Here is a 56,326-nt window from a genome sequence, read left to right on the forward strand (position 1 = left end):
TGCAGGTGCGGCACCCAGCGGGCCAGGTGCTCGACGGTCGCGCCGAAGGCGATGGCGAGCAGCCAGATCGCGGTCAGCCGGGCGGCGTCGATCCGGCCGCTGGCCAGCGCCCACGCGCCGCCGAGCACCACGGCGGCGATCCCGGCCCGGATGCCGCCGGCGGCGACGGCGGTGACCTGGGCGGACATCCGGAAAACCCGACCACCCCGGGCGATCACCTCGGCGGCCCGCCGGGCGTAGAGGCGCAGCACGTACGGCCGGGCCAGGCTGGTGCGGACGTCGTCCTGGCCGTGCACCGCCTCCTCCATGACCGCGGCGAGGTCGGACCAGGCCTCCTCCTCGGCCATCCGGGCGGGCGCGATCCGCGTGGTGGGACGGCGCAGGACCACGGCGAGCAGCCCGGTCAGCACGATCATCCCGATGCCGGCCGGCCACCACACCACCAGCGCGCTCGCCGTGGCGAGCACGCACACGGCCAGCCCCTGGACGAGCCGGACGCCGGTGTTCCGCAGCTCGGCGGCGACCTGGTAGACGTCGTTGTCGATCCGGTCGAGCAGCTCGCCGACCGGGGTGGTCTCCAGGGTGGGCAGGTCCTGCCCGAGCGCGACCCGGCACAGCCGGCGACGCACGTCGGCGGACCAGTCGGCGGTCAGGCCGGCCATCAGCAATCCGATGGCGAGGTCGGCGAGCACCGCGGCGACCAGCGCCACCGCCAGCACGGTGAACCAGCCCATCGACCGGTGCACCAGCACCGGCCCGGCCAGCGCGGACGCGGCCGCCTGGCCGGCGGCGCCGAGCACGACGAGCAGCAGGACGACCGCCATCCGGCGTGGTGCGGTGGCCCAGAGGTCGCGGAGCAGGCGCATGGAAAGTCCTCCGGACTCGGGTCGGCTGGGGGCGGTGCCTCCAGCCTGGTCGTTCGGCCGGCGCCGCTCAACGCATTTACCAGCCAGCGGGCCCCTCGAAGCCCGCATCGGCCAGCCCGGAACACGTTCGAATCACCCGCCGGAGGATGCCGAGCGGCGCCTCTGCGCGTCCCCGATCGGCCAGCCCGCTGGACGGGAACCGTCAGAAGAGCACGGTGGCGAGGGTGCCGACCGGGCGGAACCCGCAGCGCTCGTAGACCCGGCGTGCGGGCTGGTTGAAATCGTTGACGTAGAGGCTGACCGACGGCGCGACCCGGAGCAGCGCGTCGCGCACCACCGCCGCCATCGCCGCCGTGGCGATCCCCCGGCCCCGCCAGTCCGGGGCCACCCAGACCCCCTGAACCTGGGCCGTCCGCCGGGTCACCACCGCGAGCTCGGCCTTGAAGACGACCCGGCCGTCGACGAACCGGGCGTACGCCCGACCGGCCCGGACCAGCTCGCTCACCCGCCGCCGGTAGCTGCGCCCGCCATCCTCGGCCAGCGGCGAGACCCCGACCTCCTCGGTGTACATCGCCACCGCGGCCGGGAAGAGCCGGTCGATCTCGCCGGGGCGTACCCGCCGCACCTCCGGGTCGGCGGTGACCGCGGGCAGCGCCTCGGTGGCCAGCAGCGGCTGGTTCGGGCGTACGTCCCGGGCCGGTCCCCAGACGTCGGAGAGCTGGTCCCAGAGCCCGAGCACGGCGTCGGCCCGGCCGACGATCGAGGAGCAGAGCCGCTCCTCGCCGGCGAGCAGGTCGGCGAAGGCGGCGACGGCCGGCTCGGTGGCCAGGACCGGGGTCAGGTTGCCGCCGAGCCAGCAGATCGACTCGAGGTTGCGCCGTGCGCCGTAGCCGAGGATCCGTCCCTCGGCCCGCCACCAGGAGAGCCCGCGCGCGGCGACCCGCTCGGCGACCTGCGCGCCCGCGAACGGGTCGAGGTCGAGCAGCCGCTCGACCGCGCGGCGCTCCGATTCCCCGAGTTGCCGTACCGGCACCGTCAGCACGCTTACCAGCCTGCCAGATCGGGCCCCCGCCTCGCCGGGGGAGTGCCGAGCCCAGCCGTCACACCGGCACCGCCCGCTCCTGGCGCTCCTGCCGCTGGGCGAGGCGACTGCGGGCGGCCCACCGCACCACCGGGGGCATCAGTGCGCCGAGCAGCAGGAAGAGCCCGCCGAGGAGCAACCAGCCCGGTACGCCCCAGCCGATCGCCAGGCTGGTCACCACCACCGGTGCGAGCATCTTGCCCAGTTCGTACCCCATGCTGTACGCCCCCTGGTACTGCCCCTGGGCCTCCTCGGGGGCCAGCCCGAAGGAGATCCCCCAGCCGGCGGCGGAGTGCCACAGCTCGCCGATCACGTGCACCAGCGCCCCGCAGCCGAGCAGGCCGACGGCGGCGACGGTGGGCAGCCCGCCGCTGACCGCGAAGAGCACGCAGGCCGCCGCGATGGCGACCCCGGCGCGGCGGGACGCGCGGGCCGCCCCGGTCACGTTCTCCGTGCCCCGCGCGGCGCGGACCTGGAAGAGGACCACCATCACGGTGTTCACCAGCATCACCCCGGAGATGGCCCAGGCCGGTGCGCGGGTGTGCCCGGCGATCCACAGCGGCAGGGCGATGTTGAGCAGGCCGAAGTGCATCGACATCAGGCCGTCGAGCACGGTGAAGGCCAGGAACGGGCGATCCCGCAGGGCGACGAGCCGGGGGCCGTGCGCCGGCGCGGCGACGGGCGGGACGACCGGCAGTCGGGTGAGCACGGCCGCCGCGGCCAGGGACGCCGTCGCGGCGGTCAGCACCAGCGCGACGTACGCGGCGCGGGTGTCGGCGGCGATGGCGAACCCGGCGAGCACGGCGCCGACCGAGATCCCGACGTTCGTGGTGGCGCGCAGGTAGGCCCGGGTGCGTACGCGCTGGTCGGCGGGGATTGCGCCCGCGATCAGCGCGCCCCGGGCGCCCCGGTCGGCGGCGTCGGCGAGCGCGGTCGCCGCGCCGACCAGCAGGAACGCCGGAAACGACCGGACGGCGACCAGACCGGCGGTCAGCATGCCCGCGGCGACCAGCGCGCCGATCTGGGTGCCCCGCGGGCCGACCCGGTCGGCGAGGTAGCCGGTGGGGGCGCTGGCCAGCACGCCGACCAACGCCGAGACGGTCAGTCCGGCACCGACCTCGGCGGCGGAGAGCCCGACCGACCGGGTGAGGAAGAGCGCGCTGGCGACGAGCCAGAGGCCCCGGCCGACGGTCTTGACCAGGGTGCCGAGGGTGAGGATCCGGGCCGGGCCCGGCGCGGGGAGCAGGCGCACGACCGACAGCCTAGCAAGACGTACGTACGGTTTGTAAACCACTCTCTTCCGAAGACTTGTCGCCGACACGTTGCCGATATATCGTTGATGCATCAGTGATACGACGGAAGGAGACGGGACCATGCGGTTCCATCGACAGCACCACGCGATGCACGAGGCCCGGATGCACGGCGGATTCGGTTTCGGCTTCCCGCCCGGCCCGTACGGGCACGGTGGCGGCGGCCGGGGTCGCGGACGCGGCCGGGGTCGCCGACCCAACGTCCGGGGCGCCGTGCTGGCGCTGCTCATCGAGCGGCCGATGCACGGCTACGAGATGATCCAGGAGATCGACTCGCGTACCGGCGGAGCCTGGCGGCCCAGCCCCGGTTCGATCTACCCGACCCTGCAGCTGCTCGAGGACGAGGGCGTCATCGCCCCGGCCGAGGAGTCCGGAGGCGGACGCAAGCGGTTCACCGTGACCGACGCCGGTCGCGACGAGGCGACCGAGGCGGCGCAGACCCCGCCGTGGGCGGAGTTCGCCCAGGACACGGTGAACAGCTGGCACGACATCCGCGACGCCGGGATGCAGGCGATGCAGGCGCTGCGGCAGGTGATGATGACCGGCACCGACGACCAGCGGGAGCGGGCCGCCCAGGTGCTCGACGAGACCCGGCGCAAGCTCTACGCGATCCTCGCCGAATCCGAGTGAACCGGGTACGGAAAGGGTGGTCATTCCCGCGGGAATGACCACCCTTTCGCACGCCCAGGGGGCGGATGGCTCAGTGCACGGTGACGGTGGGCCCGGTGATCATGCCGCGCAGCTCCTCGGGGAGCTCGGCGCCCATCTCGTCGGCGATCCGCAGCGCCTCCTCGATCAGCGTCTCCACGATCTGCGCCTCCGGGACGGTCTTAACGACCTGCCCCTTGACGAAGATCTGGCCCTTGCCGTTGCCGGAGGCGACACCGAGGTCGGCCTCCCGGGCCTCGCCCGGGCCGTTGACGACACAGCCCATGACCGCGACCCGCAACGGCACCGGCAGGCCCTCCAGGCCGGCGGTGACCTCCTCGGCGAGCTTGTAGACGTCCACCTGGGCCCGCCCGCAGGACGGGCAGGAGACGATCTCCAGACCCCGCTCGCGCAGGCCGAGGGACTCCAGGATCTGGTTGCCGACCTTGATCTCCTCCACCGGCGGGGCGGAGAGCGAGACCCGGATGGTGTCGCCGATCCCCTCGGCCAGCAGGGCGCCGAACGCGACCGCCGACTTGATGGTGCCCTGGAAGGCGGGGCCGGCCTCGGTGACGCCCAGGTGCAGCGGGTAGTCGCACTGCTCGGCGAGCTGCCGGTAGGCGCGGATCATCACCACCGGGTCGTTGTGCTTCACCGAGATCTTGATGTCCCGGAAGCCGTGCTCCTCGAAGAGCGAGCACTCCCAGAGCGCCGACTCGACCAGCGCCTCGGCGGTGGCCTTGCCGTACTTGCTGAGCAGCCGCTTGTCGAGGGAGCCGGCGTTGACGCCGATCCGGATCGGGACCCCGGCGTCGCCGGCGGCCTTGGCGATCTCCTTGACCTTGTCGTCGAACTGCCGGATGTTGCCGGGGTTCACCCGCACGGCGGCGCAGCCGGCGTCGATCGCGGCGAAGACGTACTTCGGCTGGAAGTGGATGTCGGCGATCACCGGGAGCTGCGACTTCTTTGCGATCGCGGGCAGCGCCTCGACGTCGTCCTGGGACGGCACCGCGACCCGGACGATCTGGCAGCCGCTGGCGGTCAGCTCGGCGATCTGCTGCAACGTGGCGTTGACGTCGGAGGTGAGGGTGGTGGTCATCGACTGCACCGACACCGGCGCGCCGCCACCGACCGGGACCGAGCCGACCATGATCTGACGGCTGGCCCGCCGGGGAGCGAGCGGCGGCGGCGGGACGGCAGGGATACCGAGACTGACAGCGGTCACTTCAACACTCACCTTGAGAAGAGCGTGATCGGATTGACGACGTCCGCGGCGATGGTCAGCAGCGTGAACGCGCCACCGATCAGGATCACCACGTACGTGAACGGCATGAGCTTGAGGTAGTCGACGCGGCCCGGGTCGCGGCGACCGACCCGGGCGTAGACCCAGGAGCGGGCCCGTTCGAACCAGGCGATGGCGATGTGCCCACCGTCGACCGGCAGCAGCGGCAGCAGGTTGAACACGCCGATGAAGAAGTTCAGCGAGACGAAGAGCATGAAGAAGACCAGCCAGGCGTTGTTCTCGACCGCCTCGCCGCCGAGCCGGCTGGCGCCGACCACGCTGATCGGGGTGTCGACGTCCCGCTCGCCGCCGGTGAGGGCGGTCCAGAGCGCCGGCACCTTCGACGGGATCCGCAGCAGCGCGTGGTAGGTGCCCACCGCCATCTCACCGGTGAAGTCGGCGGTCGCGCCGAACGCCCCGACCGGCCCGTACGTAATCCGGGTGGGGGTGCTGGGAATGAGCCCGACGCCGAGCGCGGCGACCGGGGTCAGGGCGCCCTTCGGGTCGTTCAGGGGCGGGCGCTGGGTCTGGGCGAGCGTGGTGCGGGTCTCGCCCGGCTGACCGTCGCGGACGTAGCCGATGGTCGCGCTGGTGCCCGGCTGGAGCCCGCGCAGCGCGGTGAGCAGCTCGCCGTAGTTGTTGATCGGGGTGCCGTTGAGCGAGGTGACCCGGTCGCCGTCGCGCAGCTGCCCCTGGGCGGCCGGGCTGGCCGGGTCGCCCGGCGCGCAGGCGCGGGCGGTGTTCTCCGGGACCACGCAGTCGCTGAGCATGATGACCGCGGGCTCCTGGCGGACCTCCGCCTCGGTGGTCGGGAACTTCGGGTTGGGCAGACCGGCAGAGACGGCCAGGATCCAGAGCGTCACCAGCGCCAGCGCGAAGTGGGTGATCGAGCCCGCGGACATCACGATCGTCCGCTTCCACACCGGGTAGCGCCACATGGCCCGCGGCTCGTCCGCCGGGTCCACGTCGTCGTCCTGCGGGGTCATTCCGACGATCTTGCAGAAGCCGCCGAGCGGGATGCCCTTGACGCCGTACTCGGTCTCACCCCGGCGGAAGGACCAGAGGGTGGGTCCGAAACCGACGAAGTACTTCGTGACCTTCATCCCGAACGCCTTGGCGGTGAGCAGGTGCCCCGCCTCGTGCAGGCTCACCGAGATGAGGATCGCGAGGGCGAAGAGCACCACCCCGAGCAGGTATGACATCAAGCTCCTTCCGCCGACCCGGCGATGATCTCCTGCGCGTGCGCGCGCGCCCACGACTCGGCCGCGAGCACGTCCCCGACGGTACCTGGTTCGTCGAAGTCCGGAGCGTCCTCCAGCACCCTCGCCAAGGTGTCCACGATGCCGAGGAAGGGCAGCCGGCCGGCCACGAACGCGGCCACGCACTCCTCGTTGGCGGCGTTGTAGATGGCCGGGCGGCAGCGTCCCGCCTGGCCGGCGGCCTTGGCCAGCGCCACCGCCGGAAACGCCTCGTCGTCGAGCGGGGCGAACTCCCAGGTGTGCGCGGCCGTCCAGTCGACCGCCGCGGCGGCGTCGGGCACCCGGTCCGGCCAGCCGATGCCGAGCGCGATCGGCAGCCGCATGTCCGGCGGGCTGGCCTGGGCGAGGGTGGAGCCGTCGGCGAACTCGACCATCGAGTGGATCACCGACTGGGGGTGCACCATCACGGTGATGTCGGCATACGCCACGTCGAACAGCTCGTGTGCCTCGATCACCTCGAGCGCCTTGTTGACCATGGTGGCTGAGTTGATCGTGACGACCGGCCCCATGTTCCAGGTCGGGTGTGCGAGCGCCTGCTCGGGCGTGACCTGCGTCAACTCGTCGCGCCGCTTGCCCCGGAACGGGCCGCCGCTGGCGGTGACGATCAACCGGCGCACCTCGCCGCGCGTCCCGCCGCGCAGGCACTGGGCCAGCGCCGAGTGCTCGGAGTCCACCGGCACGATCTGCCCCGCCCGGGTCATCGCGGCCCTGACCAGCGAGCCGCCGGCCACCAGCGACTCCTTGTTGGCCAGCGCGAGGGTACGCCCGGCGCGCAGCGCGGCCAGGGTCGGCGCCAGCCCGAGCGAGCCGACCACCCCGTTGAGCACGACGTCGCACGGCCACTGGGCCAGCTCAATCATCGCGTCCGGCCCGGCGATGATCTTCGGAAGCTTGAAGTCCCCGGTGGCCCAGCCACGCCGGCTCGCCTCGGTGTAGAACGCCAGCTGGAGATCCTGGGCGGCGGACGCCTTCGCGACCCCGACCGCCTCCACCCCCAGCTCGAGCGCCTGGGCGGCGAGCAGCTCGACGTTGCCGCCGCCGGCACCGAGCGCCACCACCCGGAACCGCTCCCGGTTGCGCCGGACGATGTCGATGGCCTGGGTGCCGACCGACCCGGTGGAACCGAGCAGGACGAGATCTCGCGCGGAAGTCACCCGGCCATTCTTCCCCAGCGCCGCTGTGCGTCCGCTGGGAGCCTCAATTCTCGCCGTCGACCTGCGCCGGAGCTTCGTCCCGCTCGGCGGCTTCCTCGTGGAGCAGGTCGGCCGGGTCGATGGCGAACGTGAAGGGCTGCCGCATCTCGAAGGTGCCGCCGGCCGCGACGGGCGGCCACCGGCCGGTACACGGTGCGGCCGTCGCCCGATCCACCCCCGGGGACCTGGTGGCGGTCAGGCGGGGCCGAGGCAGAACACGATGTCGAGGTAGCCGGAGCGCTTCGCCCAGTTCGAGTAGTGGTAATCGGTGAAGCCGAGCGCTTGGGCCGCGCACAGCGCGCCGGCCTGCGCCTCATCGGTGACCGCCTGCTCGATGCGGGCCAGGACCCGCCGAGTTTCGGGGCCGCAGGTGGCGATCTCGTACACCATGGTGTCCGCGTCACCGACGTTGCGGACACACTGCCCGGCCTGCATGAACTGCTCATCCCCCGCGGCCCTCGCCGTGGGCGGCCCGCCGAGGTCGGCCTGGCCGAGGCGCTCACCGCCGCCGACGGCGTGGCCCGGGAGCCGATCGGCCGGGCGCGCCCGTCAGGCGGTGAGTCGCGCCCCGCCGGGGAGCAGGTTCCGGGCACGCAGGAGGTCGGCGAGCGCGTCGCGGTCGGCCACGGCCAGCGCGCCGATCGCCACCGGGACGACCTGCTGCCGGTTGATCTTGAGGAGCAACTGACCGGGGACCGGCTCGACCGACTCCAGCGCCGCCCACCGGATCAGGCTCTCCATCAGCGCCGAGTCCATCCGCACCCCCTCGTCGGAGAACTGCCAGGCGATCGGCAGTCCGTACGTCTTCCAACTCGCCTGGACCGCGCCGCGCACCACCAGCGCCGGCAGGATCCAGAAGACGACCGCTCCCACCAGCCAGCCCACCGCCAGCACCGGGTCGTCGCCGAGCAGGGCGACCGCCGCGGGCAGCAGCAGGATGAAGCCGCAGAGCGTGAAGAGGCGCAGGCTCCGGCGCATCGTGCGGCGCAGCGCGTCCGTCAGCAGCCGCCGGTCCGGCTGCGTCTCGAAACTGATCATCACGGCCGCAGAGGATACGACCGCCCCACCGCCGCCGCTGTCCCGCCCGGGGTCGTCGTCGGCGCCAGCCGGCGAACTGACGCCCCGGTGGCCGCGCAGGCGCCGGCCCGAGGTCGTCCGGGCGGTGCGGTCCCGCCGACCCGGTGAACGCGACCAGCCATGTGAGCGTGCTCCCCGGCGGCAGGAGCACGTCACATGGCTGGTCGGTCGTGCGTCGAACGCTCACGCGCATTCCCGCCGTGGCGGGTCGCGCGGGACTAACCGCCGTTGATGACGAACTGCGAGCCCGGCTGGATGACGATGTTGCCGTCGGCCGAGTTCGTGATTGTCACGTTCGTCAGGTTGGCGTTACCGCGTGCGCCGCTCATCGCGAGGATGCCGGCTCCGTTGTTGGACTTGTCGATCCGCACGTTCGTGATGGCGACGTTCGGCATGTTGCCGCCGCCGTTCTTGAACTGGATGCCGTCGAACGTGGAGTCGATGATGTCGGTGTCGCGGATGGTGACCCCGACGATGTCCCGGGTGGCCGGGAAGAGGGTGATGGCACCGAACTCCTGGTCCTCGTTCCAGAAGGCGCCGCCGGTGCGGTAGAGCCCGTTGTTGGCGATCAGCGTCGTACCGGAGAACGGCAGCGGGTCGTGGTCGGTCGCCAGCATGATGCCCGGGTAGTTCGCCGTGTCGTAGATCAGGTTGTTTTCAATCGAGTTGTCGTAGCCGCCGTAGATGGCGATGCCGTTCGCCCGCCAGGGCAACTGGATGGTGTTGTTGACGAAGTGGTTGTCGTGCGCGATGTCGACGTTGCGGTCCTTCACGTACGGGTTGGCCCAGACGGCGAGCGCGTCGTCACCGGTGGTGCGGAACGACGAGTTGAACACCCGCGAGTTGCGCGTGCCGTTGCTGAAGTTGATGCCGTCGGCGTACGTGTTGCGGATCCGCATGCCGCTGAAGTCCAGACCGTCGGCCGGCCCCCACAGGTCGGGGATGTTGTCGTAGTCGCGCCCGACCCACACACCCACGTTGGCGTGCTCGATCCAGACGTTGCTGATCCGGGTGCCGGTGCCGAAGCGACCGTTCAGACCCACGCCACCCTCGGCGTTGCCGTCACCGCCACGGATCCGGCCGGAGCCGAAGATGGCGATGTCGGAGATCTGGGTGTTCTTGTCGATGTCGAAGCCGAAGTTGCCCTCGTGCGGGTGGTTGATGCCGCCCACCACGTTCTGCGGTTCGGTCAACGTGTAGAGCTGGGAGTGCCACATTCCGGCGCCCCGGATCGTGACGTTGCTGATGCCGACCTGGTTGTGCGTACCCCGGTTCAGCGGGTCATCGGTCAGGATCTTCTGCTCCTGCCGCCACTGCCCGGCCGGGATCCAGACGCAGCCGATGACCCCGTTCTGGTCGTCGGTGACCGCCCGCTGGATCGCGGCGGTGTCGTCGAGCCCGTCGTTCGGGACCGCGCCGTACGCGGTGATCGAGGTGCACCCGGCCGGCTGGCTGGCCGCCGGCGCCACCTGCTCCAGGTCGATCATGTCGATGATGTAGAACGCCGCGTTGTCACCCGCGTCGCGTTGCAACTTGAACCGGGTGCCGGCCGGGTACGACTGCGCCAGCAGCGCGTTCGACTCGTCGAAGAGCCGGCGGGCGTCGGCCTGCGGCGTGTTGGTGAGCGCCTCCGGCCCGTCGGTGTTGCCGTAGAGCCAGCTGTGCCGCGACGACAACGTCAGCTTCCGGGAGAAGACGTCGTTGATGTAGAGGCTGATGCTCGCCTCGATGCCGCCGCCACCCGGCGCATCCGGGATGGAGTTGCGCACCACGATCGAGTTGGCCTGGTTGGCCGAGGTGAACTCGACGAACTGCCCGGTGCTGTTGAGCCGTACCGACTTGCGGCCCGACGACTCGGTGGCGAAGTTGGTGTGACCGAAGGTGCGCAGCGGGTCGGTCTCCAGCAACGCGCCCTGGTAGCGGGCGGCCTCCGCCTCGTAGGAGACGTACGGCACCGCCGCACCCCGCCCGACCACGATCGACTGGGTGAACGTGTTGTTGGTCTCGTTGGTCTCGGCGACGCTGTTCGTCGCGTCGGCGGTGGCGGTGATGGTGGCCCCGCCGCTGGTCGCGGTCCAGCTCCCGGCGACAGCCACGTTGACCGTCGCGCCGGCGGCGATCGAGGCGGTGTTGGTGTTGAGCGTGGTGCCGCCCACCGTCAGCCGGGTGACCGTGGTCGCGCCGGTCCCGGTGGTGCCGCGGTTGCGTACCGCCACGGTGAACGTGACGGACGCCCCGACGGCCGGGTTCGGCGGGTTGGAGGTGATGCCGAGGACCTGCAGGTCGGGGCCCGGGGCCTGGGCGATGACCAGCGGAGCGGGCGCGGTGAAGCTGTTGTTGCCGTTGTTCTGCTCGACGATCGTGTTGGTCGGGTCGACCACCGCCGAGACGCTGTAGCTGCCCATCGGCCGGGTCCCGGCGTTGAACGACACGGTGGTCGAGGCACCGGCGGCGAGCGCGCCCACCGCGGCGCTACCGACGACCGCGCCGGCCAGGCTGAAGTTCACCGTGGTGGCGCCGGCGGCTGCCGACCCCACGTTCTGGACCACGACCGAGAGGGTGACCGGGGTGACCTCGCTGGGCGACGCGGGCGACCACGTCGTCGAGCTGATCACCAGGTCGGGGTTGGGCGCCGGGGTGCCGCACACCTCGAGCTCGGCCACCTGGCCCGACGGCGCGCCCGTGTTGGCGGTGAACCGCAGCTGCACGTCGGCCGTGGTCGCGGTGACCGGGATGCTCACCACGTTGTTGCCCTGGACGAACTGGTAGTTGGCCGCGGAAACCAGGTTGGTGTACGTGGACGAGGCCTGGTCGCGGCCGAGAATCTGGATGTTCTGCGTGCGGGTGCCCCAGGCCGGGTCCGGGTTCAGCTTGACGTTGACGGCCGTGATGGAGTGGTTCGCACCGAGCGCGACGGTCAGGTTCTGCGGGTAGCTCGGCGCCCCCTCCCAGTAGGTCGTGAGCTGCCCGTCGTTCGCCTTCTCCGGGGTGAAGGTGAAGGTGGAGCCGGTCGCCGTCATGGTCTTGCCCTGCGCCACGTTCGTGCAGCCGGGGGGCTGGGTGCCGGTCCGGGTGACGGTGTTGCTGTTGCCGGAGAGGTTGCCCGCGCCGTCGCGGGCGCGGACGTAGTAGGACACGGTCGCCGTCGACGGCTGGGTGTCCTGGTACGTGAGGACGGTGCCCAGGGTCGCGATCAGGCTGCCGCCGCGGTAGACGTTGTAGCCGGCCAGGCCGCTACCGCCGGTGTCGGTGGAGGCACCCCAGTTGAGCGTGATCGTGCTGCCCGAGGTGCTGTGCGACAGCGTCCCCGGGACGCTCGGCGCGGTGGTGTCGCCGCTGCCGGTACGGGTCACCGTGTTGCTGTTGCCGGAGAGGTTGCCCGCCACGTCGCGCGCTCGCACGAAGTACGAAACCGTCGCGGTCGCCGGCTGGGTGTCGTTGAACGTGGTCAGGTTCCCGATGGACTGCAGGAACGTGCCGTTGCGGTAGATGTCGTAGCCGGCGATGCCGCTGCCGCCCGGGTTGTCGGTCGACGCGACCCAGTTCAGGGTGATCGTGGTGCCCGACTGGGTGTACGAGAGGTTTCCCGGCACGCTCGGCGCGGTCGTGTCCGGGCCACCGCCGCCGCTGCCGTAGACCTCGAGCTCGGAGAGCTGGCCCGCCGGCCAGCCACTGTTGGCGGTGAAGTTGATCCGCACGTAGCGGGTGGCGGTCTGGTTGAAGGTGATGGTGACCGTGCTGTTGCTGGCCGGGTTGAAGGTGTAGGTCTGCGATCCGACCAGGTCGCTGAACGACGACCCGGTGGCGCTGCCCTGCACGCTCAGGGTCTGCGTACGGGTCGCCCACCCGGCGGTCGGCAGCTTCAGCACGACCTGGTTGACGGCCTGCGAGGAGCCGAGGTCGACCTGCACCCACTCGGGGAACGAGTTGTTGGTGCTCTCCCAGTAGCTGCCCGCGTTGCCGTCGACGACCTTGGACGAGTCGTAGACGTCGGCGTGGCCGCTCTCCTGGGTCGGGCGTCCCGCGGCGAGATTGGTGGCCGCCGCCACGAAGTCGCTCGTGCTCTTCGCGGCCGTGGTGCCGGCCGGGTCCGCGTCGGGCGCCGCGTTCGCGACGGCCGCCGACCCTGCGGTGGCGATCAGCGTGGCCGCGACTGTCGCCGCCACCATCCTGAACAGGTTCGTTCGTCTCATCACTGTCCTCTGTCGTTGGGGGACGGGACCGCGGAATGCTCTCGACCGCGGTGGGGGTGTGCGGCATCGCGGCACCGGCCGGGGCGCGGAGGCGTGCCGGGCCGGTGTCGGGGGCGAGAAGGCGGGGGTGGTGGCGGTCGGTACGCGGCCTGCGGGCGCCGTTTCGACCGGGGCGGAACCAGTGGAGCTACGACCAGTGCCGAGGGACGGAGACGATCACCGGGCCTCTCCGGGACATGGGGAGAAAGGCCGCCAAAGAGGCGGCCCACTCGATTTTTCAGACGCTTGCAACGAACAAGACACGTCTTTGTCTAGATCTTGCGTGACGTTGACCAAAGGTTACTGACGTGCTACGAGGGCGTCAACACTTCGACCACAATCACTATTTGCGCCCAGCGCCCAGCGCCCGGCGGCGACCTGGTCGCGACGACGGCATGGGCACCCGCCGCTCGGCGTTCGCCGTCAGCGGGCCACGGGCGGGCGCGGCCCGCCGCGACGCGGGCCAGGGGTGCTCGAGGGGAGCGGACGGTCAGCTCGGGGCGGCCACCGCGAAGGTCTCCAACTCCTCCCCGCCGTACCACTCGGTACGCCGGCCGAGGTGGGTCATGCCGAGGCGCCGGCAGACCGCCATCGACGGCTCGTTGCCCGGGGAGATGACCGCGTAGACCTCCGGCGCGCCGGCGGCGAACTCCCGGGCCAGCACCGCCCGGGCCGCCTCGGTGGCGTAGCCGTGCCCCCACGAGTCGGGGTGCAGGTGCCAGCCGATCTCGATGTTCTCGGTCGGTGTCTCGCCGTCCGCGCCGGGCAGCGGCTTGAGGATCAGGGTGCCGGCGACGACACCGCTCTCCCGCACCTCGATCGCCCAGGTGCCGTACCGGCCGCCGTGGTCGGCGTGCCGGTCCCGCCAGATCCGCACTCGTTCGGCGGCCTGGGCCGGGTCGGTCAGCGGCAGGCCCGAGGCGGCCAGCCAGCGGGTGATCTCGGTACGCGAGTAGATGTCGTAGAGCCGGGCCAGGTCGGTCGGGGCGTCGGTCCAGTCCCGCAGGACGAGCCGCTCGGTGCGCAGGACGGTCATGGCCGGCGATCTTAATGAGTGCCCGGGTGCCGGGCGGGGAATGAAGCTCCGATGGGCACCTCGTGGCAGTGGACGAAGCGGATCGCCAGTGCCGCCTTCCGCCCGGTACGCGGCCGCGACCTCTCCCTGCACGCCGCCGCCATCACGTTCTACGGGGCGATCGCCGTGGTGCCCGTCGCACTGCTGGCGATCTGGTCGACGGCACTGGTCGCCGGGGCGGACCGGGTCCGACGGCTCACGTCGTACGCCGTGCGGACTCTGCCGGACGCGATCGGCGCGCCGCACGCGGTGGCCGCGCTGGTCGACGCCGGGGTGGGCCTGACCCCGGCGCTGGCGCTGGCCTCGCTGCTGCCGGCCTCGCTCTACGGCGAGGGGCTGCGGCGGGCGTTCGTCTCGGTCGCCGCGTCGCACACCGGCGAGTCCTGGGTCGGCTGGCGGGGCCGGTTGCTGCTGCTGCCGCTGCTCGCCCCGGCGCCGGCCCTGCTGCTGTCGATCCTGGTGGCGTTGCCGACCAACACCGACCTGGTCCGCCGGGGCGGCTGGGTCGGCGCGCTGGGCGTGGTGCTGTCGTTCCTGGGAGTGTGGCTGGTGCTCACCCCGGTGCTGCTCTGGGTGTTCCGGGTGGTCGGCCCGGCCTCGCCGGACTGGCTCTCCACGCTGGGCGTCGGCTCGTTCACCGCGGCGAACCTCTCCGGCTTCCTGCACGGGTTCGTGCTCTTCGCCTCGCTCCCGATCGACCTGGGCGTGCCGTTCGGCGGATTCGAGGAGATCGGCGCCGGCGTCGCGGTGCTGCTCTGGCTCTACGTGTTCCACGTGATCGTGCTGGCCGGCTACTCCGCCACCCTCGCCCTCTCCGCCTGGCGCACCCGCCGCCCCCACTGACCCCCGACCCGCACCGACCCGCACCCACCCGCGTTGATCAAGAGATCCGCGTCAGGAACCGCCGCTCCGATGACGCGAACCTCTTGATCAACAGGGGGCCAGCGGGAGGCAGGCGGGGGACCTGGGTGGGGTCAGCGGCGGAAGGGGCCGGTCACCTCGTAGGTGAGGCCGCCGCTGCCGGTGGAGGCGCCACTGGTGCCGCGCTGGGAGGAGAAGTAGAGCCGGGTGCCGTCCGGGGAGAACGCCGGGCCGGTGATCTCCGAGGAGGACTGGCCGAGGATGCGCAGGAACGGGCTGACCACGCCGGCCGGGGTGATCACGTTGATCTCCATGTTGCCGCCGTCCTCGGCCACGTAGAGGTCGCCGCCGGCGGTGCCGGTGATGTTGTCCACCCCGGTCAGCGGCGCGGTGCCGGCCGGCACCAACGAGTCGTCGTACGCCAGGTCGATGCGCTGGTTGACCGCGTCGTACGCCCAGACCCGGTTGTCGCCCTTGGTGGTGAACCAGCAGGTCCCCCGGTCGTACCAGCACCCCTCGCCGCCGTCGAAGTGCTTCGCCGCACCCACCTGGTGCCGGGTGGGGATCGGGAAGCCGTCCCGGTCCGGGATGTCCCGCCAGGTCACCGGGCCGGCCACCTGGTCGGCCGGTGCGCAGAGCACCTGCACCCGCCCGTTGCGCAGGTCGCCCCAACTGTCCGGAACGAACCGGTAGAAGCAGCCGTCGTCCTCGTCCTCGGTCAGGTAGACCACCCGTCGGTCCGGGTCGCAGGCGGCGGCCTCGTGGGTGAACCGCCCCATCCGGGTCCGCTCCTCGCCCGCTCGACTGCCGTCCGGCCAGGTCTCGAAGACCCGCCCGAGCGGCACCTCCTCGCAGGAGAGCCAGGTACCCCACGGGGTGGCGCCGCCGGCGCAGTTGACGTTGGTGCCGCCGAGGATCCGGTAGGCCGCGGCGATCGTGCCATCGGCGTTGAAGCGCACCGCCGACGCGCCGCCGACCAGCGGTATCTCCGAGTTGGAGACGTAGATCCACCCGTTGCCGGCGGGGAAGCAGGCCCCGCCGTCGGGAGCCCAGTGCCAGAGGTACGAGGTGCCGGCGACGCGCTGGCCGGAGCGGGCGATCACCCGGCTGGTGAACCCGGCGGGCAGTTGCAGGCCATTGCCGTCGGCGGCGAGCAGTTCGCCGTACGGGCCGGGGCCGGGCTGGGCGGGGGCGGCGAGCGCCGCGCTGGCCCAGAGGCTGCCGGAGAAGGCGGCGGCGCCGGCGACGGCGGAGCGCAGGACGGTACGACGATCCATCGGAGACCTCCCGGACGAGAATCGATGCCCCGTCGACGCTAGGGCCGGGAAGGCATCGACGAAACCCGCTATCCGATGAACGCGGAATGACGGCTCCGGTAGATCACGAGGCGTGCGGCAGGTCCGATCTCCATTCCCGCCGGCAAGTTCATGATCACCGCCGCTGGGCGGGTAGGCTGCGGCGGCATGAGCAGTGAGCTTCCCGCGCGCGCCGACGTGGTGGTCGTCGGCGCCGGGCACAACGGCCTGGTCTCCGCCGTCCTGCTGGCCCGGGCCGGTCTGGACGTGCTGGTGCTGGAGGCCGCCGACGTCATCGGCGGCGCGACCCGTACCGAGAACCCGTTCCCGAAGGTGCCCGGGCTGCGCCACTCCACCGGCTCGTACCTGCTGGGGCTGATGCCGCCGGAGCTGCTCGCCACGCTCGACGTGCGGATCCCGGTGCTGCGCCGCGACCCGCACTACTTCCTGCCCACCCCGGGCAAGCTCGGCTCGCCCTACCTGCTCTTCGGCAGTGACACCGCGGCCACCCGGGCGCAGCTCGCCGAGTTCTTCTCCCCCGCCGACGTGGCCGCCGACGACGCGCTCCAGGCCGAGCTGGCGGCGCTGCGCGAGGACCTGGCGCCGGCCTGGCTGGCCGAGCCGCTGCCGGTGGAGGAGACCGCCGAACGCTACGTCCGACCGGCGCTGCGGCAGGTCTTCGTCGACCTGGTCCGCGGCTCCGTCGCCGACTACCTGGCCCGCTTCGACTTCCGCTCCGAGCTGCTGGTCAGCATGTACGCGGTCACCGACGGGCTCTCCGGCTTGAACGCCGGCCCGGACGACCCGGGCACCGGGCACAACTTCCTGGTGCACAACATGTGCCGGCTGCCCGGTTCGGGCGGCACCTGGATGATCGCCGAGGGCGGCATGGGTACGGTCTCCCGTACCTTCGCCGAGGCCGCCCAGGCCGCCGGGGCCCGGATCCTGACCGGCGCGCCGGTGCAGGCGATCACGCTGGACGGTGGCGCGGCGAGTGGTGTGGTGCTCGCCGACGGCCGGGAGGTGGCCGCCCGGGTGGTCCTCGGCGCCTGCGACCCGTACCGGTTGATGGGCCTGCTGCCCGACGGCGCGCTCCCGGCGCCGCTCGGCGAGCGGATGACGGCGGTCCGCCGCACCGGCAGCACCCTGAAGCTCAACCTGGCGCTGACCGGTCTGCCCCGCTTCTCCTGCCTGCCGGCGGACGCGCCGAGCCCGTTCGGCTCGACCATCCACCTGCTGCCCGGGTCGGCGTCTCTGGTCGGCGGGGACGACACCTCGCCGATGGCCGCGCTGCGCGCCATGTGGGCGGACGTGCGGGCCGGGCGGCTGCCGGCCGAGCCGACGATCGAGTGGTACCTGCACACCACCGTCGACCCGTCGCTCTCCGACGGCACGCACCACTCGTCGGCGCTCTTCGTCCAGTCGGTCCCCTACGAGCTGGCCGGCACCACCTGGGACGCGGCGCTGCCCGGCTACGTCGACCGGCTGATCGAGATCTGCGAGAGGTACGCGCCCGGCACCGGCGACCTCATCGCCGACGCGGTACCGCTGCCGCCACCGGGCATCGAGGCGCACTTCGGCATCACCGGCGGCCACATCCACCACGTGGACAACACCGTCTCGTTCACGGACCGGATGCCCTACGCCACCGGTGTGGACGGCGTGTACGCCGGCAGCGCCGGCTGCCACCCGGCCGGCAGCGTGATCGGCGCGGCCGGCCACAACGCCGCCCGCCGCATCCTCACCGACCTGACCAGCTAACCCCCGCTTCGGGCGGGGCGGGGACGGTCAGCGGGCGGAGGAGGGTAGGTCGCCGGGGCCGCGGATCAGGTAGAGGCCGACCAGCAGCAGGTACAGGCCGAGGCTGAGAATCGGGTCGACGAAGACGAAGGCGAACGCGACCAGGTAGAGCGCCGGTCCGAGCAGGAAGCGCCGCGCCACCGCCCGGGCCAGCCGGGGATCCAGGTCGGGGTTCAGCAGTCGTCGGCGGCGGGCCCACCACCAGCTCAGGTTGAAGAAGAGCGCCTCGCCGAGCACCGCGCCGACGTAGAGCGCGGCGGTCAGCCGCTGCTCCTGGACGCTGCCGCGCAGGTTGTCCGCGAGCAGGTCGGCGGTGAACGGGATGGCGGCCACGAAGAGCAGCAGGAGCAGGTTGAACACCAGCAGGACCTGGTCGACCCGGACCACGTAGCGCCACATGTTGTGGTGGGTGAGCCAGACCTGACCGACGATGGCGAAGGTGATGACGTACGCCAGGTAGGCCGGCCACTCGTGCAGCAGCGCCCGGGGCAACCCCGTCCCGTCGGTGCGTACCGGGCCGATCTGGAGCAGGTCGACCGCCATCAGCGTCAGCACGATCGCGATGACGGCGTCGCTGAACGCCTCGACCCGGGACGCGTCCCGGGCCAACTCCCGGTCCCGCCCGTACCGGTACCTCGACTCGTCGTCGCCCTCGGTCACGCCCCGCCCCCATCGCCCCCTCGATCATGGAGCGGTGGGGCCCGCGATGGGGCGGGAAGCCCGTTTCGTCACCCACCACAACTCCATGATCGACGCCGGAGGGGAGGCGGGTGGGGGTCAGCTGGCGGCCTCGCCGGCGGGGGCGGGGGTGTCGGCGTCGACGCGGTGGGCACGGACCTTGTGCCCGACGCTGGTGAGGCAGCGACCGCTGGCCAGGTCGAACCGCCAGCCGTGCAGCTGGCAGGTGAGCTGGTCGCCCTCGACGATGCCGAACCGACTCAGGTCCGCCTTCAGGTGCGGGCAGCGGCGCTGCACGACCCAGTCGCCCAGGGTGATGTCCTCCGCGTCGACGGCCCGCTCGTGCTCGTCGTACCAGCCCTCGGCGTACTGGAGGCGCTCCTCGGAGAGGCACTTGAAGAACGCGTAGACGAACTCGTTGTACTGGCCGATCCGGGCCGCCGAGAACCGGCAGGAGAGGAAGAGGGAGTTGACCCAGTCCACCTCGTCGATGAAGAGCAGGTGCTCGATCAGCGACCGCTCGGTACGGAACCGGTAGCGCACCTTCTCGTCGGCGTACGGCCGGACCTCCTTGCCCGGGAAGTCCACCACGATCGACTCGACGCTCTCGCCGTCATATCCCACCAGGTCGAAGCGGACCGGGCCGCCAACCCCCTTGGCCAGGTAGATCGACTCGTCCAGCAGCGGCTCGATCCGGCGCTTCATCTCGCCGAGCACGTCCACCTCGGGGTGCCGCCAGGACGCCTTCTCCGCCTCGATGATCGGGCGCTTGCGCTCGCGCATCTCCTCCAGGTGGGCGACCTTGTTGGCGAAGAACTCCTCGACCGGCACCGGGTGGGTGGTGGTCGCGCCCTCGGTGGTGACCTCGGCGACGCTGCCCGGCAGCAGCACGATGCCGTTGGTGCCGCCGACCTTCGCGTACTCGCTCAGGAAGACCGACTGGTCGGGGAAGATGTTGCCCTCGTCGCCGTGGATGTCGTTGAACTGCCACAGCGCGTCGTCGAGGAAGCAGGGCGGGCCGGCGATCGGGAAGACGTGCGAGGCCTTCAGGTCGTCGATGTAGCGCCAGGTGCGGTCGAACTGCCGGTCGCGCTTCTGCTTGCCGAACGCGGTCTTCGCCGACTGGGGCAGCTCGTAGACCATCGGGTACCAGATCGCGCCGGAGAACTGCAGCAGGTGCGCGTGCACGTGCCCCAGCTCGGCGAAGACGGTCAGGTCGGTGGGGCGGGCGTCGTTCTGGTTGAGCAGCCGGACCCCGTCGTACTCCACCCAGAGGGAGGAGTCGCCAATCGGTCCGTCGGTGGGGCTGGTCAACGCCTGAATCATGATTTTCAGGCCGCCGTCCAGCTCGACGACCTGCTCGTTCGGCGCCTTGAGGAACCGGGTGAAGCCCAGCTCCCGCAGCTCGTCCTCCATCTCCGAGGTGGGGAACTCGGGCAGCAGCACGGTGGCCTGCTTCGAGACGTACCGCTTCAGGTGCGCCGCGTCGAAGTGGTCCCGGTGCAGGTGGGAGACGTAGAGGTAGTCAACCTGGCCGAGGCTCTCCCAGTCGAGCAGGGAATTGTCAGGAAACGGAAACCAGGAGGCAAAGTAGGCCGGATTGACCCACGGGTCGCACAGGATGCTGCCCGCGGCCGTGTCGATCCGCATGCTGGCGTGCCCGGTCCCGGTCACTCGCACCGCAGTTTCCCCCTCAAAAAGACGTATCAAGGTGTACGCCAAACGCTACCGGAGGCAGTGTGGCCGCCGTTCCGCGACGCCGGTAGTGCCCTTCGGCCCGCCCGGGGCGGGCCCGGCTACCCGGGCCTTCAGCCCTGGATCGCGCCCGTCCAGCTCCGGCGCTCCGGCGCGTCGGCGCACCAGGCCGCCATCAGCTCGGAGATCTTTACCACCGGAGCGGCCAGATGCACCCGCTGCCCACCACCAATCTGATGGTCGGGATGCTGTTCCACGCTGCCCTCGCTGCAGCAGGAGCAGATCAGCTGTACGCCGCTGGCGGGCTCCGCCGCGTACCCGTGCTCGTCAAAGAGGCTCGCCAGGGCGCGGACGTCCTCCGGCGTGCCGGCGCCCACCTCGACGGTGGAGGTCGGCAGGTCCGACGCCCGGAACAGCAGCAACTCGTCGAAGACGGAGAACCGCTCTCCCCCGACCGTCCGTTCGCCGTTGGGCGCCCCGTCGTGCACCACGACCTCGCCGTACCGGCGGCCGGACTCCGGCGTGGGCACGTTCAGCACCCGCGCCCGGGCCGGACAGAGCCGCCGCGCCCAGACCACCTCGCCGCCACCGGCGTCGGCGTTCAGCCGGATCGGCGTGACGCCGAAATCGGCCTCGATCTCGCCGTCACCGTCGGGAACGGTCAGCCCGTAACCCCGCCACGCGTCCCGGGCCGTCGCCCAGTCCTCCATGATCGTCGCGGCGATGCCGAGGTTCCAGAACGCCGGGTCCTGGGTGCCCCGCTCGGCCCGCGCGGCCGCCTCCCGGCCCAGCTCGTGCGCCTTCGCCCAGTTGCGCAGGAACTTGTGGGCCAGCGCCGCGTCGTACCACCAGACCGGCGACCTCCGGTGGTCCGGGTGCCGCCGCACCAGCCGCTCCAACCGCTCCCCGGCGAGCGCCCAGTCCTCGGCGTCCCACGCCTCGTACGCCGCCTTGAGCAACTCCCGGTCATCCTTGCGGCTCATGCGGTCCCTCGTCCGTGCCGGACCCTGCGCCGGGCCCGGCGCGGGGCGTGCCAGACTAACCGGAGATCCGATCGCGAGGGAAGGACCGACAGTGGCAGGAAGCGAGCCGGTAACGTCGCCAGACCAGCACAAGCCCGGGCACCGCAAGTCGGGGCGGATCGGCGCGGTGCTCACCGCGCTGGCGCTGCTGGCGATGATCATCGGCAACCACGAGGGCAGCGTCGAGAACATCTGGCTGGCCGGCTTGGCCGCGCTGCTGCTGATCATCGTCATCGGCGACGCCGTGTTGCGCCGCAACGGCCTGCGGTCCTGACCCAGGCGCCGGCGCCGCCCGATCCGGCGCGCACCGGCCTCGACCACGCAGAAGGCCCGCTCCCCACCGGGGAGCGGGCCTTCGCCGTACGCGGGCCGGGGTCAGCGGCCGAAGAGGATGTCCTGCACGTCCTTGAGCGCGGCGTCCACCTCGGCCTCGAAGTAGCCGCCCGGGACCAGGCCGAAGCGCAGCGTGTCCAGGTCCTTGGGGTTGACCGGCATCTGGTTGCGGCCGGCCATCCCGCCGAGCAGGCTCTCGAAGAAGCGGTCGACCTGGTCCGGGTCGTAGCCGCTGCCGAACCGGCGCACCTGGAAGCTGCGGCGGATCGCGTCGACCCGGTAGAGGTCGCTGCCGGGCGGGCCGGCCATCGGCGGGCCACCCATCGGCGGGCCACCCATCGGCGGGCCGCCGACCGGCGGGCCGGGCACCGCCGGCGGGCCGCCCATCGGCGGGCCACCCATCCCCGGCTGCGGCATCGGCGGCGGGCCGGCCGGCCCCCGGCGCATGTCGCGCGGGTCCCGCTCCGGCATCCGGATCTCGGCGGTCATGTCGGCGCGGGCGCGCCGCCCGGCCTCGAAGCCGTCGAAGCGCTGCTCCTCGGGGGGGCCGTAGCCGCTCGGGCCCGGCGGGAGGCCACGCTGGGGCATACCGGGGCCGCCCATCGGGGCGCCCGGCCCCATCGGCATGCCCGGGTTGGGGCCACCCGGACCACCGGGGCCGCCCGGGCCACCGGGACCACGCGGACCGTCGTAACCGCCGCGCGGGGCGTCGTAACCACCGGCGAAGGCGCCCGTCGGCTCGTCGTAGCGGCCGTAGCGGTCAGCGGGCGGACCGGCCTGCGCCGGCATCGGCCGGGGCGGCATCGGCTGCGGGACCGGCGGCATGCCACGGTCGTCGCGCATCGGTGGACCCATCCGGTCCGGCGGACCCAGCCGGTCACCCAGCCGCGGGTCACCGCCGCGCCCGCCGGCCGCACCGCGCTCCTCCAGCTCGGCCAGCTGCCGCTCCACCCGGTCGAGGTGCAGGTCGACCTGCCACTCGTCATAGCCGTTGAACCGGACCCGGAAGACGACGTCATGGACCTCCTGGGAGGCCACGGGCGCGCCGACCGACTGGCCGGAGAGCGTCGCCTCCACCCGGTCGAGGAAGGCGTCCACCTCGTCGACCTTGTATCCCCGGCGAAGCGCCTTACGCCGGAAACGCTGACCCTGACTCGCCACTATGTCTCCTGGTCTCGTTCGCCGCGCCCGGTCATGCCGGTGCCGCTCCGGCGCGGTCGATGTCCCTGTCCTCAGCCGCGGCGAGTTGCCCACACGCGCCGTCGATCTCGCGGCCCCGGGTGTCCCGCACGGTGGTGGACACCCCGGCGTCACGCAACCGCCGGACGAACTCCCGCTCGACCGGCTTCGGGCTCGCGTCCCAGCGGCTGCCCGGCGTCGGGTTGAGCGGAATGAGGTTCACATGGGCCAACTTGCCGGCCAGCAGCCGGCCGAGCAGGTCAGCTCGCCACGGCTGGTCGTTCACGTTCTTGATCATCGCGTACTCGATCGACACGCGGCGTCCCGTCCTGGCCGCGTAGTCCCACGCTGCGTCCAGCACCTCGGCTACCTTCCAGCGCTGGTTGACCGGCACGAGTTCGTCGCGCAGATCATCATCGGGCGCGTGCAACGACAACGCAAGAGTCACTGAGAGGTCTTCGCTGGCCAGTCGGCGGATGGCCGGAACCAGCCCGACCGTGGAAACGGTGATGTGCCGCTGGGACAGGCCGAGCCCCTCCGGAGCCGGCGTGACCAGGCGTCGGATCGCGGCGATCACCCGGGAGTAGTTGGCCAGCGGCTCACCCATGCCCATGAACACCACGTGCGACAGGCGCGCCGGGGATCCCGCCACCGCGCCGGAGGCAGCCACCCCGGCCAGGTAGACCGCCTGGTCGACGATCTCGGCGGTGGAGAGGTTGCGGGTCAGCCCGGCCTGCCCCGTGGCGCAGAACGGGCAGGCCATGCCGCAGCCGGCCTGGCTGGAGATGCAGACGGTGACCCGGTCCGGGTAGCCCATCAGCACGCTCTCCACCAGCGAGCCGTCGTGCAGCCGCCAGAGCGCCTTGCGGGTCGCGCCGTCGTCGCAGGCCATCTCGCGAACCGGCGTGAGCAGCGACGGCAGCAGCCGGTCGGCCAGCCGCTCCCGGGTGGCGGCCGGCAGGTCGGTCATCAGCTGCGGATCGCGGACCAGCCGGCCGAAGTAATGGGTGGAGATCTGCTTCGCGCGGAACGCCGGCTCCCCCAGCTCGGTGACCAGCGCCTGGCGGCCGGCCAGGTCGAGGTCGGCGAGGTGCTGCGGGGGCATGGCGGCGCGGCGGGCGGCCGGAGCGTCCGGGGCGACGGGGATCAAGGGCAGGCTTGTCATGGCTGGTCCAGTCTGTCACGCCGAACGGCGGACGTACCTGTCCGGAGGTGCCGAACCGACCCCGGCCCTCCGGCCGACCCGCCGCCGGCGCCCCGCACGCCTCAGCCCGCCACCGGCACGAGGACCGCCAGCAGCAGGTACGCGGTCGGCACCGCGAAGAGGATCGAGTCGAGCCGGTCCATCAGCCCGCCGTGCCCGGGGAGCAGGTTGCTCATGTCCTTCACCCCGAGATCCCGCTTGATCATGGATTCGGCGAGGTCGCCGAGGACCGCGGCGCAGGAGATCGCCACCCCGAACAGCGCGCCCCACCAGGGAGCCACGTCGAACATCAGCCAGAGCAGCAGGGCGCTGCCGGCGGCCGCCGCGGTGACCGAGCCCGCGAAACCCTCCCAGGACTTCTTCGGGCTCACCGTGGGCGCCATCGGGTGCTTGCCGAAGGAGACGCCGGCGGCGTACCCGCCGGTGTCGGAGAGCACCACCGCGACCAGGGTGGCCAGGATCCGCAACGGGCCGTCGTCGGGCGCCGCCGCCAGCAGCGCGGCGAACCCGCCGAGGAACGGCACGTAGACCGCGATCAGGGTGGCCGCGGTCAGGTCCCGCTGGTAGCCGCCGGGCCCGTCGCCCAGCCGCCAGATCATCGTGCCCAGCACCGTGACCAGCAGCCCCAGGCTGAGCGCGTCCGGGCCGGCGTACCAGGCCAGCCCCACGGTGAGCGCGCCGCCGGCGACCAGTGGCACCAGGGGCGGGTGCGCCCCGCTGCGCCGGACCGCCCGCGCCATCTCCCAGATGCCGACGCAGATCGCGGCCACGACGACCGCCAGGAACGCCGGCGGGAAGAAGAAGAGCGGAACCACGATCAGCGCGCCGAGGGCGAGCCCCACGCCGATGGCGGCCGGCAGATTGCGACCGGCCCGGCTCGCCGTCTGCTGGGTGGGTGGCCGGCTCGCGCTCGCCCGCCGCCGACCGGGCTGCCGCCGGCCCGCGGGCGGCTCGGACTCCGCCTCCGCCGCGACCTGCGGGACGCCGTCGTCCCGGACCGGCTCCAGCTGAGCGGTCGGGTAGGCGTCCTCGTCGTCGTGCCGGCCCGGGCCGGCGCCCGGCGGCCCGTCGTAGCGGCCGGCGCCGCGCTCGTCGTCGCGTCGGTCGTAGCGGTCGTCGTGGTACCGGTCGTCGTAGGGGTTCGGACCCTGACGCGGCTCGGTCCGGCCGCGATCCGGGTACGGGTCGGGGCCGCGCCGGTCGTCGCGCCGCGCCGGGGCGCCCCGGCGCGGGTAGGGGTCGGCCGGGTACCGCCCGCCGTCGTCGTAGCCCTCCGGTGGGAACGGGGCGCCACGGTCCGGGTACGGGTCACCGTGCGGGCGGGACCGGGTCCGCGGCTCGGCGTACATCTCCGGCTCGGCGTACATCTCCGGCCCGGCGTCCGGGTGCCGCGTCCACGGCTCGAGTTCGGGTTCCGGCCAGGGCAGGGCGGCCGACCGGTCAGGTCGGTCCCAGCCGCGGGGCTCCGCGCCGCCGTAGGGGTCGGGGTGGGACATCACGCACCGCGACGCGGCGCGAGTACCACCACATGACGCAAGACCACAAGCATCCCCTACACGCGCGACTGTTCTTCCGGGTTGACCGGCGCGACGGCCGGTCGATCCCCAGCGTTCACCGCCCGGTGGCCGGGAATCCTGCCGAGCCTACTGCACCCGCCGGACCGGCACTGCGGACGAGGCTCGGGCGACCAGCCCCCGCCCGGCCCGACAACCCGTCGAGGAGCGGCGGACGAGCACACCCGCCCTGGGCACCTCGCCGGAGGTCCGCAGCCCTCGATCCGACTCCGCCGGTGCCCGATCAGGTACTGAGCCGGGCACACCGGACGTGGTCCGCTGGTGGTCGCGCCGGCCCCGCCGGCGTCACCAACGGGGGAAGGAAACGCGCATGAACAAGATCAGTCTGGCCGTGCTGGCGACGGTCGCCATGGTCCTGGGGGCCGCCGCACCGGCCGCTGCCGACACGGCACCGGCCAGCGTCGTCATCGATCACCGGGCCAGCGAGCTGTACCTGTTCGAGCCGCCCGGTGGCGCGCCGGGAGAGGCGTACCCGGCGACCAGGGTCAACGCCGCCGCCCCGCACTGCCCGGCCGGCGACTACCTGATGTCGGCCTCGCTGGTGCAGGACGGTCTGCCGACCCTCTGGGCCGTCTGGGGGCACGGGGCCGGCGAGGTCCGGTGCGACGGCGGCACGGTCATGATCCCGATGGCCTTCTCGCGCAGGGAGCCGCTGCTGCACCCGGGCCTGGCCACCGCCCGCTTCTCGCTGCGCGACGCGTCCACCGGCGAGCAGTTGGTGGAGAGCACCAGGACGGTGCGGATCCCCAACTGACGTACGCCACGAGGCCCGTCCCCGATGTCCGGGGACGGGCCTCGTGTCACGTCCGTTGGTGCGCCGCGCGCGGCCGGCTCTCAGACCTCGAGCAGCTCGGTCTCCTTGTGCTTGACCAGCTCGTCGATGCTCGCCACGAAGCGCTGGGTCAGGTCGTCCAGCTCCTTCTCGGCCCGGCGGCCGTCGTCCTCGCCGGCCTCACCGTCCTTGACGATCCGGTCCAGCTCCTCCTTGCCGCGGCGACGGACGTTGCGGACCGCCACCTTGGCCTCCTCACCCTTCTGCCGGGCGACCTTGATCATGTCGCGGCGGCGCTCCTCGGTCATCTGCGGGAGCAGGATGCGCAGCTGGTTGCCCTCGTTGTTCGGGTTGACGCCGAGGTCGGAGTCGCGGATCGCCTTCTCCATGGCGTTGATCTGCGACGCGTCGTACGGCTTGATGATGGCCATCCGCGGCTCGGGGATCGCGACGGACGCCATCTGGGTCAGCGGGGTGGGCGTGCCGTAGTAGTCGATGATGACCTTGGAGAACATGGCCGGGTTGGCGCGGCCGGTCCGGATCGCGCCGAACTCCTCCTTGGCGTGCTCGACCGCACGCTCCATCTTCTCCTCGGCCTCGAGGAGGGTGTCGTCGATCACCGGTCTCCTCGCCTCCTTCTGTGCTCGTGGTGGGCTCTGCTGTGTGTCGGAGGACCGCTGCCGTCGCCGCCGGCGACCGTTCAGGCGGTGATCAGGGTGCCGATCTTGTCGCCACCCACGGCGCGGACGATCGTGTCATCCCCCTGCGCGCCGAATACCAGCATCGGCAGGCCGTTCTCCATGCAGAGGCTGAACGCCGCCGCGTCCGCGACCCGCAGGTTGCGGCGCAGCACCTCGGAGAAGGTGATCGAGTCGAACTTGCTGGCGGTGGGGTCGATCCGGGGATCGGCGGTGTAGACGCCGTCGACGCCGTTCTTGCTCATCAGCACCACGTCGGCGCGGATCTCCAGCGCCCGCTGGGCGGCGACGGTGTCGGTGGAGAAGTACGGCATGCCGGCGCCGGCGCCGAAGATGACCACCCGGCCCTTCTCCAGGTGCCGGATGGCGCGCAGCGGGATGTAGGGCTCGGCGACCTGGGCCATGGTGATCGCGCTCTGCACCCGGGTCTCGATGCCCTCCTTCTCCAGGAAGTCCTGCAGCGCGAGGCAGTTCATCACGGTGCCGAGCATGCCCATGTAGTCGGCGCGGGCCCGGTCCATGCCGCGCTTCTGCAGCTCGGCGCCGCGGAAGAAGTTGCCGCCGCCGACCACCACGGACACCTGCACGCCGCGGCGGACCACGGTGGCGATCTGCCGGGCGATGGCCTGGACGACGTCCGGGTCGACGCCGATCGCGCCGCCGCCGAAGACCTCACCGGAGAGCTTCAGCACCACCCGGCGAGCCCGGCCGGGCGGCGGTGCGGTCGGATCGTCCTCCGCCAGCGTCCGGTCACTCACAACCTGCGTCATCCGCCCCGCCCTTCCCCACGCCGACGCCCCGTGCGCCGCGTACCGCGAACCTGCCGCTGCCGACCCTATGGGACGAGGAGGCCGCGGTGCCTGTCACGTACACCACGACCTCCTCGTCTACGTTTCCTGCCCACGGGCGCCGAGGCGCCCGGTGACGGCTCAGGCCTGGCCGACCTCGAACCGCTCGAAGCGGGTGACCTCGATGCCGGCCTCGGCCAGCACCTGCTTCACCGACTTCTTGTTGTCGGTGACCGACGCCTGCTCGACCAGGACGAAGTCCTTGAAGAACGAGTTCACCCGGCCCTCGACGATCTTCGGCAGGGCCGCCTCGGGCTTGTTCTCCTCGCGGGCGGTCTGCTCGGCGATGCGCCGCTCGGACTCGACGATCTCGGCCGGCACCTCGTCACGGGTGAGGTACTTCGGCCGCATCGCGGCGATCTGCATGGCGACACCACGAGCGTCGGCGTCGCCGGCCTCGTCGGTCTTGCCGGTGTACTGCACCAGCACGCCGACCGCCGGGGGCAGGTCCTGGGCCTTGCGGTGCAGGTAGACGGCGGTGGTGCCGTCGAGCTTGACGAAGCGGTTGAGCACCAGCTTCTCGCCGATCTTGGCGGACTGCTCCTGGATCAGGTCGGCCACCGGCCGGCCGTCCAGCTCGCTGGCGAGCAGCTCCTCGGCGTTGGTGACGCCGGAACGCTCGCCGTGCTCGACCAGCTGCTGGGCCAGGGCGATGAACGACTCGGTCTTGGCCACGAAGTCGGTCTCGCAGTTGAGCTCGAGCAGCGCCTGGCCGGAGTGCGCCACCAGGCCGTTCGCGGCGGTCCGGCTGGCCCGCTTGCCGACGTCCTTGGCGCCCTTGACGCGCAGAATCTCGACGGCCTTGTCGAAGTCGCCCTCGGCCTCGGTCAGCGCCTTCTTGCTGTCCATCATGCCGGCGCCGGTGAGGTCGCGGAGCTTCTTGACGTCCGCGGCGGTGAATTGGGACATGGCTCTCTCTTCGATGTTGAGACGGCGTGTGGATGGTCAGAGGTGCCGGTTACCCGGATCCGGGCCGGATGTGCCGACCCGTCCGTCGCTGTCCCGCGTCCGCCGAAACGGACGGCGGGACAGCGACGGTGCGATCACTCCGCGGCGGCGGCCGCCGGCTGGGCGGCCGGCTGCTCCTGCTGCTGGGCGGCCGGCTGCTCCTGCTCGTCGGCCTTCTTCGGCTCCTCGAGCAGCTCGCGCTCCCACTCGGGCAGCGGCTCGTCGGAGGCGACGCCCGGCTCCGGCTTCTCGTCGGTGCCACGGCGCCGGCCGGAACGGGCGATCAGACCATCGGCCACGGCGGCGGCGACGACCTTGGTCAGCAGCTCGGCCGAGCGGATCGCGTCGTCGTTGCCCGGGATCGGGAAGTCGACCTCGTCCGGGTCGCAGTTGGTGTCGAGCACCGCGATCACCGGGATGCCCAGCTTGCGGGCCTCGTCGACGGCGATGTGCTCCTTCTTGGTGTCGACCACCCAGATCGCAGCCGGGAGCTTCTGCATGTCCCGCAGGCCGCCCAGGGTGCGGGTCAGCTTGATCTTCTCGCGGGAGAGCTGCAGGGTCTCCTTCTTGGTGTAGCCGGCGGCGGTGCCGCTCAGGTCACCGAGAGCCTCCAGCTCCTTCATCCGCTGCAGCCGCTTGTACACGGTCTGGAAGTTGGTCAGCATGCCACCGAGCCAGCGGTGGTTCACGTACGGCTGGCCGACCCGCGTCGCCTGCTCGGAGATCGCCTCCTGGGCCTGCTTCTTGGTGCCGACGAAGAGGATGCTGCCGCCCTCGGCGACGGTGCCGCGCACGAACTCGTACGCCTTCTCGATGTAGTCGAGGGTCTGGCGCAGGTCGATGATGTAGATACCGTTGCGCTCGGTGAAGATGAAGCGCTTCATCTTCGGGTTCCAGCGCCGGGTCTGGTGCCCGAAGTGGACACCGCTCTCCAGCAGCTGACGCATGGTCACGACGGCCATGGTGGGGTACTCCTTGCGGTCCCTGGTTGTCGCGCCCGGCCGGCGGCCGGGCGTCCTGGCGCCCGGTCGCCGGCCATGGCGGGCCCGATCAAGATCGGGACCAGGGAGGCCGTCGCCCCACGACGGCTCGTGGAGAGGGCGCGCGAGGTCGACCGCACGAGGCGGTCGCCAGTCGACCAGTGTACGCCCCTCCCCCGCCCGCCGGCCTCCGGGTGCGCCGCGCCCACCAGGGCGGCCGACCAGCCGGCCGGTAGGGCGACCGGCGCGCGTCAGCCGGCGGCGAGCGCGGCGGCGACGAAGAGCACGAGGGCGACGGTCAGGTAGGCCGTCGGCGGGCGCAACCAGCCCCGGCCGCCGTCGGCCAGGGACAATCCACCGGTACGCAGCCCGTACAGCCCGATCGCGAAGATCGGCAGCCCGGCGACCAGGAAGGTCCCCGCCACAACGTTCCCGGCCGAGACCGGGTCCCCGGTCACGCCGCTGGCCAGCAGCCGCAGCGCGGGGATCTCGAAGACCAGGGCGAGCAGCGCGAAGAGCACCGCCAGCACTGGCCGGCGGGTCCGGTAGACCCCGTCGCCGGCGGGCTGGCGTACCCCGTCCGGCGCGGCGCCCGGCAGATACGGCGGCAGGTCGGCGCGCGGCCCGATCGGCTGCATCGGCCCGGTCGGCATCTCCAGCGGGTGCGGCTGCTCACCGCCCCGGCCGGGGTCGACGATCGGATAGCCGGCGAGCGGGGCGGTCCGGGGCGGCTCGACCCCGGCGGATTCGGGCTCCCGGGCGGCGGCCGGCGGCTCGAGGGCGACCGGCTCCGTCACCTCCCGGGCGGCACGGCGGCCGGCCCGCCCGGCGGCCAGGTCGCCGGTGGCGTCCGCCCGGTCCGGTTCGGCACGGCGACCGGCGCGCGAGAGAGTCAGGTCGCCGGGCACCTCAGCCGGGTCCGGTTCGGCGCGGCGGCCGGTGCGCGCGAGAGTCGGGTCGCCGGAGACCCCCGGCGAGTCGTTCTCGGTGCGCCGAGCCCGGTTGACCCGGTATCCGGTGGGATCCTGCCGGTCGTCCCCGGCCGGGCGCACCGCCCCGAAGCGTCCCGAGTCGTCCTCGGTGCCGAACCCTCCCGGCTCAGCCCGACGTCGGGCGTCCCGCTCGGCCACGCCGAACCCGGCGTCGACGGCGGCGAACCGGCCCGAGTCGTTCTCGGCGACGCCGAAACCCCCGTCGACCGCGGCGAAGCGGCCCGAGTCGGCCTCCGCGACGCCGAACCGGCCGGGCTCGGCGTCGGCCGCGCCGAAGCGCGCCGGCTCGCGGTAGCCGGGGGTGTCGGCGTAACGGGGATCGTCGCCGGCGGCACGCTGCTCCGGGGGCCGGAACTCCTCGTCCCGCGGGCGCGCGTCGTCCGTGCCGCGCCAGTCCGGCTCGTAGCCGCGTTCGCGCTCACCGGGGTACCAGCGCGACTCCTGGTCGTCGGGGAAGCTCCGTCGTCCGTCCACGTCCGGCACCGTATGCGACCGGCCCGACCGACGCCATTCGACCCCGACGCCGCACCGCCTCCGATTCCGCCGGTCGGCCCAGGTGACATAGCACGCGGCCGGCATGATCGTCCGGTCGTCCACAGCCGGGGCGCCGTCCACAGCCCGGCCGGTCCAGGGTCGCTCCGAGCGGCCGGAGCAGGGCAGCGTGCCGGCCATGACGAAGCGGAACCAGGCGGTCGGCGCGTACGGCGAGCGGTGCGCCGTCCGACACCTGATCGGGGCGGGGCTGCGGCCGGTCGCCCGGAACTGGCGCTGCCCGGCCGGAGAGATCGACATCATCGCCTGGGACGGGCCGGTGCTCGTGTTCTGCGAGGTGAAGACCCGTTGGGGCGGCGAGTTCGGCAGCCCGGCCGAGGCCGTCGTACCGGCCAAGGCCCGGCGGCTGCCCAACGCCGGCCCGGCCCAGGTGGAGCAGCTCAAAGGCGCGTTCTGAGATGCCCGGGCGGACGGCATCCGTCGGCCTGGCCCGGACAGGCAGCGCGCGATGAGCTACGCGAAGGTGCTCTGCGTCGGGCTGGTCGGGGTCACCGGGCACCTGGTGGAGGTGGAGGCCGACCTGGCCCCCGGGTTGCCCGCGGTGGTGATCTCCGGCCTGCCGGACACCGCGCTGCACGAGGCCCGGGACCAGGTCTGCGCCGCCGTGGTCAACTCCGGCCAGCGCTGGCCGAACCGGCGGATCACGCTCAACCTGCTCCCGGCCACACTGCCGAAGTTCGGTTCGGCGTTTGACGCAGCGGTAGTCAAGCAGTGCCATACTCAGCGCCATGGCGCGAGCCGCTATCTATGTCCGCATCAGCCGCGACCGGGAGGGCGGCGGGCTGGGCGTGGCTCGGCAGGAGGAAGACTGCCGAGAGCTGGCCGCGAGGCATGGGCTGACGGTTGCGCAGCTCTACAGCGACAACGACCTATCCGCGTACAGCGGCAAAGCCCGCCCCTCGTACCGACGGATGCTCGACGACATCGCCGCCGCCCGCATCGACGCCGTCCTCGCCTGGCACACCGACCGGCTGCACCGCTCGCCCACCGAGCTGGAGGAGTACATCTCCGCGTGCGAGCCGCGCGGTGTCCCGACGTACACCGTCAAGTCCGGCCCGCTGGACTTCAGCACGCCGAGCGGCCGCATGATGGCGCGCCAGCTGGGCGCGGTCGCCCGGTACGAAGTTGAGCACCAGGTCGAGCGGCAGCAGCGCGCCAAACAGCAAGCGGCGGCAGACGGCAAGTGGTCGGGTGGCCGCCGGCCATATGGGTACGAGGCGGACGGCGTCACCCCGCGAGCCGATGAGGCGCGCGTGGTCGCCGAAGCCACCGACGCGATTCTGTCCGGTGCCAGCCTGCGGGCGCTGGCGGCCGAGTTGAACGCCCGAGGCCTGCTGACGTCGACGGGCCGGAGGTGGAACGCCACCGAGCTACGGAAGGTGCTGCTGCGCGCCCGCAACGCCGGGCTGCGCGAGCACCGCGGTGACATAGTCGGGCCGGCCGCGTGGCCGCCGCTGGTCGACGAGGACCGCTGGCGGGCGGTGGTGGGCGTGCTGACCCACCCGGGTCGGCGCACGCAGTGGTCTTCGGCCCGGCGGTGGCTGCTCTCCGGCCTGGCGCTGTGCGGCGTGTGTGGCACGCCGGTCCGGGCCACCCTGATGTCGACGACAGCCCGGTCGGTGCCGTCGTACACCTGCAAGGCGACGCGCTGCGTCGGCCGCAACGCCGTCGAGCTCGACGGGTACGTCTCGACCATCGTCGTTGAGCGGCTGTCCCGGCCAGACCTGGCGACGCTGCTCGCCAGCCACCAGCGGCCCCACACCGCCGGCCTCAGTTTGAATGCCACGGCGCTGCGGGAACGCCTAGACGGCCTCGCGGCAGCGTACGCCGACGGCGCGATCGACGTCCGGCAGCTGAGGCAGGGCTCCGAACGGCTACGGGCGCGGCTGGCCGAGGTGGAGCACGACCTGGCGGACGCGGGCCGAGGTGACGCTCTCTCCGGGCTGGTCGCCGTGGCGGACCCAGCAAAGGCATGGGAGGCGCTCGACCTTCACCGGCGGCGCGCTGTGGTCGACACCCTGATGACAGTCACGATCCACCGGACCCAGAAGGGCCGCCCGCCGGGGTGGACGCCCGGCAGGTCGTACTTCGATCCGTCTTCCGTCGAGATCGCTTGGAAAGCCTGAACCTGCGGCGTCCGTTGAATGTAGTGGATCTTTCCTGAGGTCGGCCGTATGCGGCCGAGGCGGCGATGACCTTGTCCTCGTAGCCGCCTGCGGACGTCGAGCACCTCCGGGCCGAACCGGTCCCACGCGGCGTCGGGGGTACGCCTCTGCGCCGCCCAACCGGGTGCCGGCCGACCCCGCCGTCGACAACTGACGATCCCCCGACGGCGGCCCCCGGGACCGGGCGCCCGTAGGCTTGCGCCGTGCCAGCCGACAGCGGGTCCGCGCCGTCCGGGCGGTCCTGCCCGCCGGGGCCGGTGGGGCGGCGATGAGCCGCGACGCCGGCGGCACCCGGGCCGCCCACCAGGCGCTCCCGCCCGCGCTTCGCGAGGCGGTCGACGAGTTCGCCGATCACCTGTCCCGGGTCAGCAACCGCTCCACCCACACGGTGCGGGCGTACGTCACCGACCTGGTCTCGCTGCTCGACCACGCCACCCGGATGGGCTGTGCGGACGTCGCCGGCGTGGACCTGACCGTGTTGCGCAGCTGGCTGGCGCGGCAGCGGACGAGCGGAGCGGCCCGGAGCTCACTGGCCCGGCGAGCCGCCTCCGCCCGGGTGTTCAGTGCCTGGGCACATCGCCGCGGCCTGCTGCCGACCGACGTGGGCGCGGCGCTGGCCAGCCCTCGTGCCCACCGGGAGCTGCCCGGCGTCCTCCGGGCCGAGCAGGCCGCCGCCCTGGTCGAGGCCCCCGGCCGACTCCCCGCGGCGCGCGTCGACCAGCTGCCGGCCGACGAGTCGCTAGCACCGCCCGGCGCCGCTCCCGATGGACGGCCCGACCAGGGCAACGGGACTGGCGGCGGGGCGGGAGAGCTGCCCGGCACGGCGGAGCCGGTGCTACTGCGGGACCGGGCGCTGCTGGAGCTGCTCTACGGCACCGGCGTCCGGGTCAGCGAGGCGTGCGGGCTGAACCGCGCGGACGTCGATCACGCCCGGCGGGTGGTCCGGGTGTTCGGCAAGGGCGGGCGGGAGCGGACGGTGCCGTACGGGGTGCCTGCGCAGCGCGCGCTGGACGAGTGGATACGCCAGGGCCGGCCGGCGCTGGCCGGAGCGCAGTCGGGGGACGCGCTGCTCCTCGGCGCCCGTGGCGGCCGGCTCAACCCGACCACCGCGCGCCGGATCGTCAGCGGCTACGCCGAGGCCGCCGGCCTGCCACCGACCAGCCCGCACGGCCTGCGCCACTCGGCCGCCACCCACCTGCTCGAGGGCGGCGCTGACCTGCGTGCGGTGCAGGAGCTGCTCGGCCACTCATCGCTGGCGAGCACCCAGATCTACACGCACGTCTCGGTCGAGCGGCTGCGCGCGGCGTACCGCCAGGCCCATCCGCGCGCCTGACCCCGCCGGGGCACCGCCCGCCCGAACCGGCGGACGATGATCGACCGACAGTTACGATCATCGCGTGAGCGTCCCGCAGCCACCGGAGCCGATTCCGGGTGCCCGCCTGCTCTTCTCTCTCGACCCGGCGGTCAGCCACCTCAACCACGGCTCGTTCGGCGCGGTACCGCTCGGCGTCCAGCGGGCCCAGCAGCGGCTGCGCGACGAGATGGAAGCCAACCCGCTGCGCTTCTTCACCCAGGGGCTGGTCGACCGGGTCGCGCACACCCGCCGGCACCTGGCCGCCTTCCTCGGCGCGGACCCGGACGGCACCGCGCTGGTCGCCAACGCCACCACCGGGGTCGCGGTGGTGCTCCAGTCGCTGGGCCTGCGCCCCGGCGACGAGGTGCTCAGCACCGACCACGGCTACGGCGCGGTCAGCTTCTCCGTCCAGCGGGAATGCCGCCGCACCGGGGCCGAGAGCCGGGTGCTGCCGGTGCCGCTGACCGCCGGCGCCGAGGAGATCGTGGAGACGATCCGGGCCGGGCTGCGCCCGGGCCGGACCCGACTGCTCGTCATCGACCAGCTCACCTCCGCCACCGCCAAGGTCTTTCCCGCCGCCGCCATCGTCGGCGTGGCCCACGAGCACGGGGTGCCGGTCCTGGTCGACGCGGCGCACGTGCCCGGCATGCTGCCGACCACCGTGGCGAGCGTCGGCGCCGACTTCTGGGTGGGCAACCTGCACAAGTGGGGGTACGCGCCGCGCGGCACCGCCGCGTTGGTGGTGGCGCCGTCGTGGCGGGACCGGATCGAGCCGCTGGTGGTCTCCTGGGAGCAGGACACCGGCTTTCCGGCCCGGGTGGAGTGGCAGGCGACCCTCGACTACACGTCCTGGCTGGCCGCCCCGGCAGGGCTGTTCACCCTGCGTAGCCTCGGCGTCGACCGGGTCCGGGCGCACAACGCCGCGCTGGCGGCGTACGGCCAGCGGGTGGTGGGCGACGCGCTCGGCGTGGCGCCGGCCGACCTGCCCGACCCCGGCGGACCCGAGGTCGCCATGCGGATCATCCCGCTGCCGCCCGGTCTGGCCACCACCATCGACGGGGCGCGAGGGTTGCAGCAGCGGATCGCCGAGCGGCTCGCCACCGAGGTGGCGGTGATGACGTGGAACGGCCGGGGCTGGCTCCGCCTCTGCGGGCAGGTCTACAACGCCCCGGACGAGTACGAGCGGCTCGCGGTGCGGCTGCCTCCGCTGCTCGCCCAGCGCTGACCGACCGGCGGACCGCCACGACGCCCTGACGAGCGGCGACCGGAGAGGCCACGGCGGGGTCTGAGGTCGGGCCGTCGACCGGCAGCAACCGGACCGGGCCGAGCCCCAGCAGCGTCAGCGGGTCCAGGTACTGCTCGCCGCGGCGCAGCCCCCAGTGCAGGCAGGCGGCGGCCGGGCAGCCCGGATGGCCGGCGAGCAGGAGACCCAGCGGGGTGCCGGCGCGGACCGACGTCCCGCCGGCGACCGCCGGGTCCACCGGCTCGTAGGTGGTGCGCAGCCCGTTGGCGTGCCCGACGGTGACCACCGGCCGCCCGGCCACCGGGCCGGCGAAGAGCACGGTGCCGGGCCCGGCGGCGCGGACCGTGCTGCCCGCCACGGCGGCGAGGTCGACGCCCCGGTGCCCGGGCAGCCACCGCTGTGGCGGCGGATCGAAGGGGCGCACCGGTCGCGGCGCACCGTCGACCGGCCAGCGGAACCGACTGGCCACGCCCCCGGATACGGCCGGTTCCGGCTCCCGCGCGGCCTCGGTCGGGCCGGCGGACCGGCTCGGGCCGGCGGCGGCCGGCAACGCGGCGAGAAGCACCGCCACGCAGAGCTGGACCGCGAGCCAGACCGGGACGACGACGCAGAGCAGCAGGGTACGGCGGATGTCGCTCGGTGGCGGTGGCATGACGGGCAGCCTGCCGGGCGACACCGACCCGCGCCACGACGCCGGACGCCGGCTGTGGATGACGGGTGCCCTGTGGACAGTCGCCGTACGGCCGGTTGATCTGCTAAGCGGCGGCCAACCATCGCAGCCACCGCGCCTGGCTCGGACAACGCCGGGCCGGCGCTCCCGCACGGCCAGCCGCCGCCATCGGGCGGGGACGGGCCCACCTCGTGCCCGCCAGCGGTACCGGGCGGGTGGCCCACTGCCCTGCCCGGGCGGCACACCCTAGGCTGGACGGCGGGCACGGTGGCGCCGCCGCCGTCGGGACCGGGGAGATCACATGACGACCGTGGACGACCTGAGCCGACCGACCGTGACCGAGGTGAGCGGGCCGTCCCGGCTCGCCGAGCCCGACGAGGGGATCAGCGCCGAGGAACTGGGCCTGGCCGCGCGCAACCACGGCATCCCGCTGGAGGCGCTGCGCTACGACGTCACCCCGGCCGGGCTGCACTATCTGTTGATCCACTACGACATCCCGGAGCTGGACCCGGAGACGCACGCGCTGACCGTCGACGGCGCGGTGGACCGGCCCCGCACCTTCGGCCTGGCCGACCTGCGAGAGCGCCCCCGGGTCACCCGGCGGGTCACCCTGGAGTGCGCCGGCAACGGCCGGGCGCTGCTGCACCCGCGCCCGGTGAGCCAGCCCTGGTTGGTGGAGGCGGTGGGGAACGCGGAGTGGACCGGGACCCCGCTGGCCCCGCTGCTGCGCGAGGCCGGCATCGCCCCCGAGGCGGTCGACGTGGTCTTCACCGGTGCCGACCACGGCGTCGAGCGGGGAGTCGAGCAGGACTACCAGCGGGCGCTGCCGGTCGCCGACGCGCTGCGCGAGGAGGTGCTGCTGGCGTACGAGATGAACGGCGCGCCCCTGCTGCCGCAGCACGGCGCCCCGCTGCGGCTGATCGTGCCCGGCTGGTACGGGATGGCGCACGTCAAGTGGCTCCGCTCGATCAGCGTCGTCACCGAGGCGTTCCAGGGCTACCAGAACGCGGTCGCGTACCGGGTGCGGCAGGACGCCGACGACCCTGGCGTGCCGGTGACCCGGATCGAGCCGCGCGCGCTGGTCCGGCCGCCCGGCTTCCCCGACTTCATGTCCCGGTCCCGGGTGGTCCGGCCGGGACAGTGCACGATGGACGGCCGGGCCTGGTCGGGTCACGCTCCGATCGTCTCGGTCGAGGTGACCACGGACGGCGGCGTCAGCTGGGCACCGGCCACTCTGGACGAGCCGGCTGGCGGGGAGTTCTCCTGGCGGCGCTGGCGCTACGAGTGGGACGCGCGGCCGGGCCGGTACGTCCTCGGTGCGCGGGCGACCGACGCGTCGGGCCGCACCCAGCCGGTGGAGCAGCCGTGGAACCGGGGCGGCTTCGCCAACAACCTGGTCCAGCGGGTCGAGGTGGCCGTCATCGCGGAGTGACGGGTGGCGGCACGCGCGCCGCCGATGTGGTGGCGACCGGCCGGAGACCGCGGGCGGGTGGGGACGCCGACTGCGGTGGTGGGCCGGCGCGACCGCCGGGGCGAAGCGGCCGTCAGCCGCCGAAGCCGGAGTCGGCGGGGAGCGAGATGTCGGGCTTCTCCAGCTCCTCGACGTTGACGTCCTTGAAGGTCATCACCCGGACGTTCTTCACGAACCGGGCAGGACGGTACATGTCCCACACCCAGGCGTCGTGCATCTCGACCTCGAAGTAGACCTCGCCGTCGGAGTTGCGTACGTGCAGGTCGACCTGGTTGGCCAGGTAGAAGCGGCGCTCGGTCTCCACCACGTAGGAGAATTGGCGGACAATGTCGCGGTACTCCCGGTAGAGCTGCAGCTCCATCTCGGTCTCGTACTTCTCGAGATCTTCCGCGCTCATCGCTCTCCGCCTTCCATGACCACATCTTCCCCCACCGGCAGCGGCGGCCGAGGCTGCTCGCCCAACGCCACGCCGACGGTACTCCCTGGCGCGCAAGAGCGCTCCATCGGCTCGTCCGGGCCACCGGGCGACCCGGTCTGGCCGTCGCCGAACAGCCCCGCCGAGCCGTCGCCGAAGAGCGTCTCCGGGGCGTCTCCGGCGGGCGCCCGGCCGGCCGCCAGGACGGGCCGACGGGACCGCGGTGGCCGGCCGTCACGGCCCGACACACTTGCCACGTTCACGTACGAGAACCGGTGCTCCCGACACGGCCCGTGCTCCCGCAGCGCGGCGGTGTGCTCGGGCGTGATGTAGCCCTTGTGCTCGGCGAAGCCGTACGCCGGGAACGTCCCGTCCAGCTCCACCATGAGCCGGTCCCGGGTGACCTTGGCCAGCACGCTGGCCGCCGCGACGCAGGCGGCCACCCGGTCGCCCTTCCAGACCGCCAGGCCGGGCACATCCAGCCCGTCCACGCCGAAGCCGTCGGTGAGCACGTAGTCCGGCCGGGTGTCGAGCGAGGCCAGGGCCCGGCGCATCGCGGCGAGGTTGCAGACGTGCAGCCCCCGCGCGTCGACCTCCTCGGCCGGGATCACCACCACGGCGTACGCCAGGGCCCGGTCGACCACCTCGTCGTAGATCCGCTCCCGGCTGGCCGGGGTGAGCAGCTTGGAGTCGGCGAGCCCCTCGATCTCCCCGCGCCGCCCCTCGGGCAGCACCGCGGCGGCGGCGACCAGCGGCCCGGCGCAGGCGCCCCGACCTGCCTCGTCGGCGCCGGCGACGTTGCGGAACCCACGCCGCTGCAACGCCCGCTCCAGCGCGTAGAGCCCGGCCTCCCGGCGCACGACGGTGCGCGGCGGGGTCAGCACCCGGCACCTCCCTCGCCGGCCACGCCAGCCGGTCCCTCGGCGGCCGGAGCATCGGCGGCCGGAGCAGCCACGGTCGGACCAGCCGCGGCGGGCAGCGCCCGGGCCAGCACGGCGGGCAGGTCGACGGGGTAGTAGCGCTCGCCGCTCGCCGCCAGATCCGCGGCCGGCCACCAGCGGTGGCCGGTGACGCTGGCCTGCTCGACGTCGTCGAAGCCCGCGGTGTCCACCTCCCAGGACGGCACCCGGACCAGGAAGAACTCCTGCACCTGCCGGTACCACACGCCGTCGAACGGGTACTCGACCGTCTCCCGCCAGACCGGCTCACCCAGCTCGGCGGGGGTCAGCCGCAGCCCGGTCTCCTCGGCCAACTCCCGGGCCGCACCGGCGGCCGGCGACTCACCCGGATCCAGCCCGCCACCCGGAGTGAACCAGTAGCGGTGCTCGGGACGGGCCGGGTCGAACCCGGCGAAGAGCAGCACCCGGCCGTCCGCGTCGACGAGCAGCACCCGCGCCGCGCGTCGAGGGGTGTAGACACGATCGCCGTCGCTCACAGCTGCCGGGCTCGCAAGCTCACTCCTCGCGCTCACGGCGTCGCTGTTGCTCGCGACTGCGGGGCTCGCAAGCTCACTCCTCGCGCTCACGTTCACCGCACCAGCCTGCCAGACCGGGGGCCGATCGCCCACGCCCGCCCGGTGCCGCTAGGGGTTCGGGATGCCGTCGTACTGTTCCGGCACGCTCAGCCAGGTGGCCCGGCTCACCGGCCAGAAGACGGTGAAGGCCCGCCCCACCACCTCGTCCACGGGGATGGTGGCGCTGGTGATGTTCTGCCCGGACTGCTGCCAGTGCTCCAGCGAGTCGCCGGAGGCCGAGCGGTGGTCGCCCATCACCCAGAGCCGCCCCTTCGGCACGGTGATGTCGAACTCCTGGTCGGCCGGCTTGTCCCGCACGCCGTCCATGGAGAAGATGTACGGCTCGTCGAGCGGTTGTCCGTTGATCACCAACCGCTCCTGCGGGTCGCAGCAGACCACGTGGTCCCCGCCGACGCCGATCACCCTCTTGATGAAGTCCTCGCCGTCGGGGTTGCCGCTCCACTCGGTCGGCGCCTTGAAGACGACGACCTCGCCGCGGTGCGGCGACCGGAAATCGTAGACCAGCTTGTTGACCAGCACCCGATCGTCGATCTGGAGGGTGTTCTCCATCGACGGGGAGGGGATGAAGAAGGTCTGCAGGACGAAGGCGCGCACCAGCACCGCGACCAGAATCGCCACACCCAGCAGGATCGGCAGCTCCTTCCAGAAGGAGCTACGCGGTTTGTCGGTCTGCTCGTCAATCACGCCAAGGAGCCTACGTTGCCCGACTGGACGTCACCGTCCGGAACGCGCGAGAACGGGCCAGCGCGGCCGTGAGCGGCAGAAGAAGCAGCACGCCACCCTCCGGGGTCGGTCTGGCCGGGGCCGGGGCGGCCGGTGCCGCGACGCCCGGCCCGGAGACGTTGTCGAAGGTCTCCGGCACCGGTAGCGAGCTCCACCGTGACGACGGCCAGACCACCGTGAAGGCCCGACCGACCACGTTGTCGATCGGCACCGGCCCCTGGCAGCGGGCGTCCTGGGAGACCAGCCGGTGGTCACCCATCACGAAGATCTGACCGGGTGGGACCACCACCTCGTCGAAGCGGCGTGACCGGCACTCCCGGGGGTTCGGCGGGACGTCGAGGGGGGAGTTCTCCAGGACGTACGGCTCGTCCAGCGGCGTGCCGTTGACCGTCACGCGACCCTGCTCGTCGCAGCACTTCACCCGGTCGCCGGGCAGGCCGATCACCCGCTTGATGAAGTCCTTCTCGCCGGGGCGGCTCACCCCGACCAGGTCACCGACGGTCCGGCCGAGCTTGCCCACGAAGCCCGGCTCGGGCTGCTCGTCGACCTGGGGCGCCCACCGGTCGGTGCCCCGGAAGACCACCACCTCGCCGCGCACCGGATCCCGTACGTCGTAGACGACCTTGTTGACCAGTACCCGGTCGCCGACGAGGAGGGTGTCCTCCATCGAGCCGGAAGGGATGAAGAACGCCTGGAGCAGGAAGGTGCGGATCAGCACGGCGAGGCAGAACGCGACCACCAGCAGCAGCGGAAGCTCCTGCCAGAGCGGCATCTGCCGGCGGTTGCGGCGCACCCGCCGGCGCCACGGGTCGACGGTGCCGTCCTCGTCAACCGTCTGCGCCACGCCACTCCCCGATCAGCAGAAACGACACCGCCGCCCGGGAGCCTCGGTGAGGCCCCCCGGGCGGCGGTGGACAGCTCCCCGCGGCGTCGCGGGGTGAGTGCCAGGCTGCGCCCGTGCCGACCAGGGTAGTGCGGACCGGTCGGTACGGCATATGCGCAGCTCGGGCGGCGTGGCGAGCGGGAAGTCAGCTGGGCTGCTTCTCCCGCTTCTCCTTGATCTTGGCCTTCTTGCCGCGCAGCTCACGGAGGTAGTAGAGCTTGGCGCGACGCACGTCACCGCGGGTCACGATCTCGATCCGGTCGATGCCCGGGCCGTTGAGCGGGTAGGTCCGCTCGACACCGACGCCGAAGCTGATCTTGCGGACGGTGAAGGTCTCGCGCAGCCCGTCACCCTGGCGGCGGATGACGACGCCCTGGAAGATCTGCACACGGGACCGGTTGCCCTCGACGACTCGCGCGTGCACCTTCACGGTGTCACCGGCGCGGAAGTCGGGAAGGTCGACCCGCTTCGACTGGGCGTCAAGGGCGTCCAGGATGTTCATCGCTGCGTCCTCGTAAGGCTCACGGCGCATCGTCAGTCGATGCGCGGATGGGTGATTCTGATCCCCGGGTGGCGGTCGGACGGGCCGACCCCGGTCGAGGATCCTCGCAGCCGGCCACGGGCGCGGCAGACTGCGGCAACCCCTCTACTTTGCCACATCCCCCGGTGGCAGCTGAAATCCGGCCCGGTCCAACGCGGCGATGTCCCGTTTGTCCAGGCGTTCGGGGTCCAGCGCGGCCAACAGGTCCGGGCGGCGGACGGCGGTCCGGAGCAGCCCCTCCTCCCGCCGCCACCGGGCGATCCGCCCGTGGTCTCCGGAGCGGAGCACCTCGGGCACCTCGTGCCCCCGCCAGCTCGGCGGCTTGGTGTAGACCGGCGCCTCCAGCAGCCCGTGGGCGTGCGACTCCTCGTCCAGCGAGCCCGCGTTGCCGAGCACGCCGGGCAGCAGCCGGGTGACCGCCTCCAGCATCACCAGCACCGCGACCTCGCCACCGAAGAGCACGTAGTCGCCGAGGGAGACCTCGGTGACCGGCATCCGGGTCGCCGCGTGCTCCAGCACCCGCTGGTCGATGCCCTCGTAACGGCCACAGGCGAAGAGCAGGTGCTGCTCGGCCGCGAGCTCGTACGCTAGCGCCTGGGTGAACGGGACACCGACCGGGGAGGGCACCAGCAGCCGGGGCGGCGTCGCCTCCGGCGGCGCGAGGGCGTCCAGCGCCTCACCCCACGGCTCGGGCCGCATCACCATGCCCGGCCCGCCGCCGTAGGGGGTGTCGTCGACCGTGCGGTGCACGTCGTGGGTCCAGGTCCGCAGATCGTGTACGGCCAGCCGCAGCGTGCCGTTGGCCCGGGCCCTGCCGATCAGCGACAGCTCCAGCGGGGCGAAGTACTCCGGGAAGATCGACACGATGTCGACGCGCATGCGGGGGTGCTCCAGCGGTCTACGGGCGCTACAGATCGAGCAGGCCGCCGGGCGGGTCGACGACCACGCGTCCGCCGGCGAGGTCGACCTCGGGAACGATCGCCCGGACGAACGGGATGAGCGCCGTCGTCCCCTGGGGGCGGCGCAGCACCAGCATGTCGGAGGCGGGTGCGTGATCGATCCGGGCCACCTCGCCCAGCTGCTCGCCGTCCCGGGTCACCACGGAGAGCCCCACCAGCTGGTGGTCGTGGAACTCCTCCGGGTCCTCCGGCGGGGCCACGTCGGCGCTGTCCACGGCCAGCAGGGTGCCGCGCAGCTCCTCGGCGACGTTGCGGTCCAGCACGCCATCGAACACCACCAGCAGCCGACCCTGGTGCCAGCGGACGGTCTCCACCGTCAGCTCGGCCGGAACCCGGAACGGCACGCCCGCCTCGGCCCCCGGTTCGACCGTGGGCTCGGCCCTGGGCCTCGCCCCTGGTTCGGTGCGCAGCACCGAACCAGGGGCGAACCGCGCCTCGGGTTCGTCGGTCCGCACTTCCACGGTGACCTCACCGCGGATGCCGTGCGGCTTGCCGATCCTGCCGACGATGAGCTGCATCAGTACGAGTCGACGATGTCGACGCGTACGCCGCGCCCACCGATGGAGCCGATCACCTGGCGCAGTGCCTTGGCGGTCCGGCCGGACCGCCCGATCACCGTGCCGAGGTCCTCGGGGTGCACGCGGACTTCCAGCCGCTTGCCCCGACGGGAATCGACCATCCGCACCCGGACGTCGTCCGGGTGGTCGACGATGCCCTTGACCAGGTGCTCCAACGCCGGACGCAGAGGCATGTCAGGCCTGCTCACCGGCGTCGGCGACAGCGGCCGGAGCCTCGGCCGGGGCCTCGGTCTTCGGCGTCTCGGCCGGAGCCTCGGCGGCCTTGGCGGCCTTCTTGGCCGGCTTGGCCGGGGTCTCCGGGGCCAGCCCGGCCGCGGCCTTAGCCTCGGCCTCGTAGGCCGCGGTGCGGTCGGCCCGCTCGGCGGCGACCTTCAGCGGCGGCGGGGCCGGCAGGCCCTTGAACTTCTGCCAGTCACCGGTCAGCTCCAGCAGCCGCTGCACCGCCTCGCTCGGCTGCGCGCCGACGGACAGCCAGTACTGGACCCGCTCCGACTTGACCTCGATGACCGAAGGGTCTTCCTTCGGCTGGTAGATCCCGACGAACTCGATCGCCCGGCCGTCGCGCTTGGTGCGCGAGTCGGCGACGACGATGCGGTACTGCGGGTTGCGGATTTTACCCATCCGCAGGAGCCGGATCTTTACGGCCACAGTTGTTTCGCTCCTGTTGCGATCTCACCGGCCCGGGAGGGCGGTGTGCATGGGTGAGCGCCGACCGGCACAGTGGGGTTGGGCCGGAGACTGCTCGGTGGACTGGCGACGCGCCCGGGTTAGAGGGCGCCGGACGCGCGCCGGATACCAGCGACCCATTCTGCCAGATCCGATGCCGATCTCTCACACCGGAGGCGCAGAACCCGCCCGCGCCGCCCTTGGTCGGTGACCCGACGCACATTCGGGGGACGCCCGCGGGCGGGAAAAGCGGGGCGTCAGCGGACCGGCGGCCGGTCCCAGCCGGTCGGCAGCCCCATCGGAACGGTCCACTCGGCCGGCGGGGTGAAGTCGCACCAGGTGCCGTCGAACGGGAACTCGCCGGCCTCGGCGAGGGCGATCACCCGCTTGCCCTCGCTGCGGACCGCCGCTTCGTCGGTCACCCAGTAGTCGTCCGGGTGCGCCAGCCGCTCGACGAACTCCTCCTCGTCCTTCCACTGCCAGCTGCGGTCCGGTTGGACGACCACGTCCAGGTCCTGGTCGACCATGTCCACCCCGGCCAGGTCACCGTCGTCCCAGCGGACACCCGGCTCCTCCAGGTTCACGTACCAGTGGGTGAATCGCCCCTCGGCGTCCCAGAACCACCAGACCGAGTGGGCCGCGCCGGTGGGCAGGAACTTCAACAACCCCGGCCCGGCCCACCGGCCGGGGGCCAGCCGGTAGGACGAGGTGATCCACTCGGCGAACGGTATCGCCCGCATGCCCAGGCCGGCCTCGGTGACCTCGCTGGCCACCGGCGAGTTCCGGGCGACCCAGATCAGCAGGCCACGCTCGTCGTCGCTGACCACCCGGCCCGGCCGGACCCAGCCGATCCGCCCGCGCCGCACGTTGCGGTGCAGGATCAGCCGACCCGGCGCGAACCGTCCGGCGGGATCGCCCGGGCGCACCTCAGTACGCGCGGGCCAGGATGGCGACCAGGTCCGGCTCGTCCTCCGAGTCGGGCACCGAGCCGTCGGCCCGCAGCAGACAGCGCACGGTGACGCCCTGGCCGTTCGCCTCGGCCTCCCCCGCGACGCCCACCGCCGACCACGGCACCCGGGCCCAGCCGGTCGCGGCGGCCTCGATCGCCTCGGCCAGGGTGGCCACCTCGACGGTCCGCGACTCGCGGTTGGCCAGCGCCTGGTCGTGCAGCTTCTGCTGGTCGGCGTCGAGGGCGGCGAGCACCGCGCCGACCACGTCGGCGACCGGCGTGGGGGTCTTCGACCCGTCCGTACGCCGCACCACCACCGCGTTGCCGGCGGCCAGGTCACGGGGACCGACCTCGACGCGTACCGGATAACCGCGCAGCTCGGCGTCGACGGCCCGGCGGCCGAACGCGGTGTCGGTCCGGTCGTCGAGCGCGACCCGGACGCCGGCGTCGCGCAGGCCGTCGCGCAGCTTGGCCGCGGCCTCGCCGACGCCCTCGCCGTCCTTGACGATCATCACGTACGCCTGAATCGGGGCCAGCTTGGGCGGCACCCGCAGGCCGTTGTCGTCGCCGTGAGCCATGATCAGGCCGCCGAGCATCCGGGTCGAGGTGCCCCAGGAGGTGGTCCAGGCGTGCTCCCGGCCGCCCTCGGCGGAGGAGTAGCTGATGTCGAACGCCTTGGCGAAGTTCTGCCCCAGCTCGTGGCTGGTGCCGAGCTGGAGGGCCTTGCCGTCGCCCATCATGCCTTCGCAGGTGTAGGTCGCGGTCGCGCCGGCGAAGCGCTCACGGGCCGTCTTCAGGCCCACCACCACCGGAATGCCGAGCACGGTGACCATCAGGTCCTCGTACGCCTCGTGCAGGATCCGCCGGGCGTAGGCGCGGGCGTCCTCGCGCGTGGCGTGCGCGGTGTGCCCCTCCTGCCAGAGGAACTCACTGGTACGCAGGAAGATCCGCGGGCGCAGCTCCCAGCGGACCACGTTCGCCCACTGGTTGAGCAGCAGCGGCAGGTCCCGGTAGGAGTCGATCCACTTGGCCATGAACTCGCCGATGACCGTCTCGCTGGTGGGGCGCACCACGACCGGCTCGGCGAGCTGCTTGCCGCCACCGTGGGTGACCACCGCCAGCTCCGGCGAGAACCCCTCGACGTGCTGCGCCTCGCGCTTGAGGTAGCTCTCGGGGATGAAGAGCGGGAAGTACGCGTTCTCCGCCCCGGCCGCCTTGATCCGGGCGTCCATCTCGGCCTGCATCCGCTCCCAGATGGCGTAGCCGGCCGGTCGGATGACCATGGTCCCGCGGACCGGGCCGTTGTCGGCCAGCTTCGCCTTGGCGATCAGGTCCTGGTACCAGCGGGGAAAGTCCTCCGCACGGGGAGTGAGCACGCGTGCCATGACCGCACATCCTATGCGCCGGCCACGGGGACAGCGCGATCGGGCGCGACATCACTAACATCTGCCGTCATGTCCATCCCCGATCCGCAGCCCGGAGCGGCTGCGCCGCCCCCGCAGGACCAGCCCGCGCTCGCCGACCTGGCCGCCAGGTGGGTGCGCTGGGTGGCCGCCCACCGTCGGCCGGCCGACCCGATCGCCGACAAGTACGGCCGCCACGCCGGGCACCACCAGCCGGCGGACGTCTGGTTCCTCGCCGGCAGCTACGGCGGCTCGGTGCAGCGACAGTGCGTGCTGCCGGCGGGGCGACCGCTCTTCTTCCCCGCCTTCTCGTGGTGGCAGGTGGGCCGGGGCGCCGGCCCGGCGCAGCCCACCCCGGGCGCGACCGGCCACGCACAGGTCGACGGGGTGCCGGTGGCCCTGACGCCCGCGGGCTCGGCCGAGCCGTTCCCGGTCCGCGGCTTCTTCAACAACATCGTCACCACCTGGCCGTGGCCCATTCCGGTCTCCTGCTGGGGCCTGTGGGCGCTGGTCCCGCCGCTGACTCCGGGCCGTCACGAGCTGGCCTTCGGCGGCACCGACGGCGGCCGCTTCTGGGTGGAGGCCCAGTACCTCATCGACGCCCGCTGACCACCCACCCCACGCCCCCACGCCCCCGCCGACCGGGGTTCTTCATGAAGTTGTTGCCGCGACACGCCGTGGTGAAGGGCAACAACTTCATGATCAACGAGGTCGGGGCGGGGTGGGTCGGGAGGCGGGGGTGGGGTCAGCGGAGGACCTGGCCGCGGAGGACGATTCTCGACGGGGTGCGGACGACCCGCAGGTCGGCGCGCGGGTCCTCGGGATAGACCACGAGGTCGGCGAGGCCGCCCTCGACCAGGCCGGGGAAGCCGAGCCACTCCCGGGCACGCCAGGAGGCGGCGGCAAGCACGTCCACCGGCGACATGCCGGCCTGCTCGTGCAGCAGCAGCATCTCCTCTGCGGCCAGCCCGTGCGCGATGCCCCCGCCGGCGTCGGTGCCCACATAGATCGGCACGCCCGCCTCGTACGCCGACCGGACCACCTCGGGGAAGCGGTCGCGCAGGGCGATCATGTGATCGGCGTAGCCGGGGAACTTCGCCCGCGCCTGATCGGCGATCCCGCCGAAGGTCTGGATATTGATCATCGTGGGGATCAGGGCGGTGCCCTGCCGGGCCATCAGGTCGATCAGGTCGAGGCTGAGCCCGGTGCCGTGCTCCACCGAGTCCACCCCGGCCCGCACCATGATCTCCACGGCGGACTCGGAGAAGGTGTGCACCGCGGCGCGTACCCCGGCGGCGTGCGCGGCCTCGACCGCAGCGGTCATGGTGTCGGCGTCCCAGGCCGGCGCGAGGTCGCCGACGCCCCGGTCGATCCAGTCGCCGACCAGCTTCACCCAGCCGTTGCCGGCCCGGGCCTGCTCGGCCACCGTGGCGGCCACCTCGGCGGCGCCGACCTCCACCCCGATGTCGCGCAGGTAGCGCTTCGGCGGGGCGACGTGCCGCCCGGCCCGAGCCAGCCGCGGCAGGTCCGGCTCGTCCTCGAGCTCCGGATACGGGTACGGCGAGCCGGCGTCGCGGATGGCGAGCACCCCGGCGTCCCGGTCGGTGCGGGCCAGTTCGCGGGCCTGGTCGAGGGAGGTGATCGGCGCGCCGCCCCGGGCGATGCCGATGTGGCAGTGTGCGTCGGTCAGCCCGGGGAGCACGAAGCCGCCGTCGGCGACGGTCTGCGCACCCGGCACCGGCTCGAAGGTCACCCGGTCGCCGACCAGCCAGAGATCCCGGACCTCGTCGTCGGGGAGCAGCACACCACGCACATGCAGAGCCACGTGCACAGTCCTACCGGATCACTCCTTGTGGCGCGCGAGCAGCCCGGCCGCGGCCCGGAACCACGGCGGCCCCGCCACCAGGACCGGTGGCGGGGCCGCTCGACGTCGGCGCGGTTCAGCGGGGGTGGTTGTCACCGCCCTTGCCGAGCTTGTTGAAGTCGATCTTCGGGAGCTTGAAGCCCGGCGGGAGGCCCTGCCCACCGGCCAGGTCACCCGGGTCCAGGCCCGGCGGAAGCTGCGGCATGCCGCCCGGGAAGCCGCCCGCCATCCCGGCGCCGGCGCGCGGCCGGTTGCCGCCCTTGGTGCCCTTGCGCTTGTTCTTCGGCGACTTGGTCGCCTTGCGCCTGCCACCACCGGGCAGGCCCATCATGCCGCCCATCTGCTTCATCATCTTCTGCGCGTCGGCGAAGCGGTTGAGCAGCTGGTTGACGTCCATCACGGTGACCCCGGAGCCGTTGGCGATACGCGCCCGGCGGGAGCCGTTGATGATCTTCGGATTGGTCCGCTCACCCGGGGTCATGGAGCGGATGATCGCGGTGACCCGGTCGAAGTGCTTGTCGTCCAGTTCGGCGATCTGGTCCTTCATCTGCCCCATGCCGGGCATCATGGCCAGCACGTTGGCGATCGGGCCCATCCGGCGGACCGCGATGAGCTGGTCGAGGAAGTCCTCCAGGGTGAACTGCTCGCCGCCCATCAGCTTGGCGGTCATCTTCTCCTTCTGATCGGAGTCGAAGGCCTGCTCGGCCTGCTCGATCAGAGTGAGGACGTCGCCCATGCCGAGGATCCGGCTGGCCATCCGGTCGGGGTGGAAGACGTCGAAGTCCTCCAGCTTCTCGCCGGTGGAGGCGAAGAGGATCGGCTGCCCGGTGACCTCGCGGACGGAGAGCGCGGCACCACCGCGGGCGTCGCCGTCGAGCTTGGAGAGGACCACGCCGCTGATGCCGACGCCGTCGCGGAACGCCTCGGCGGTACGGACGGCGTCCTGACCGACCATCGCGTCGATGACGAAGATGACCTCGTCCGGCTGGACGGCGTCGCGGATGTCGGCGGCCTGCTGCATCATCTCGGCGTCGATACCGAGCCGGCCGGCGGTGTCGACGATGACGATGTCGCGGGCCGCGCGCTTCGCGTGCTCGATCGAGGCGCGGGCCACCCGGACCGGGTCACCGACGCCGTTGCCGGGCTCCGGGGCGTACACCTCGACCCCGGCCCGGCCACCGAGCACCTGGAGCTGCCCGACGGCGTTGGGGCGCTGGAGGTCGGCGGCGACCAGCAGCGGCTGGTGGCCCTGGGTCTTGAGCCAGCGGGCCAGCTTGCCGGCGAGGGTGGTCTTACCGGAGCCCTGGAGGCCGGCGAGCATGATCACCGTCGGCGGCTGCTTGGCGAACTGGAGCCGTCGCCCCTCGCCGCCGAGGACGTTGATCAGCTCCTCGTTGACGATCTTGACGATCTGCTGGGCCGGGTTGAGCGCCTGGGAGACCTCCGCGCTGCGCGCCCGCTCCTTGACGTTGGCGATGAAGCCCTTGACGACCGGCAGCGCGACATCCGCCTCCAGCAGCGCGAGGCGGATCTCGCGCGCGGTGGCGTCGATGTCGGCATCGGTGAGCCGGCCCTTGCCGCGGAGCTTGGTGAAGATCCCGGAGAGGCGGTCACTCAAGGTGTCAAACACGCGAACATCCCGTTTGTCAGTGTTTCGTCGGGCACAGGGCGGCCGGCTCCGTGGAGTCCGGCCATCGCTAGGGTAGCCCGCCGCGCTCACCCGCGCTCCGGCCCAGCCCAGCCCTCGCCCCGGGCCGCCGCGGGCCCGCAGGATCGCGCCGGCGGGCGGAGCGGGCGCCGCGGGAGCGGCTCCGTCGAGAATCAGGCGACCAGACCCGACTGGTATGCGAAGACGACCAGCTGGGCCCGGTCCCGGGCGCCCAACTTGATCATCGCCCGGCTGACATGGGTACGCGCAGTGGCCGGGCTGAGCACCAACCGGGCGGCGATCTCGGCGTTGCTGAGCCCTTCGCCGACCAGGCCGACCACCTCCCGCTCCCGGTCGGTGAGCGCGCCGAGCCGCGGATGCGGTCGGGGCACCCGGGGCGGCCGCGCGGCGAACTCGCGCACCACCCGGCGGGTCACCGACGGCGAGAGCAGCGCCTCCCCCTCGGCCACCAGCCGGATCGCCCGCAGCAGCTCGGCCGGGCGGGTGTCCTTGGTGAGGAACCCGCTGGCCCCGTGCCGCAGCGCGTCGAAGACGTACTCGTCCAGCTCGAAGGTGGTCAGCACGATCACCCGGGTTTCGGTCAGCTCCGGGTCGGCGACGATCCGCCGGGTCGCCTCGATGCCGTCCACGCCGGGCATCCGGACGTCCATCAGGATCACGTCCGGGCGCTCCCGACGGGCCAACTCGACGGCCGCCAGACCGTCGGCCGCCTCGCCGGCCAGCTCCAGGTCGTCCTCGCTCTGCACCAGGGCGCGCAGCCCGATCCGGACCAGATCCTGGTCGTCGGCGATCAGGACCTTGATCATTGGTGCTCCTCCACCGGCAGTCGCGCGGCGACCCGGAACCCGCCGCCGGGTCGGGCCCCGGTGGCCAGCTCGCCGCCGAGCGCCGCGACCCGCTCCCGCATGCCGGCCAGGCCGTGCCCGGCTCCCCCGGCGCCGCCGACGCCCCGGTCGGTCACCTCCACGGTGACCGCCCCGTCCGGGTACCCGACGGCGACCTCGGCCGCGCGTACGCCGGCGTGGCGCAGCACGTTGGTCAGCGCCTCCTGCACCACCCGGTACGCCGCCAGGTCCACCGCCGCCGGCAGCTCCCGCGGCTCGCCGTCGACCCGCACGGTCACCGCCAGGCCAGCGTCGGCGAGCCGCTCGCGCAGGTCGTCCAGCCGGGCCAGCCCCGGCACCGGTTCCCGCCCCCCGCCCCGGCGCACCGCGCCGAGCGTCACCCGCAGCTCGTCGAGGGCCTCCCGGCTGGAGCGGCTGATCGCGGTCAGCGCCGCCTCGGCCTGCTCGGGGCGCTTCGGCAGCAGGTGCAGCGCGATCTCGGCCTGCATGCTGATCGCGGCCAGCCCGTGCCCCACCACGTCGTGCACCTCCTGGGCGATGCGCAACCGCTCCTCGTCGGCCTGCCGGCGGGCCTGCTCGGCCCGGGTCCGGGCCACCGTCTCCCGGCTGGTCCGCACCGCCACCCCCACCGCGAACGGGACGACCACCCAGGCCGACGCGGGCAGCACGCCGTACCAGCCCGACTCCGGCCCCCGGGAGAGGAACGCGTGGACCAGCAGCGCCACCAGCGCCAGCCCGGCCGCGGGGGTGGCCGAGCGCACCGGCAGCCGGACCGCCACGGTGTAGACCGCGATCAGGAACGTCACCAGCACCGGTCCGTACGGGTAGCCGAGCACCAGGTACGTCGTGACCGCCACAGTGACCACGGCCAGCGTGCCGAGCGGGGCCAGCCGCCGCCCGGCCAGGGCCAGCGCGGCCACGGCGATCAGCAGGCGGCACCAGAGGTCCACCGGGGCCGAGCCCGGCTGGTTCTCCCCGGCCAGTCCCGTCGCCAGCAGCGCGAACCCGAGCAGGGCCACGGCCAGCGCCGTGTCGGCGAGGACCGCCCGCCGCCGCTCGTGGTTGCTCATGCGCATGGCGGTCATTCTGCCCTCGCCGGGTGCCGTCGTCGTGCGTCGACGGGCGGCGCTCGCCGTACGACCGGGAACGTACCGCCGGCGACCCGGACCGGTCAGACGGCGGCGAGGACCGCGGCCTCCAGGCGCGCCCGGGTGGCGTCGTCCGGCCAACCACCGACCAGGTAGAAGGCGTCCACCACGTCGCCGCCGAGGGTGGAGATGCGGGCCGCCCGGACCTCGGCGTCGGCCTCGTCGAGGGCGCAGGCCACCCGGTAGAGCAGCCCGGCGGCGTCGGCCGCGCGCAGCTCCAGCAGCGCCGCGTCGGTGGCCGCCTCGCGGTGCCAGACCACCCGGGGCGCGGCACCCGCCCCGCGGGCCGCCAGGGCCCGGCCACGCAGCCGCTGGTTGACCGAGACGTCGCCGGCGACCGCCCGACGCAGATCGGCGCTGAGCGCGATCGGGTCGGGCGCGAGGCCGTAGCGGGGCTGCACCCGGCACTCGACGAGGGCCCTCCCGTCGACCGCCGAGGCGTCAGCGGAGATCACCTCGAGTCGGTGCAGGGCCAGGCAGCCGGCCACCGTGGCGAGCAGGCCGCGCCGATCGGCCGCGGCGACGGCCACCCGGTCCGCGCTCAGCTGCACCACCGGCAGCGGCTCGGCGAGCAGCGCCGGGTCGGGCGCGGGCGGGGCGGGCAGCGCCCCGGTGTCCAGCGCGGTGCGGACCCGGGCGACCAGCTCGGCGACGAGCCGGCCCTTCCAGTCCGACCAGGCGGCCGGCCCGGTGGCCGCGGCGTCCGCCCGGACCAGGGCGTGCAGCAGGTCGAGGGTGGCCGGATCACCGACCGCGTCGGCGACCCCGGAGATGGTGACCGGGTCGGTCAGATCCCGTCGGGTGGCCACGTCGGGCAGCAGCAGGTGCAGCCGGACCAGCCGGCCGATCAGCGCGACCTCGGCGGTCGGCAGGCCGATCCGGCTGGCCACCGCCTCCGCGATCGGGGCGCCGACCGTGCTGTGGTCGGCCGAGCCACCGCCGGGAACGTGCCGGCCGGCCGGCACGTCGACGCCACCGGGCAGCCCCTTGCCGACGTCGTGCAGCAGGGCCCCGAGCAGCAGCAGGTCGGGGCGTTCCACGTCGCGGGTGTGCCGGCTGGCCTCGAAGGCGGTCTGCACCAGGTGCCGGTCGAGGGTGAACCGGTGCACCGGGTTGTGCTGGGGCAGGCTGCGCATCCGGGTCCACTCCGGCAGCCAGCCGTCGACCAGCCCGTACCGGTCGCAGGTCTCCCAGGCGGGCACCAGGCCGGGACCGGCGCCGAGCAGGGTGATCAGTGCGGCCCGGGCCTCGGCCGGCCAGGGCGCGGGCAGCGACGGGCAGTACGCGGCCAACCATTCGCAGGTGGCCCGGGCGATCGGCAACCGGGTGGTCGCCGCAGCGGCGGCGACCCGCAGGGAGAGGCTCGGGTCGGGCCGGGCCCCGATCGCCGTGCGGGCGAGCACCAGCTCACCGTCGTGCTCCACCACGTCCCGGGCCACCGGCCGGCGCACCGGGGGCCCGGCGCCGACCCGGGACCGGCCGCCTCGCAGCCGCGCGGCCGCGCGGAACGCGTCGTCCAGGGCGTGACTGACGGTACGGGCGTCGCCCGCCACCCGGCGCAGCACCGCGTCGGAGTCCTCCAGCCCGAGCAGCTCGGCCACGCCGTCGCGCTCCTGGGCGAGCAGCCGGTCCACCCGGCGGCCGACCTGCTGGTGCAGCGCGTCGCGGACGTCGAGCAGCCGCAGGTGCGCGGCCCGCACTGCGGGACGCAGCGCATCGGTGACGCCGGCGGAGGCGATGGCCCGCAGGATGCCCACGTCGCGCAGCCCGCCGGCGGCCTCCTTGAGGTCGCCCTCGAGCAGGAAGGCCAGCTCGCCGTGGGCCTCCCAGCGGGCGGCGGTGATCTCCCGCAGGTGCGGGATCTGGCGTACGGCGGTGCGCCGCCAGTGGTCGGCGGCGGTGCGGGTCAGCGCGTCGGCGAGCGCCGGGTCGCCGGCGACCAGCCGGGCGTCGAGCAGCCCCAGCGCCACCTTCACGTCGTCCTGGGCCACCGAGAGCGCCTCGGCGACGGTACGCACCGAGTGGTCGAGCCGCAGGCCGGCGTCCCAGACCGGATACCAGATCGCGGCGGCCAGCTCATCGATGCCGGGCACCCCGGCGTGCAGCAGCACCAGGTCGAGGTCGCCGTAGGGGGCGCACTGCCGACGACCGAGCCCGCCGACGGCGAGCAGCGCCACCCCGTCCCGGTGCGGCAGCAACGGCTCGAGGAACGCGTCGTACCCGTCCGCCCGCGCCTGTCGGGCCGGCGCGCCGATGCCGGGGACTGCGACGACCCCGCCGACCGGGGGGCGCACGCCGGCGGGGGTTCCCGGCGTGGCCCTCCCGGTCAACGAGGTCATCGTGGCGTTCCTACAGCGCGTCGAGACCGCGCTCGCCGGTGCGGACCCGGACGACCTCCTCGACGGCGGTCACCCAGACCTTCCCGTCACCGATCTTTCCGGTGCGGGCCGCTCCGACGATCGCGTCGACGATCTTCTCGACGTCGATCTCGTCGGTGAGCACCTCGACCCGGATCTTGGGCAGGAACTCGACCGTGTACTCGGCACCCCGGTAGACCTCGGTGTGCCCCTTCTGCCGCCCGTACCCCTGGACCTCGCTGACGGTCAACCCGGCCACGCCGAGGGCGTGCAGGGCCTCCTTCACCGCGTCCAGCTGGTAGGGCTTGATGACCGCGGTCACCAGTTTCATGTCCAACCCCTCCATCACAGGAACGTTAACCGGCGACCTTTTCGCTGACCGGCTCGGCGGACTCCTCCGCCGGCTTGGCGCCACCGGCCACGGTGCCGGCGGGCGTGCCGATGCCGGCCATCGCGAACGCACCGCCACTGCCGCCGCCGGCCGGCGAGAGGTCGTAACCGCTCTCGGCGTGTTCGGCGATGTCGATGCCCTCGACCTCGGCCTCGGAGCGGACCCGGAAGCCGATGGTCTTCTCGATGGCGAAGGCGAGCAGCCAGGCGATGCCGAACGACCAGACGCTGACGATCAGGCCGGCCAGGGCCTGCCGACCCAGCTGGGTGAGCCCGCCGCCGTAGAACAGGCCGTCGGAGGCGCCGACCACGTCGGTGATCGCGGCGTTGACCGAGTTGGTGGCGAAGAGGCCCAGCCAGAGCGAGCCGATCCAGCCGCCGACGAAGTGCACGCCGACCACGTCGAGGGAGTCGTCGTAGCCGAGCTTGTACTTCAGGCTCACCGCGACCGCGCAGACCGCGCCGGCGACCAGACCCAGCAGCACCGACGCCCAGGGCGCGATGAAGCCACAGGCCGGGGTGATGGCCACCAGGCCGGCGATGGCGCCGGACGACGCGCCGACCAGGGTCGGCTTCTTGTCCTTGATCCACTCCACCGCGATCCAGCCGAGCACGGCGGCGGCCGTGGCCAGCTGGGTGTTGATGAAGGCCAGCCCGGCGACCGAGTCGACGGTGAGCTCCGAGCCGGCGTTGAACCCGAACCAGCCGAACCAGAGCAGGCCGGCGCCGAGCGCGACCAGCGGGATGTTGTGCGGCTTCATGCCCTCCCGCGGCCAGCCCAGCCGCTTGCCGAGCACCAGCGCGACGGCCAGGGCCGCGGCTCCGGCGTTGATGTGCACGGCGGTGCCACCGGCGAAGTCCAGCGCGTGGATGTCGCCGCCGATGATGCCGCCGCCCCAGACCCAGTGCGCGACCGGGAAGTAGACCAGGGTCGCCCAGCCGAAGGCGAAGAGCAGCCAGCCGGCGATCTTGGCCCGGTCGGCGATGGCGCCGCTGATCAGCGCGACGGTGATCACCGCGAAGACCATCTGGAATGCCATGAACA

General features: G+C 72.9%; 53 protein-coding genes and 2 pseudogenes (2 of these 55 only partly in view). 12 read left to right on the top strand and 43 right to left on the bottom strand.

Features of this window, described 5'->3' with window-relative positions; all coding sequences use genetic code 11:
• From ACIBBA_RS26985 to ACIBBA_RS26995, 3 genes are all read right to left on the bottom strand, one after another.
• On the bottom strand, positions 1–866 hold the 5' end (the start) of the coding sequence (locus tag ACIBBA_RS26985; protein WP_396700725.1) for an ATP-binding cassette domain-containing protein. Its footprint begins 2,629 nt before the window's first position; only the first 866 of its 3,495 coding nucleotides appear in the window; the start codon lies at positions 864–866; the stop codon falls past the left edge of the window.
• 202 nt (positions 867–1,068) lie between these two features.
• Complete coding sequence (locus ACIBBA_RS26990) at positions 1,069–1,908, bottom strand: GNAT family N-acetyltransferase (protein ID WP_350869733.1); 840 nt, start codon at positions 1,906–1,908, stop codon at positions 1,069–1,071.
• Between the two features lie 58 nt (positions 1,909–1,966).
• Positions 1,967–3,199: an MFS transporter gene (locus tag ACIBBA_RS26995; RefSeq protein ID WP_396700726.1), complete on the bottom strand. Its 1,233-nt coding sequence runs from the start codon at positions 3,197–3,199 to the stop codon at positions 1,967–1,969.
• A 121-nt stretch (positions 3,200–3,320) separates the two neighbouring features.
• Here ACIBBA_RS26995 and ACIBBA_RS27000 point away from each other — a divergent pair, with 121 nt between their 5' ends.
• Positions 3,321–3,887, top strand: coding sequence for a PadR family transcriptional regulator (locus tag ACIBBA_RS27000; RefSeq protein ID WP_396700727.1), 567 nt, complete (start codon positions 3,321–3,323; stop codon positions 3,885–3,887).
• Positions 3,888–3,957: 70 nt separating this feature from the next.
• Here the strand turns inward: ACIBBA_RS27000 and ispG are convergent, their stop codons facing one another.
• The 8 genes from ispG to ACIBBA_RS27040 all read right to left on the bottom strand — a co-directional run bounded on the left by ispG (position 3,958) and on the right by ACIBBA_RS27040 (position 13,984).
• Positions 3,958–5,130 carry a flavodoxin-dependent (E)-4-hydroxy-3-methylbut-2-enyl-diphosphate synthase gene (ispG, locus tag ACIBBA_RS27005; RefSeq protein ID WP_396700728.1) on the bottom strand — a complete coding sequence of 391 codons (1,173 nt, stop codon included), beginning with the start codon at positions 5,128–5,130 and terminating at the stop codon, positions 3,958–3,960.
• A gap of 8 nt (positions 5,131–5,138) precedes the next feature.
• Entirely contained in the window at positions 5,139–6,389 is a 1,251-nt protein-coding gene (locus tag ACIBBA_RS27010; protein WP_396700729.1) for a M50 family metallopeptidase, read from the bottom strand.
• Positions 6,389–7,600: a 1-deoxy-D-xylulose-5-phosphate reductoisomerase gene (gene dxr, locus ACIBBA_RS27015; RefSeq protein WP_396700730.1), complete on the bottom strand. Its 1,212-nt coding sequence runs from the start codon at positions 7,598–7,600 to the stop codon at positions 6,389–6,391. Before dxr ends, ACIBBA_RS27010 begins: the two co-directional genes overlap by 1 nt.
• Before the next feature lie 43 nt (positions 7,601–7,643).
• Positions 7,644–7,814 carry a hypothetical protein gene (locus tag ACIBBA_RS27020; protein WP_396700731.1) on the bottom strand — a complete coding sequence of 57 codons (171 nt, stop codon included), beginning with the start codon at positions 7,812–7,814 and terminating at the stop codon, positions 7,644–7,646.
• Positions 7,815–7,834: 20 nt separating this feature from the next.
• Positions 7,835–8,074: a hypothetical protein gene (locus ACIBBA_RS27025; protein ID WP_396700732.1), complete on the bottom strand. Its 240-nt coding sequence runs from the start codon at positions 8,072–8,074 to the stop codon at positions 7,835–7,837.
• Between the two features lie 114 nt (positions 8,075–8,188).
• On the bottom strand, positions 8,189–8,680 hold the full coding sequence (locus ACIBBA_RS27030; protein WP_396700733.1) for a YcxB family protein: 492 nt from the start codon (positions 8,678–8,680) through the stop codon (positions 8,189–8,191).
• Between the two features lie 254 nt (positions 8,681–8,934).
• The gene (locus ACIBBA_RS27035; protein WP_396700734.1) at positions 8,935–12,909 is read right to left on the bottom strand and encodes a CARDB domain-containing protein; all 3,975 of its coding nucleotides are present in this window, start codon (positions 12,907–12,909) and stop codon (positions 8,935–8,937) included.
• A gap of 529 nt (positions 12,910–13,438) precedes the next feature.
• Positions 13,439–13,984 carry a GNAT family N-acetyltransferase gene (locus tag ACIBBA_RS27040; protein ID WP_396700735.1) on the bottom strand — a complete coding sequence of 182 codons (546 nt, stop codon included), beginning with the start codon at positions 13,982–13,984 and terminating at the stop codon, positions 13,439–13,441.
• Between the two features lie 51 nt (positions 13,985–14,035).
• Here ACIBBA_RS27040 and ACIBBA_RS27045 point away from each other — a divergent pair, with 51 nt between their 5' ends.
• Positions 14,036–14,866 carry a YhjD/YihY/BrkB family envelope integrity protein gene (locus ACIBBA_RS27045; protein ID WP_396700736.1) on the top strand — a complete coding sequence of 277 codons (831 nt, stop codon included), beginning with the start codon at positions 14,036–14,038 and terminating at the stop codon, positions 14,864–14,866.
• 131 nt (positions 14,867–14,997) lie between these two features.
• Here ACIBBA_RS27045 and ACIBBA_RS27050 read toward each other — a convergent pair whose 3' ends face one another.
• Positions 14,998–16,161, bottom strand: coding sequence for an alkaline phosphatase PhoX (locus ACIBBA_RS27050; RefSeq protein ID WP_396700737.1), 1,164 nt, complete (start codon positions 16,159–16,161; stop codon positions 14,998–15,000).
• A gap of 186 nt (positions 16,162–16,347) precedes the next feature.
• On the opposite strand from ACIBBA_RS27050, the gene ACIBBA_RS27055 reads away from it, so the two are divergent.
• Complete coding sequence (locus tag ACIBBA_RS27055; RefSeq protein ID WP_396700738.1) at positions 16,348–17,940, top strand: phytoene desaturase family protein; 1,593 nt, start codon at positions 16,348–16,350, stop codon at positions 17,938–17,940.
• A gap of 27 nt (positions 17,941–17,967) precedes the next feature.
• On the opposite strand, the gene ACIBBA_RS27060 is transcribed toward ACIBBA_RS27055, so the two are convergent.
• From ACIBBA_RS27060 to ACIBBA_RS27070, 3 genes are all read right to left on the bottom strand, one after another.
• The gene (locus tag ACIBBA_RS27060) at positions 17,968–18,588 is read right to left on the bottom strand and encodes a TMEM175 family protein (protein ID WP_396700816.1); all 621 of its coding nucleotides are present in this window, start codon (positions 18,586–18,588) and stop codon (positions 17,968–17,970) included.
• Positions 18,589–18,756: 168 nt separating this feature from the next.
• Entirely contained in the window at positions 18,757–20,337 is a 1,581-nt protein-coding gene (locus ACIBBA_RS27065; protein ID WP_396700739.1) for a Rieske 2Fe-2S domain-containing protein, read from the bottom strand.
• A gap of 128 nt (positions 20,338–20,465) precedes the next feature.
• On the bottom strand, positions 20,466–21,335 hold the full coding sequence (locus tag ACIBBA_RS27070) for a tol-pal system YbgF family protein (RefSeq protein WP_396700740.1): 870 nt from the start codon (positions 21,333–21,335) through the stop codon (positions 20,466–20,468).
• Positions 21,336–21,426: 91 nt separating this feature from the next.
• Here ACIBBA_RS27070 and ACIBBA_RS27075 point away from each other — a divergent pair, with 91 nt between their 5' ends.
• Positions 21,427–21,648, top strand: coding sequence for a DUF2631 domain-containing protein (locus tag ACIBBA_RS27075; RefSeq protein WP_350869704.1), 222 nt, complete (start codon positions 21,427–21,429; stop codon positions 21,646–21,648).
• Positions 21,649–21,749: 101 nt separating this feature from the next.
• Here the strand turns inward: ACIBBA_RS27075 and ACIBBA_RS27080 are convergent, their stop codons facing one another.
• The 3 genes from ACIBBA_RS27080 to ACIBBA_RS27090 all read right to left on the bottom strand — a co-directional run bounded on the left by ACIBBA_RS27080 (position 21,750) and on the right by ACIBBA_RS27090 (position 25,586).
• The gene (locus ACIBBA_RS27080) at positions 21,750–22,868 is read right to left on the bottom strand and encodes a DivIVA domain-containing protein (protein WP_396700741.1); all 1,119 of its coding nucleotides are present in this window, start codon (positions 22,866–22,868) and stop codon (positions 21,750–21,752) included.
• A 31-nt stretch (positions 22,869–22,899) separates the two neighbouring features.
• Positions 22,900–24,051, bottom strand: a complete 1,152-nt coding sequence (gene rlmN / locus ACIBBA_RS27085) for a 23S rRNA (adenine(2503)-C(2))-methyltransferase RlmN (RefSeq protein WP_350869700.1) — start codon at positions 24,049–24,051, stop codon at positions 22,900–22,902.
• 101 nt (positions 24,052–24,152) lie between these two features.
• Complete coding sequence (locus ACIBBA_RS27090; protein WP_396700742.1) at positions 24,153–25,586, bottom strand: phosphatidate cytidylyltransferase; 1,434 nt, start codon at positions 25,584–25,586, stop codon at positions 24,153–24,155.
• Positions 25,587–25,974: 388 nt separating this feature from the next.
• On the opposite strand from ACIBBA_RS27090, the gene ACIBBA_RS27095 reads away from it, so the two are divergent.
• Positions 25,975–26,418: a hypothetical protein gene (locus ACIBBA_RS27095; RefSeq protein WP_396700743.1), complete on the top strand. Its 444-nt coding sequence runs from the start codon at positions 25,975–25,977 to the stop codon at positions 26,416–26,418.
• A gap of 80 nt (positions 26,419–26,498) precedes the next feature.
• Here the strand turns inward: ACIBBA_RS27095 and frr are convergent, their stop codons facing one another.
• The 5 genes from frr to ACIBBA_RS27120 all read right to left on the bottom strand — a co-directional run bounded on the left by frr (position 26,499) and on the right by ACIBBA_RS27120 (position 31,376).
• Positions 26,499–27,056: a ribosome recycling factor gene (frr, locus tag ACIBBA_RS27100; RefSeq protein ID WP_350869697.1), complete on the bottom strand. Its 558-nt coding sequence runs from the start codon at positions 27,054–27,056 to the stop codon at positions 26,499–26,501.
• Positions 27,057–27,136: 80 nt separating this feature from the next.
• Entirely contained in the window at positions 27,137–27,904 is a 768-nt protein-coding gene (gene pyrH / locus ACIBBA_RS27105) for a UMP kinase (protein ID WP_350869696.1), read from the bottom strand.
• 159 nt (positions 27,905–28,063) lie between these two features.
• A complete protein-coding gene (gene tsf / locus ACIBBA_RS27110) occupies positions 28,064–28,891 on the bottom strand; it encodes a translation elongation factor Ts (RefSeq protein ID WP_350869695.1) in 828 nt (275 codons plus the stop codon).
• A 134-nt stretch (positions 28,892–29,025) separates the two neighbouring features.
• Entirely contained in the window at positions 29,026–29,892 is an 867-nt protein-coding gene (gene rpsB, locus ACIBBA_RS27115) for a 30S ribosomal protein S2 (RefSeq protein WP_396700745.1), read from the bottom strand.
• A 269-nt stretch (positions 29,893–30,161) separates the two neighbouring features.
• The gene (locus ACIBBA_RS27120; RefSeq protein ID WP_396700747.1) at positions 30,162–31,376 is read right to left on the bottom strand and encodes a hypothetical protein; all 1,215 of its coding nucleotides are present in this window, start codon (positions 31,374–31,376) and stop codon (positions 30,162–30,164) included.
• 196 nt (positions 31,377–31,572) lie between these two features.
• Between ACIBBA_RS27120 and ACIBBA_RS27125 the strand changes: the two genes are divergently transcribed.
• The 5 genes and pseudogenes from ACIBBA_RS27125 to ACIBBA_RS27145 all read left to right on the top strand — a co-directional run bounded on the left by ACIBBA_RS27125 (position 31,573) and on the right by ACIBBA_RS27145 (position 36,198).
• Complete coding sequence (locus tag ACIBBA_RS27125) at positions 31,573–31,851, top strand: YraN family protein (protein WP_396700749.1); 279 nt, start codon at positions 31,573–31,575, stop codon at positions 31,849–31,851.
• Between the two features lie 51 nt (positions 31,852–31,902).
• Positions 31,903–32,157 (top strand): annotated as a pseudogene (locus tag ACIBBA_RS27130) (magnesium chelatase domain-containing protein); the annotation flags it as partial.
• A 25-nt stretch (positions 32,158–32,182) separates the two neighbouring features.
• Positions 32,183–33,580, top strand: a complete 1,398-nt coding sequence (locus ACIBBA_RS27135; RefSeq protein ID WP_396700751.1) for a recombinase family protein — start codon at positions 32,183–32,185, stop codon at positions 33,578–33,580.
• 307 nt (positions 33,581–33,887) lie between these two features.
• Positions 33,888–34,952: a tyrosine recombinase XerC gene (locus tag ACIBBA_RS27140; protein WP_396700753.1), complete on the top strand. Its 1,065-nt coding sequence runs from the start codon at positions 33,888–33,890 to the stop codon at positions 34,950–34,952.
• 64 nt (positions 34,953–35,016) lie between these two features.
• A complete protein-coding gene (locus ACIBBA_RS27145; protein WP_396700755.1) occupies positions 35,017–36,198 on the top strand; it encodes an aminotransferase class V-fold PLP-dependent enzyme in 1,182 nt (393 codons plus the stop codon).
• 70 nt (positions 36,199–36,268) lie between these two features.
• Here the strand turns inward: ACIBBA_RS27145 and ACIBBA_RS27150 are convergent.
• Positions 36,269–36,877, bottom strand: a pseudogene (locus ACIBBA_RS27150) (murein hydrolase activator EnvC family protein); the annotation flags it as partial.
• 310 nt (positions 36,878–37,187) lie between these two features.
• On the opposite strand from ACIBBA_RS27150, the gene ACIBBA_RS27155 reads away from it, so the two are divergent.
• Positions 37,188–38,318, top strand: a complete 1,131-nt coding sequence (locus tag ACIBBA_RS27155) for a sulfite oxidase (protein WP_396700757.1) — start codon at positions 37,188–37,190, stop codon at positions 38,316–38,318.
• Between the two features lie 112 nt (positions 38,319–38,430).
• Here the strand turns inward: ACIBBA_RS27155 and ACIBBA_RS27160 are convergent, their stop codons facing one another.
• The 12 genes from ACIBBA_RS27160 to proS form a co-directional block, all read right to left on the bottom strand.
• Positions 38,431–38,754 carry a DUF2469 domain-containing protein gene (locus ACIBBA_RS27160; protein WP_007075222.1) on the bottom strand — a complete coding sequence of 108 codons (324 nt, stop codon included), beginning with the start codon at positions 38,752–38,754 and terminating at the stop codon, positions 38,431–38,433.
• Positions 38,751–39,656 (bottom strand): ribonuclease HII, encoded by a 906-nt coding sequence (locus ACIBBA_RS27165; RefSeq protein ID WP_396700759.1) that lies wholly within the window; start codon positions 39,654–39,656, stop codon positions 38,751–38,753. Before ACIBBA_RS27165 ends, ACIBBA_RS27160 begins: the two co-directional genes overlap by 4 nt.
• Entirely contained in the window at positions 39,650–40,207 is a 558-nt protein-coding gene (locus ACIBBA_RS27170) for an NUDIX hydrolase (protein ID WP_396700761.1), read from the bottom strand. Before ACIBBA_RS27170 ends, ACIBBA_RS27165 begins: the two co-directional genes overlap by 7 nt.
• Positions 40,208–40,354: 147 nt before the next feature.
• Positions 40,355–40,990 (bottom strand): signal peptidase I, encoded by a 636-nt coding sequence (gene lepB, locus ACIBBA_RS27175; protein ID WP_350869676.1) that lies wholly within the window; start codon positions 40,988–40,990, stop codon positions 40,355–40,357.
• Between the two features lie 10 nt (positions 40,991–41,000).
• Positions 41,001–41,873, bottom strand: coding sequence for a signal peptidase I (gene lepB, locus ACIBBA_RS27180; protein ID WP_350869674.1), 873 nt, complete (start codon positions 41,871–41,873; stop codon positions 41,001–41,003).
• Positions 41,874–42,057: 184 nt separating this feature from the next.
• Positions 42,058–42,414, bottom strand: coding sequence for a 50S ribosomal protein L19 (gene rplS / locus ACIBBA_RS27185; RefSeq protein WP_350869958.1), 357 nt, complete (start codon positions 42,412–42,414; stop codon positions 42,058–42,060).
• Positions 42,415–42,558: 144 nt separating this feature from the next.
• Positions 42,559–43,332 (bottom strand): tRNA (guanosine(37)-N1)-methyltransferase TrmD, encoded by a 774-nt coding sequence (gene trmD / locus ACIBBA_RS27190; protein ID WP_357052820.1) that lies wholly within the window; start codon positions 43,330–43,332, stop codon positions 42,559–42,561.
• Positions 43,333–43,360: 28 nt separating this feature from the next.
• Positions 43,361–43,930, bottom strand: coding sequence for a ribosome maturation factor RimM (gene rimM, locus ACIBBA_RS27195; protein ID WP_396700765.1), 570 nt, complete (start codon positions 43,928–43,930; stop codon positions 43,361–43,363).
• Positions 43,930–44,163, bottom strand: coding sequence for an RNA-binding protein (locus ACIBBA_RS27200; RefSeq protein WP_013284588.1), 234 nt, complete (start codon positions 44,161–44,163; stop codon positions 43,930–43,932). Before ACIBBA_RS27200 ends, rimM begins: the two co-directional genes overlap by 1 nt.
• A gap of 1 nt (position 44,164) precedes the next feature.
• Positions 44,165–44,638: a 30S ribosomal protein S16 gene (gene rpsP / locus ACIBBA_RS27205; protein ID WP_396700768.1), complete on the bottom strand. Its 474-nt coding sequence runs from the start codon at positions 44,636–44,638 to the stop codon at positions 44,165–44,167.
• A 275-nt stretch (positions 44,639–44,913) separates the two neighbouring features.
• Positions 44,914–45,582, bottom strand: a complete 669-nt coding sequence (locus tag ACIBBA_RS27210) for a DUF402 domain-containing protein (RefSeq protein ID WP_396700770.1) — start codon at positions 45,580–45,582, stop codon at positions 44,914–44,916.
• A gap of 1 nt (position 45,583) precedes the next feature.
• Complete coding sequence (gene proS / locus ACIBBA_RS27215; protein WP_350869664.1) at positions 45,584–46,990, bottom strand: proline--tRNA ligase; 1,407 nt, start codon at positions 46,988–46,990, stop codon at positions 45,584–45,586.
• Positions 46,991–47,059: 69 nt separating this feature from the next.
• Here proS and ACIBBA_RS27220 point away from each other — a divergent pair, with 69 nt between their 5' ends.
• Entirely contained in the window at positions 47,060–47,617 is a 558-nt protein-coding gene (locus ACIBBA_RS27220; protein WP_396700772.1) for a hypothetical protein, read from the top strand.
• 136 nt (positions 47,618–47,753) lie between these two features.
• Here the strand turns inward: ACIBBA_RS27220 and ACIBBA_RS27225 are convergent, their stop codons facing one another.
• The 7 genes from ACIBBA_RS27225 to ACIBBA_RS27255 all read right to left on the bottom strand — a co-directional run.
• Positions 47,754–48,833 carry an amidohydrolase family protein gene (locus tag ACIBBA_RS27225; RefSeq protein WP_396700774.1) on the bottom strand — a complete coding sequence of 360 codons (1,080 nt, stop codon included), beginning with the start codon at positions 48,831–48,833 and terminating at the stop codon, positions 47,754–47,756.
• Positions 48,834–48,948: 115 nt separating this feature from the next.
• Positions 48,949–50,502, bottom strand: coding sequence for a signal recognition particle protein (gene ffh / locus ACIBBA_RS27230; protein WP_396700776.1), 1,554 nt, complete (start codon positions 50,500–50,502; stop codon positions 48,949–48,951).
• A gap of 191 nt (positions 50,503–50,693) precedes the next feature.
• A complete protein-coding gene (locus tag ACIBBA_RS27235) occupies positions 50,694–51,347 on the bottom strand; it encodes a response regulator (protein WP_396700778.1) in 654 nt (217 codons plus the stop codon).
• A complete protein-coding gene (locus ACIBBA_RS27240) occupies positions 51,344–52,462 on the bottom strand; it encodes a sensor histidine kinase (protein ID WP_396700780.1) in 1,119 nt (372 codons plus the stop codon). The genes ACIBBA_RS27235 and ACIBBA_RS27240 overlap by 4 nt, the downstream gene beginning before the upstream one ends.
• 95 nt (positions 52,463–52,557) lie before the next feature.
• Positions 52,558–54,873, bottom strand: a complete 2,316-nt coding sequence (locus ACIBBA_RS27245) for a [protein-PII] uridylyltransferase (RefSeq protein WP_396700782.1) — start codon at positions 54,871–54,873, stop codon at positions 52,558–52,560.
• A 10-nt stretch (positions 54,874–54,883) separates the two neighbouring features.
• Entirely contained in the window at positions 54,884–55,222 is a 339-nt protein-coding gene (locus ACIBBA_RS27250) for a P-II family nitrogen regulator (RefSeq protein WP_348651077.1), read from the bottom strand.
• Positions 55,223–55,247: 25 nt separating this feature from the next.
• Positions 55,248–56,326, bottom strand: the 3' portion of a protein-coding gene (locus tag ACIBBA_RS27255; RefSeq protein WP_396700784.1) for an ammonium transporter. It continues 334 nt past the right edge of the window; only the last 1,079 of its 1,413 coding nucleotides appear in the window; the start codon falls outside the window, past its right edge; its stop codon occupies positions 55,248–55,250.

Source organism: Micromonospora sp. NPDC051006 (assembly GCF_044456245.1).
In the GTDB taxonomy this organism is placed as follows: Bacteria; Actinomycetota; Actinomycetes; order Mycobacteriales; family Micromonosporaceae; genus Micromonospora.

Excerpts from the sequence above, each read along its gene's own strand:
- ACIBBA_RS27000 (WP_396700727.1), top strand. The coding sequence starts at position 3,321 with ATGCGGTTCCATCGACAGCACCACGCGATGCACGAGGCCCGGATGCAC.
- ACIBBA_RS27010 (WP_396700729.1), bottom strand. The coding sequence starts at position 6,389 with ATGTCATACCTGCTCGGGGTGGTGCTCTTCGCCCTCGCGATCCTCATC.
- ACIBBA_RS27025 (WP_396700732.1), bottom strand. The coding sequence starts at position 8,074 with ATGCAGGCCGGGCAGTGTGTCCGCAACGTCGGTGACGCGGACACCATG.
- ACIBBA_RS27035 (WP_396700734.1), bottom strand. The coding sequence starts at position 12,909 with ATGAGACGAACGAACCTGTTCAGGATGGTGGCGGCGACAGTCGCGGCC.
- ACIBBA_RS27040 (WP_396700735.1), bottom strand. The coding sequence starts at position 13,984 with ATGACCGTCCTGCGCACCGAGCGGCTCGTCCTGCGGGACTGGACCGAC.
- ACIBBA_RS27045 (WP_396700736.1), top strand. The coding sequence starts at position 14,036 with ATGGGCACCTCGTGGCAGTGGACGAAGCGGATCGCCAGTGCCGCCTTC.
- ACIBBA_RS27050 (WP_396700737.1), bottom strand. The coding sequence starts at position 16,161 with ATGGATCGTCGTACCGTCCTGCGCTCCGCCGTCGCCGGCGCCGCCGCC.
- ACIBBA_RS27055 (WP_396700738.1), top strand. The coding sequence starts at position 16,348 with ATGAGCAGTGAGCTTCCCGCGCGCGCCGACGTGGTGGTCGTCGGCGCC.
- ACIBBA_RS27070 (WP_396700740.1), bottom strand. The coding sequence starts at position 21,335 with ATGAGCCGCAAGGATGACCGGGAGTTGCTCAAGGCGGCGTACGAGGCG.
- rlmN (WP_350869700.1), bottom strand. The coding sequence starts at position 24,051 with ATGACAAGCCTGCCCTTGATCCCCGTCGCCCCGGACGCTCCGGCCGCC.
- ACIBBA_RS27090 (WP_396700742.1), bottom strand. The coding sequence starts at position 25,586 with ATGTCCCACCCCGACCCCTACGGCGGCGCGGAGCCCCGCGGCTGGGAC.
- ACIBBA_RS27095 (WP_396700743.1), top strand. The coding sequence starts at position 25,975 with ATGAACAAGATCAGTCTGGCCGTGCTGGCGACGGTCGCCATGGTCCTG.
- pyrH (WP_350869696.1), bottom strand. The coding sequence starts at position 27,904 with ATGACGCAGGTTGTGAGTGACCGGACGCTGGCGGAGGACGATCCGACC.
- tsf (WP_350869695.1), bottom strand. The coding sequence starts at position 28,891 with ATGTCCCAATTCACCGCCGCGGACGTCAAGAAGCTCCGCGACCTCACC.
- rpsB (WP_396700745.1), bottom strand. The coding sequence starts at position 29,892 with ATGGCCGTCGTGACCATGCGTCAGCTGCTGGAGAGCGGTGTCCACTTC.
- ACIBBA_RS27125 (WP_396700749.1), top strand. The coding sequence starts at position 31,573 with ATGACGAAGCGGAACCAGGCGGTCGGCGCGTACGGCGAGCGGTGCGCC.
- ACIBBA_RS27135 (WP_396700751.1), top strand. The coding sequence starts at position 32,183 with ATGGCGCGAGCCGCTATCTATGTCCGCATCAGCCGCGACCGGGAGGGC.
- ACIBBA_RS27140 (WP_396700753.1), top strand. The coding sequence starts at position 33,888 with ATGAGCCGCGACGCCGGCGGCACCCGGGCCGCCCACCAGGCGCTCCCG.
- ACIBBA_RS27155 (WP_396700757.1), top strand. The coding sequence starts at position 37,188 with ATGACGACCGTGGACGACCTGAGCCGACCGACCGTGACCGAGGTGAGC.
- ACIBBA_RS27160 (WP_007075222.1), bottom strand. The coding sequence starts at position 38,754 with ATGAGCGCGGAAGATCTCGAGAAGTACGAGACCGAGATGGAGCTGCAG.
- rplS (WP_350869958.1), bottom strand. The coding sequence starts at position 42,414 with ATGAACATCCTGGACGCCCTTGACGCCCAGTCGAAGCGGGTCGACCTT.
- trmD (WP_357052820.1), bottom strand. The coding sequence starts at position 43,332 with ATGCGCGTCGACATCGTGTCGATCTTCCCGGAGTACTTCGCCCCGCTG.
- rimM (WP_396700765.1), bottom strand. The coding sequence starts at position 43,930 with ATGCAGCTCATCGTCGGCAGGATCGGCAAGCCGCACGGCATCCGCGGT.
- ACIBBA_RS27200 (WP_013284588.1), bottom strand. The coding sequence starts at position 44,163 with ATGCCTCTGCGTCCGGCGTTGGAGCACCTGGTCAAGGGCATCGTCGAC.
- proS (WP_350869664.1), bottom strand. The coding sequence starts at position 46,990 with ATGGCACGCGTGCTCACTCCCCGTGCGGAGGACTTTCCCCGCTGGTAC.
- ACIBBA_RS27220 (WP_396700772.1), top strand. The coding sequence starts at position 47,060 with ATGTCCATCCCCGATCCGCAGCCCGGAGCGGCTGCGCCGCCCCCGCAG.
- ACIBBA_RS27235 (WP_396700778.1), bottom strand. The coding sequence starts at position 51,347 with ATGATCAAGGTCCTGATCGCCGACGACCAGGATCTGGTCCGGATCGGG.
- ACIBBA_RS27240 (WP_396700780.1), bottom strand. The coding sequence starts at position 52,462 with ATGCGCATGAGCAACCACGAGCGGCGGCGGGCGGTCCTCGCCGACACG.
- ACIBBA_RS27245 (WP_396700782.1), bottom strand. The coding sequence starts at position 54,873 with ATGACCTCGTTGACCGGGAGGGCCACGCCGGGAACCCCCGCCGGCGTG.
- ACIBBA_RS27250 (WP_348651077.1), bottom strand. The coding sequence starts at position 55,222 with ATGAAACTGGTGACCGCGGTCATCAAGCCCTACCAGCTGGACGCGGTG.